Source organism: Corynebacterium uropygiale, assembly GCF_021568315.1.
GTDB classification, from domain to species: domain Bacteria; phylum Actinomycetota; class Actinomycetes; order Mycobacteriales; family Mycobacteriaceae; genus Corynebacterium; species Corynebacterium uropygiale.
This window is the reverse complement of record NZ_JAKGSI010000002.1, coordinates 285,130-341,726: the sequence shown is the minus strand read 5'-3', so window position 1 is coordinate 341,726 and position 56,597 is coordinate 285,130. Positions and strand designations below refer to the sequence as shown.

The following is a 56,597-nucleotide window of genomic DNA, read 5'->3' as shown; positions in this document are numbered from 1 at the left end:
TCAAGTCCGTCGACACAAGAAGAGCCGCATTCGAGCCCCGGAATCCGGAGAGGTACCCCACGTGGATGAGATTGGTGACCAGGAGCGTATCGATCCGACGGCCCGCGATCTCCGCGGCAAGCTTGCGTCGACGATCCGCATAGCGCGTATCAGCCAAAGCCATAACGACCCTTCCTCGTTCGTGTATTCGTCTAGTTGCCTGCTGCGGCGGCGGATTCCACCTGCGCAGCGACGTACTCTAAGGCCAGAACATACCCGTGAGCGCCGAGTCCCGCGATGACTCCCCTCGCGATCGGCGAGAGATAACTGTGATGGCGGAATTCCTCGCGGGCATGGATGTTGGAGAGGTGAACCTCGACGAAACCGTGGTTTCCCTCGTCATTGAGCTCGACGAGGGCATCGCGCAGCGCCACCGAGGTGTGGGTCAACCCACCCGGGTTGATGATGACGGGCCAGTGCTGGTCCGCCGCCTCATGCGCCCAGTCGATGAGCTGGGACTCCGCATTGCTCTGGCGGCTCTCTACCTCCAGCCCGAGCTCCTCCCCGCGCCGGCGGAGATTCTCTTCGATGTCGGCCAACGTCTGGTGCCCATAAATGTGCGGCTGCCTCTTGCCCAGGCGGTCGAGGTTGGGTCCATGAAGAACGAGAACTTTCACTGCTCCTCCTTATCGTGCAGGTGTCGTCGTGGCCTCCCCGCTGAGCCGTTCATAGGCGGCCCGGAGTGCCTCCTCTGCCGGCTGCTCCGCGCGGGTCATGCGGGCGACCTCGCCGTCGAGAAGGACGAAGCGCAGGTGACCTCGACGATTCTTCTTGTCGCGCTGCATCCCGGCCCGGAGCTCCTCGAAGTGTCCACCCTCATAGGTGGTGGGAAGGCCCACGGAATCGAGGATGCGACGCTGCCGCTCGACGAGCGCGCCATCGATGAGCCCGAGCTCCTCGGCGAGGTAGGCGGCGAACATCATGCCCACGGCCACCGCCTGGCCGTGCCGCCACTGGAAGCGTTCCCGCAGCTCTACGGCGTGGCCGAAGGTGTGACCGTAGTTGAGGATCTCGCGCAGCCCGGCCTCCTGGAGGTCCTCGGCCACAACCTTGGCTTTGACCGCCACCGAGCGGGCGATGAGCTCCGGGAGATGACCGTCAAGGCGCAGACAGGCCGCGGGGTCCTGCTCATAGCGCTCCAGGATGACAGGGTCGGCGATCATGCCCGTCTTGATGATCTCCGCGCTGCCGGCGACGATCTCCCCTCGCGGCAGTGTGCCAAGGCGATCGGTGTCGATGAAGACGGCGTCGGGCTCATGGAAAGCCCCCACGAGGTTCTTCCCCGCGGCGGTGTTGACGCCCGTCTTCCCGCCCACGGCGGCGTCGACCATCGCGAGCAGCGTGGTGGGCACCTGGATGACGGTGATCCCCCGCATCCAGCAGGCGGCCACGAAGCCGGCAAGGTCCGTCGCCGCTCCCCCGCCCACGCCGATGACGACGTCTCGTCGCCCGCACTCCGCCTCGCCGAGACGATCCCACAGGGCACCGGCAACCTCCAGGGTCTTGCCCTCCTCGGCGTCGGGGACGGGGCACTCGATGACCTCGAGGCCCTGCTCACGCACCGCCGCGGCGATATCATCCACCACGCCGCGCAGGGGCTCCTGGAAGACGATGGCGGCCTTGCGCGCGCCAGAGACTGCCGCCGCACGCTCGGCGATCGCCGGGGAGAGCCCCTCGCCGATCGTCACCTCGTAGGGATGCGGCCCGTCAACGGGAACCGTGATTGTCATGGGGTACTCCTTCGGATGTGGTGGGTCTGAGGGCGTCTCGTGGGGAGGCGGGCGGCGGTGTCCTAGTCCAGGGTGTCGAGGTAGCCGAGGATATCCGCCACCACCTGCTGGGGTTTGCGCTGGTCTGTCCGAACCCGGAAGGACATCACTTCCTGGTAGAGGGGCACGCGCGCGTCGTGGAGCTCCCGGTAGTGGGCGACGGGATCCTCCGCAGCGAGGATCGGGCGGTTCGTGTCCCCCGCCGTCCTGCGCGCGCCCTCCTCCACGCTGACATCGAGCCAGATGACGTCGTGAGTGAGAAGAAGCTGCCGGGTGGACGCCGTGAGCACCGCGCCTCCGCCGAGCGAGAGGATCCCCGGCCGGTGCAGTGCCTGGGCCACCGTCTCCGCCTCGATCTCGCGGAACGCCGGCTCACCCTTTTCCGAGAAGATCTCCCCGCACGCTGTGCCGTACTCCTCCTCGATGATGTGGTCCGTGTCGATCACTGGAAGGTTGAGCGCGCGCCCAAGACGCCGAGCAATCGTCGACTTACCCGCCCCGGGCATCCCGACGAGAACCAACCGCGGTGCTGCGACTGCCTGCTCATTCATGGTCAAACTCCAACCGCTCCTTTACCTGGGCACAGTACTGCTCATAATTGCGTCGAACCTCTGCCACACTATCCCCACCGAACTTCTCCAGCACGGCGCGCGCGAGCACGAGAGCCACCATCGACTCCGCCACGACCCCCGCCGCCGGCACCGCGCACACATCGGAGCGCTGGTGAATGCCCGTTGCGGGCTGGCCACTCGCCATGTCGACGGTCTTCAGGGCGCGCGGCACTGTGGAGATCGGCTTCATCGCCGCCCGGACGACGAGTGGCTGCCCGTTCGTCATGCCGCCCTCCAGCCCGCCGGCGCGATTCGAGAGCCGCGTGACGGTGTCCCCGTCCCGGACCATTTCATCGTGGGCTTCCGATCCGCGGCGCCGGGCTTCCTCGAAGCCATCGCCGATCTCCACGCCCTTGATCGCCTGGATGCTCATGACAGCCTGCGCCAGCTGGGCGTCGAGCCTGCTCTCCCCGCTGACATGGCTGCCCAGCCCGATCGGAAGGCCATCGACCACGACCTCCACCACGCCGCCGAGCGTGTCCCCCGCCTTCTTCGCGGACTCGATCTCCGCGATCATCGAGGCCTCCGCCTCCGGGGAGAACGCGCGCACCGGGGAGGCGTCGATGGCGTCGAGGTCTTGAGGGGTGGGCGCGGGGCCGCGGTAGGGCTCGCTCGGGCCGATGGAGATGACGTGCGAAAGGATCTCGACGCCGAGGACCTCGCGGAGGAAATTCCGTGCGACGGTCCCTACCGCCACGCGCGCGGCCGTCTCGCGGGCGGAGGAGCGCTCGAGGATGGGCCGGGCCTCCTCGTGCTCGTACTTCACCATTCCGGCGAAGTCGGCGTGCCCGGGGCGGGGGCGGGTGAGCTTCGCCCCGCGGCCGGAGGACATCGCTCGGGCGGCCTCCGGGTCCTCGGGATCCAGGGGGTCCGCCGACATGATGGTGGTCCACTTCGGCCACTCGGTGTTCCCGATCATGATGGCCACCGGAGAGCCCAGCGTCTCGCCATGGCGGACGCCGCCGAGGAAGGTCACCTCGTCTGCTTCAAACTTCATCCGGGCGCCGCGCCCATAGCCCAGGCGGCGGCGCGCCAACTGGCGCGACACCTCCTCCCGGGTGACCGACACGTGAGCCGGAATCTGTTCGATGATGGCAACCAAGGCCTGGCCGTGGGATTCTCCTGCGGTGGTCCAACGAAGCATAGTTCTTATTCTCTCATTATCTCGATGTCAGACTGGCATAGTACCCCGCCCAAAGCCCCTCTACCCCCACGAGTACGAACATTATCCCCAGGCTGAGCGCCGTTCCCAGGAGCATCGCCGGACCGTGCGCATGCCGCGCAGAGCGGCGCCACAGCATCTCACCCACCGCAAGCGCATTCGCGATGAGCACCGCCCCCAGCACCGCAGCCACCCCTCCGCCCCAGGCCGCCGCCGTCCCCAGGGAGAGAGCGAGCTTCACGTCTCCCCCGCCTATCCCGCCGCGACTCGCCAGCGCCAGGAGGGCGTACGTGCCGGCCCAGCCCAGGCCACCCAGCACCGCGAAGGGGTGGCCTCCCCAGCAACTCGCGAGCACGACGAGCGCAGCGGCCGGAAGGGTCAGCGCGTCCGGGAGCCGGCCATGACGCCGATCCCACCACCACAGCGACGCTCCCCACGCCAGCACGCATCCGAGAAGGATGCCCGCCATCCCCCGATCCATCACCATCACCCCCGAGTGTGTTCCCGGGGCGGCCTTCGCCCCGGTCGATCCAGCTTGATACGGCAACGCCCCCGCGCGCCGTGCGTGGGGGCGAGTATAGCCGAGCCGGGTGGCTTAGCGACGGATGTGCCGTTCGAGGGCCTCCCGCATCGCCTCCCGGGGTGCCGCATGCCCGGTGAACTGCTCGAACTGCCCAAAGGACTGGTAGGCGAGCATGACATGACCACCCACGGTGCGGTAACCATTCGCCGCGGCTTGGGCGACGAGCGGAGTGGGCCACGGATCGTAGATGACGTCCAACACCGGGGCGTGGGCGAGCTCGGGCTCGCGACCCTGAAGGCTCCTCGAGGGAACCGTCGAGACGATGACGTCCACCTCAGCGGCGAGATCCTGGAGATCCTCCTCGAATCCAATGAGTTCGAAGGACGCGCCGTGGGAGGTGGCCAGGGGCTCGAGCTCCGCGCGCCGATCGCTGCGGTTGATGACGCTGATCCGCGAGGCCCCGCGCTGGGCAAGGGTCCACAGCGCCGGCCGCGCGGTCCCGCCACCGCCGATGACCAGGCAGTGCTCCACCATCCGGCCTTCCCCGAGGAGCTCATCGAGAGCGCCGGCAACGCCATCGCAATCGGTGTTATCTGCGCGCCAGCCGTCGTCAGTCCGCACGAGGGTGTTGGCGGAGCCGATGGCGCGAGCGCGATCGCTCACCTCGGTGGCGAAGTTGAGGGCAGCGAACTTGCCGGGCATGGTGACGGAGAAGCCGCGGTAGCTATCGTCGATGGAGCCGACGAGGCCCGGGAGCTGCTCCCCTGTGCACTCGATGCGGGTGTATTCCCAGTCCTCCAGGCCGAGGGCTGCGTAGCCGGCCTCGTGGAGGATCGGGGAGAGCGAATGCTCAATCGGCGAACCGAGCACCGCGGCCCGATGCGCGATCTCCGGGGGCTCCGAATTCTCCGAGCTCCCTGTGGGCTTCCCGCTCATCTGCTGCGTGCTCACTCCCGGTGCTCCTCGCGACGACTATCCAGGAGGCCGGACTCAATGGCCCGGCGGGTATCAGCCTGGTGCTCCTCGAAGGTGTTGTTGAACTCCGTCGTCCCGTCCTTGTCGACGGTGACGAAGAAGAGCCACTCCCCCTCCGCCGGGTGTTCCATGGCGGTGATCGCGTCCTCCGAGGGGGCGGCGATTGGCGTCTCGGGCAGGCCCTCCTTGGCGTAGGTGTTCCACGGGGTCTTGCGCTCGCGATCCTCGTCGCGGGTGGCGACCTCCTGCTCCTTCAGGTCATAGTTGACCGTCGAGTCGAACTCCAGGCGCATGGGCTTGTGGAGGCGGTTGAGGATGACGCGGGCCACCTTGTCGAAGTCCCCGGCGGGAGCCTCGCGCTCGACGAGGGAGGCGGCGATGATGAGCTCATAGGGGCTCAGGCCGATCTCATGGGCCCGGGCCTCAATGCCGGTCTCCTCATACTTCGAGGCCGAGCGCGTGATGAGGTCGGTGAGGATCTCCCGAGCATCCATGTCCGGATTGATGAGGTAGCGGCCGGGGATGATGAGCCCCTCCAGCCGGCGCGGATCCGAACCGCGGGAGTTCACCGCGTCCACCGCCCACTCGGGCACGCCCAGCTCGCGCGGGTCTGTCGTCGAGGCCACCTTCTCCAGCTGCTCGACGGTGACGCCGCCCTCCTTCTTCTCGGCGCACGAAATGCGCGAGATCTCAGAGTAGATGCCGGGGCGGTTCTGCCCGCCCACAACGGTGACGTCGCTCAGCGTGGAGCCGCCCTGGATGTCCAGGAACTCCACCAGGTTGGCCGGATCCGTGAGCGCGTGGACGGCCGCCTTCGCGCTCATCCGCTCCTGCAGGCGGTAGAAGCCGGGCTGCACATTATTCGCTTCGGGGCTCGACGCGGCGGCCTGCTGGAAGGCCTCCTCACTCCGGACGATGCCGCGTTCCTCAAGCTCAGAGCCCATTTCCGAGAGGGAGGATCCCTCCTTGATCTCGACGAGCTGCACCACGCCATTGCCCTCCCCGCGGTAGTCGGAGGTTCCGCCGGTCACCTTTACGCCAATGTAAATCACTGCGAAAATGATGAGCACCAGCGCCGCGATGAGCACCGCGAGGCCCCGCTGGCGGCGCTTCACATACTTGGGCTCCATCCGCCATCGCTGGGGTGCCCGGCCATGTTGCTTAGACATTCTCTACTCCCTCCCGGCGATTCCGGGCATCCAACCACGATTGAAGGATCTCGACGGCAGCCGCCTGATCAATGACCTTGCGCCCGCGCTTGGAGCTGATCCCGCTCGCGTGAAGCGCGCGGGTGGCGACCGCCGTGCTGAGCCGCTCGTCTGCCAAGCGCACGGGCACGGCTCGCCCCTCGGACTCCAGTGCCCGCTCCAGTCTGTCGGCGATGAAGCGCGCATGCTGGACGCTCACCGACCCATTGCCCTTGAGATCGCGGGGAAGACCCACGACGATCTCCACGGCGGCATACTCCTTCACGATGCTGAGAAGGCGTGCGATGTCCTCCCCATCGGGTTCGTCGAAGCCGGTCACGCGTCGGACCGTCTCCACAGGCATGGCCAGGCGGGCGTCGCGATCGGAGGAAGCGACCCCGATCCGCACGGTCCCCACATCAATGCCGATGCGACGGCCCGGGCCCGGATCGTCGACACCGGGAGTGTCTGGGGTCTCTTTCATCGTGACAGTTCGGCCTTCCTACAATCCTGCGGGCAGCCCGCGACGGACAGATCTCTCTTTCAAGGTAACGGTTATGCAACGAAAAAGGGGAATCACGACTGGCGTGTTTCCCCTTTTCCTTGGACTATGCTCCGGCGATACCCCGGTGTGGGCGAGCTAGGAGCGAGAACGCAGGTCCTCGATGATGGCGCGGAAGCCCTCGGCGAGGCCCTCCGGCGCGCTGCCCGAGCCCTGGGCCATGTCGGGCTTCCCGCCGCCTCGGCCGGAGACGTACTCCCCCAGGACCTTCACGAGGTCCCCAGAGCGCACGCCCTTGTCCACCGCGGCCGGCGTCGCCGCGACGACGAAGGGAGCCTTGCCCTTCTCATCCTTGGCGCCCAACACGATGACCGCAGCCTTCTCGCCGCAGCGGCCGCGCAGATCCAGCGCCGCCGTGCGCAGGTCACCCGCCGCAGTGCCGGCCGGAAGCTGCTCGGCGATCACGGAGAACTCACCCACCTGCTGGGCCTTCTCCACGAGCCCGCCCAGCTGAGCGCTGAGCTGCTGGCGGTGCAGATCCGCGATCTGCTTCTCCGCCGCCTTGAGCTTGGCTGCCAGCTGAGAAATGCGCTCCGGCAGATCCTCCGAGGGGGTCTTCAGGCTGCTCGCCAGCCCCTCCGCAAGCGCCCGCTCCTTCGAAAGGTAGCGGAAGGAGTCAAGGCCCGAGTAGGCCTCGATGCGGCGCACGCCCGATCCCACGGAGGACTCGCCCAGAACGGCCACCGGCCCGATCTGCGAGGAGTGCGCCACGTGGGTGCCACCGCAGAGTTCGAGGGAGAAGGGGCCCGCGATCTCGACGACCCGGACGAGGTCACCATAGTTCTCCCCGAAGAGCGCCATGGCGCCCATGGCCTTGGCCTCCTCGAGCGGCATCTCCGTGGTGTTCACCTGGTGGTCGGCGTCGACGACCGAGTTGGTGATCTCCTCGATCTGCTGCAGCTGCTCGGGCGTGAGCTGCTCGGTGTAGTTGAAGTCAAAGCGCAGGTAGCCCGGCTTGTTCATGGATCCGGCCTGGACGGCGGTGGGCCCAAGGACCTGGCGCAGAGCGCCGTGGATGAGGTGCGTCGCGGAGTGCGCCTGGCGCGCGGCGTGGCGCCAGGCCTCGTCGACGTGTGACTCCACGGTGGCGCCCACCTCCAGGCCCGCGCCCTCCGGAATGCGGGTCTTGTGGATCCACAGCTTCTTGCCGATCTTCTGCACATCCTCGACGGGCAGCGAGACGCCGTCGAGGACAAAGGAGCCGCGGTCACCGAGCTGGCCGCCGGCCTCGGCGTACATCGGGCTGACGTCGACGATGACGTCCACCTGCTCACCCGGGCGGGCTTCGCTGATGCGCTGGCCGTCACGGACGAGGCCCAGGACGCGGGAGGTGGCCTGGAGCTCCTCGTAGCCGACGAACTCGGTGGGGTGCTCGTCGATGAACTCGCGGAAGACCGAGAGGTCCTGGTGCCCGTGCTTCTTCGCCTTGTTGTCCGCCTTCGCGCGGGCGCGCTGCTCGGCCATGAGGGCGTCGAAGCCCTCGATGTCCACCTCGAGCCCGGCCTCGCGGGCCATCTCCACGGTGAGGTCGATGGGGAACCCATAGGTGTCGTGGAGGGCGAACGCGCGATCACCGCTGATCCGGGTGCCGTGCGCGGAACGCACCTCGGAGGCCGCGTTCTCGAAGAGCTCCGTGCCGGACTCGAGGGTGCGGAGGAAGGCCCGCTCCTCCGTGACCGCGACGCGCAGAATGCGCTCGCGGTTCTTCTCAATCTCCGGGAAGGACGGGGTCATGGTGTCCATGATGGTGCTCATGAACTTCTCCATCGTGGGGCCCTGCGCCCCGAGCAGGCGTGCGGAGCGGATGATCCGGCGCAGCAGGCGGCGGAGGATGTACCCCCGGCCCTCGTTGCCGGGGGTAACGCCGTCGAGGATGAGCATCATGCCGGTCCGGGAGTGGTCGGCGATGACGCGGAAGCGGATGTCGTCCTCGTGCTCAGCGCCGTAGCGCGCGCCGGTCAGGGTCTCCGCCACGTCGATGACGGGGCGCAGGAGGTCGGTCTCATAGACATTGTCGACGCCCTGGAGGATGCAGGCCACGCGCTCGATCCCGAGGCCGGTATCGATGTTCTTCTTCGGCAGCGGCCCGAGGATCTCGAAGTCCCCCTTGCCGGTCCCCTCACCGCGCTCGTTCTCCATGAAGACGAGATTCCAGATCTCCATGTAGCGGTTGTCATCGGCGATGGGGCCGCCCTCGGCGCCGTACTCCGGGCCGCGGTCATAATAGATCTCCGAGCAGGGGCCACAGGGGCCGGGCACACCCATGGACCAGTAGTTATCCTCCATGCCCAGACGCTGGATGCGCTCCTTGGGGATGCCGACGACCTCATGCCAGATATCGGCCGCCTCGTCATCATCGAGGTAGCAGGTCACCCACAGGCGCTCCGGGTCCAGGCCCAGCCCGCCCTTCTCCACGGGGTCAGTGAGCAGCCCCCACGCGTGCGTGATGGCGCCCTCCTTGAAGTACTGCCCGAAGGAGAAGTTGCCCGCCATCTGGAAGAAGGTGTTGTGACGGGTGGTGATGCCCACCTCCTCGATATCGAGGGTGCGCACACACTTCTGGATGCTCGTGGCCGTGCCGTTCGGGAAGGGCGGGGTCTGCTGCCCAAGGAAGTAGGGTTTGAAGGGGACCATCCCGGCGTTGACGAAGAGCAACGTGGGGTCATCAAGGATGAGCGAAGCACTGGGAACCTCCGTATGCCCAGCCTTCACGAAGTGTTGGGTAAAACGCTCCCTGATTTCGTGTGTTTGCACTGCGGTTGTCCTCGATTTCTACCGTTGAGGGATGGTCATTGCTGCCATAGATTTTGTCAGACGGCCTTACACTTTACCCGTCGCCCCGGACAATGCCGCGCAACCGGTCAAGATAGGCTTCGATCCGCTTTTCCGCCCCGCGCGGGCGCGGGTGATAATAACGCGCATCCTGCACAATCTCCGGGGCGTACTGCTGGGGGACGACGCCCGTCGGATCATCATGCGGGTAGACATAGCCGACGGCGTGGCCGAGCTTCTTCGCCCCCTCATAGTGGCCATCGCGCAGGTGCGGAGGGACGGGCCCGATCTTGCCCTCGCGCACATCCTGCTGGGCGGCGGAGATGGCCTCGATGACGGCATTGGACTTCGGCGCCGTCGCGAGGTGAATGGTCGCCTGCGCGAGGGTAAGCCGGGCTTCCGGCATCCCGATGAGCGCCACCGCCTGCGCCGCGGCAACCGCCGTCTGCAAGGCCGTGGGATCCGCCATGCCGATGTCCTCGCTCGCGTGAATGATGAGACGACGGGCGATGAAGCGGGGGTCCTCCCCCGCCTCGATCATGCGGGCCAGATAGTGGAGAGCGGCGTCCACGTCCGAGCCCCGAATGGACTTGATGAAAGCGCTGGTGACGTCATAGTGCTGGTCCCCATCGCGGTCATAGCGCACCACCGCGCGATTGATGTTCTCGCGGAGGGTATCCGTCGTGATGTTCTCCCCATCCTTCACCGCCTCCGCGGCCGCCTCCACGTAGGTGAGCGCGCGGCGCGCGTCCCCGCCGGCGAGCATGACCAGCTGCTCCACAGCATCATTGTCGATCCCCACCCGGCCGCCGAGGCCGCGCTCATCGGTGATCGCGCGGGTGATGACCGTGGTGAGGGCTGGGTCATCGAGGGGCTCAAGGTGGAGGAGCAGCGAGCGCGAGAGCAGCGGCGCCACCACGGAGAAGGAGGGGTTCTCCGTGGTCGCGGCCACCAAGAGCACCGTGCGATTTTCCACGGCAGCGAGGAGCGCATCCTGCTGGGTCTTGGAAAAGCGGTGGACCTCGTCGATGAAGAGGACCGTCCGGTGGCCGTTAATGAGGTCGCGACGCGCCTGGTCAATGACGGCGCGGACCTCCTTCACGCCGGAGCTCAGCGCCGAGAGGCCGACAAAGCGGCGCTGGGTGGCCGTCGAGATGAGCGAGGCGATCGTCGTCTTCCCCGTTCCGGGTGGCCCATAGAGGATCACCGAGGCGTCCCCGGAGCCCTCGACCAGCCGCCGCAGCGGCTTCCCCTCCCCCAGGAGGTGCTCCTGGCCCACGACGTCCTCGAGGCTCCGGGGCCGCATCCGCGCGGCGAGCGGGGCCCCGGCCGGGGCCTCAAAGAAGTCCGAGGCCTCCCGCCGGATCGCGCCCTCATCGCCGCCCGACGTCGTACCGCCGAAGAGATCGTCCTGGGGGCTCATGCGTAGCGCGGGGCGTCGTCGACGGGAGCAAGGCGCTCAGCGACGTGGGCGGCAAATTGGGCCACGACGGGAAGACGGGTGTCGCTGCCTCGGGCGGCAAAGCGGGCGAGAGCTTCGAAGGTCTCGTGGAGATCGCGGCGCACGAGGTGCTCCTCCTCGCTGAAGGGCCCCTCGGTGGACGGCCGGAGGACGTCGATCTCCGCCCGCCGCTCTTCAGAGAGCATCCGGGCGGTCTCGGCCTCTTCGGCGGAGGAATCGTGCATGAGCGCCACCGCCACGTTGTTGAGCGAGCCAAAATGCATGAGCGAGATGCTCGCGAGCGCCCAGCCCAGCATGGCGATGACGATCCGCACGTGGAGGCGGTCCTCATTGCGCACATTCGGCCAGATGGAGTTCACCTCGCCGACCCAGGCGTCGATGAAGACGTCCGCCTCATCGTCGCTGATCGGGCGCGAGAAGAGGAACTGCGGGAAGCCGGCCACCACGCAGGCGACGTCGAAGGTGGCGTCGCGGAACCCCGCCCACTCATAGTCAAGGAAGTGCGTCTTCTGCGCGACGATGATGTTGTCCGGGGAGAGATCGAAGGGGGTAAAAGCGCGGTGCTGCCCGCGCAGCAGGCGGCGGCGGGCCTGGCCGATGAGCTCCATGACATCCGGCGGGACGTCGAGCCCGGCGTCGTTGAGCAGGCTCACCCCGGTGCCGAGGGAGAACTCCAAGGAGTGATCGCGGGCGTGCACGAGGGCCGACGCATCCTGGTGGGAGCGCAGGACGCGCGCCTGAAGGGTATCGAAGTTGTCCTCGCGGTCGGCCGTCCCGGCGTGCATCCGCCCGATGGCCTGGCCGAGGTTGCGCAGGATGTGGGCGCGGGACTCCTCCCCGCTCTGCGAGAGCAGCTCAGCGAACGTGTCCCCATCGCCGGAGTCGGAAATCACGACGAGCCGCTGGTCAATGTCATAGGCGAGGAGAACGGGCCCCGGGCGCACCTCCTCGGGAAGGGACGTCGTGAACTGGTAAGCCACCACCTCCCGGATGAGCCCCACATCATCGAGCGGGTCCTCCGAGCGAGGCGTGTACTTGATGACGAGGCTGCGGTCCTCGAGGAAAGGCGATTGGGCAACCTTAGCCCTGAGGACGACGGCATGACCGGTGCCAGAGAGAGGCTGAACATCGGTGAGCTTTTGCTGCCCGCCGTAGCGGCCGGTGAGCAGGCGCTCAGCGCGCTCAATGATCTCCTCTGTGCTCTTCAATGGTCTCTCCTTAATCAGCACGACACGTGACGCCGCACATGGCGAAGGGGGAGTTCCGCTCTGGGGACTCCCCCTCTCACCATAATGGGTGGCACGCCTTCCCTCCGCTAAGACGACGGGGAGGGCTAGTTGGTTCCCTTCTTCCCCGGCCGGGCGTCAATCCCGGACTCACGTCGCTGCTGCGGCGTGATGGGGGCCGGTGCATCGGTGAGCGGGTCCACACCGCCGCCGGACTTCGGGAATGCGATGACGTCGCGAATCGAATCGAAGCCGCCAAGGAGCGAGACGATGCGGTCCCAGCCAAAGGCGATGCCGCCGTGCGGCGGGGCGCCGAAGGCGAAGGCGTCGAGGAGGAAGCCGAACTTCTCCCGGGCCTCCTCTTCCGAGATGCCCATGACCTTGAACACGCGCTCCTGAACATCGCGCTGGTGGATACGGATGGAACCGCCACCGATCTCGTTGCCGTTGCAGACGATGTCATAGGCGTAGGCGGTGGCCTCGCCGGGGTTCTCGTCGAAGGAGTCCAGCCACTCCGGCTTCGGGGAGGTGAACGCGTGGTGCACCGCGGTCCACGAGGAGTGGCCGAGGGCGACGTCGCCGGAGGCCTGCGCATCAGCGGAGGGCTCGAAGAGCGGGGCGTCGACAACCCAGGTGAACGCCCAGTCGCCCTCCTTGATGAGGCCCAGCTTCTCCGCGATCGCGGTGCGGGCCGCGCCGAGCAGGGCGCGGGAGGACTTGGTCTCCCCCGCCGCGAAGAAGATGCAATCGCCCGGCTTCGCGCCGACGTGCGCCGCGATGCCCTCGCGCTCGGCGTCGGTGATGTTCTTGGCGACGGGGCCGGTGAGCTCCCCATCCTCCTGGACGAGGATGTAAGCCAGGCCCTTGGCGCCGCGCTGCTTGGCCCAGTCCTGCCAGGCGTCGAGCTGACGGCGCGGCTGCGAGGCCCCACCCTCCATGACGACGGCGCCCACGTACTCATTCTGGAAGACGCGGAACGTCGTGTCCTTGAAGAACTCGGTGCACTCGGTGATCTCAATGTCGAAGCGGAGGTCGGGCTTGTCCGAGCCGTACTTCTTCATCGCCTCCGCGTAGGTCATGCGCGGGATCGGGGTGGTGATCTCGTAGCCGATGAGCTTCCACAACTCGGTGACGATTTCCTCGGCCAGGGCGATGACATCCTCCTGGTCGACGAAGCTCATCTCAATATCCAGCTGGGTGAACTCCGGCTGGCGGTCCGCGCGGAAGTCCTCATCGCGGTAGCAGCGGGCGATCTGGTAGTAGCGCTCCATGCCAGCGACCATGAGCAGCTGCTTGAAGAGCTGCGGGGACTGCGGCAGGGCGTAGAAGGTACCCGGCTTGAGGCGGGCGGGGACGAGGAAGTCGCGCGCACCCTCCGGAGTGGAGCGGGTGAGCGTCGGCGTCTCGATCTCCGTGAAGTCGTGGGCGTCGAGAACACGACGCGCCGCCTGGTTCGCGCGGGAGCGCAGGCGAAGGGCATTGCCCTGGCTGGAACGGCGCAGGTCAAGGTAGCGGTAGCGGAGGCGAACCTCCTCGCCCACCTCGCCGTGGGAGGTGGAGGCGTCGTCAATCTGGAAGGGCAGCGCGGCCGAGGGGTTGAGCACCTCAAGCTCGCTGACGTTCACCTCAATGTCGCCGCTCGGGAGGTTCGGGTTCTGCGAGCCCTCCGGGCGCTCCTCGACGACGCCCGTCACGCGCAGGCAGTACTCGCTGCGGAGCTCGTGCGCACGCTCGGCGACCTCGGACTCACGGAAGACGACCTGGGCAATCCCGGAACGGTCGCGCAGATCGATGAAGATCACTCCGCCGTGGTCTCGACGACGCGCTACCCAACCGGTGAGGGTAACGGTGTGGCCTGCGTTGTCTTTGCGGAGTTCACCCGCGAGGTGGGTACGCAACACTGTTGATACGGTCCTTCCGAGTTCGAGAATGTCACGGGGTTCGCTGTGCGACACAATGTCGCGCCCAGTTTACTCGCCCTCCCCCGCCCTGTCTGTGCGGCCCCCACCGATCAAGATATTAAGATTTGGCTTATGACTTTCAAACCGGGCGTTCATAAAGATCGCAACATCGCCCGCCGTGGCGGCGGCGGAGGGGGCCGGATTGCCGTCGGCGGCGGCATCGGCACTGTCGTCCTTATTGGTCTCTATCTTCTCCTCGGCGGGGATCCCGCCGGCTTGGGGACTCTCCTCGGCGGCTCCGAGGCTCCCGCACCCCAGGACACCCAGGCGCAGCAGGGCGGGGCGGGGCTCGAGCACTGCCAGACCGCCGAGGACGCGAACTCCCGCGCCGACTGCCGCGTCGAGTTCACCGCGATGAGCGTCTTCCACACCTGGGAAAAGCAGCTCCCCGAGCAGGCGAACATCACGTTCGAGGAGCCCGGCCTCGTCGTCTTCGATCAGACGACGAACTCCGGCTGTGGGGTGGCCCAGGGCAACACCGGCCCCTTCTACTGCCCGGCCGATCGCTCTGCCTACTTTGACGTCTCCTTCTTCCAGCAGCTGGAGCAGCTGGGCGGGGAGAACGCGCCGCTCGCACAGATGTACATCGTGGCCCACGAGTACGGCCACCACATCCAAAACCTCGAGGGCACCCTCGGGCTCAGCGACTACAACAATCCCGGCGAGGACTCCAACGCCGTGAAGATCGAGCTCCAGGCTGATTGCTACGCCGGCATCTGGGCCCACTGGGCGGATAAGGGCGAGGACGCCATGCTCGAGACCATCACCCCGGAGCAGGTGGAAAGCGCGATCGCGACCGCCCAGGCCGTCGGCGATGATAACATCCAGCGCCGCTCCGGCGGGGAGGTCCAGCCCGACCAGTGGACCCACGGCTCCTCCCAGCAGCGGGCTGAGTCCTTCCTGGCCGGCTACCGCACGGGCAAGATGAACGCCTGCGACACCTTGGGGCGCCACGTGTACGCCGAGTAAAGAATAAGAAGCCGATGAGAAGACAGAAAACTCGGGACGGCCCCGTCGAGAAGTTGACAGGGCCGTCCCGAGTTCTTTCTATTTGATCTGCTTTCTGCCGCCGGGCCTACACCGAGAGCTCCGGGTGAAGATCCTTGTGCCGGATGATCCGGTGGCGCCAGGCCGCGAAGATACTCACCGCTCCCGAGAGGACGAAGAGCAGGACGAGCGCCCCCATTCCGGTGAAGAAGCGGTGGTCGAGGTCCCAGCTGCTCGGCCCCACGATCATCTGCCGCAGCACGTTGATGGAATAGGTCATCGGGTCAATAACGTGGATGATCTGCTGGAATCGCGGCTGCGTCTCCGGCGGATAGAGGCCGCCCGAGGAAACCAGCTGCGTTGCCATCAGGATGAGGCAAAGCACGCGGCCGATCGCCGGCCCGAAGAACGCATTGATGCAGTGCGTGAAGGCGACGAAGGCGCTCGAGATCGCGAGCATCGAGAGCCAGAGACCAAAGTCATGCTTGGCATCGAGGCCGATCGCAAAGCGCAGCACGAGGAACATCGCCGTTGCCTGGCACCAGCCGATGAGCATGGCCGGCAGGTAACTTGCCAGGGCCACGCGCAGGTTCCCCGCCTGGGAGTCGAGCGCACGGCGCTGCAGCGGCCGCAGCAGCATGAAGCACACCGTGCCTCCCATGAAGAGACCCAGGGAGATGAAGAACGGGGCCAGGCCCACGCCGAAGGTGGTGAGGCCGGGGTCGGCCGGCTGCACCTGCTTCACCGGCGTCGCGATCGTCGACGCATAATCCGGGCGCACATCATCCGGGAAGCGCGGAAGCTGCTGAGAACCGTCGGTGATCTTCAGCGCGAGCTCCCCGGAGCCTTCGTCCAGCCGCACGAGCCCATCGCGCAGCGCGGAGGCGCCGACGACCAGCTGCTTCGAACCGTCCTGGAGCTGTCGCATACCGGCTGCGAGGGTCTGGGAGCCGTCGACGGCCTGCTCAACGCCGGCGCGGTATTCCGCGTTGGGGTCGGTGAGCTGGCGGGCGATCTCCCGGGCGCCATCGCGCAGCTGATTGAGCTTCTGCGCGATATCCGAGTCCGGCCCCATGCCCGTCGTCCGCAGCTGGTGGATGACGCCGTCGGTCTGCTGGGCAAGCTGCGCCGCGCCCGGGACACCAGAGGCCCGCAATCCCGTCGACAGGTTGACGAGCTGCGCAATGAGCTGGTTCTGCTGGGCTGCTGCCCCATCAGTCAAGCCCACAATCTGGTCAACGCCGCCGGAGACCTGGCTGGCGCCGTCGCCCAGGGTGTCGGTGCCCGCGCGCAGCTGCTGGAGACCGTCGCTCAGCCGTTGGGCGCCGTCGGCGGCCTCATTGATGCCGGCATCAAGGGCGTGGGCGCCGTCGGCGAGCCGTTGGCCTCCGTCATTCGCCTGGCCGGCACCGTCATTGACCTGACCAGCGCCATCGGCAGCCGCGTCCATGCCCTCACCGATGGTGTTGAAGCCGACGAGCAGGTTATCGGTGACCTGCTCGCCCAGCTGGGCGTCCACGGTGTCGACGACAATCGTGGCGATCTGATTACCCAACACCTGGCCGAGGAAGCCGTTGGCGCTGTTGAACACGGCGTTCATCGTCGCGGGATGGGGGTTCTTCGTCCCGGCGGACACCGCGGCCTCGGAGAAGTCCGAGGGGATCTCGAGAGCGAAGTAGTAGGTGCCGTCGGCCACGCCGTCGCGCGCCTCCTCCGGGGTGGTTTCGATGAACTTCACCCGGTCATTCTCGAGGATCTTCTCCGTGACCTGGTCGCCTGCCTTGAGCGGCTGGCCGTCCTTCTCCGCCCCGGCATCCTGGTTCACGAGGGCGACGGGCAGGCGCGAGAGCCCACTAATCGGATCCCAATAGGACCACACAAAGAGGCCACCGAAGATGAGGGGCAGCAAAATAATGACGGCGAGCCCCAGAGGCGGGAGCTTTCCGTAGAAGAATCGCTTCAGCTCAGAGCCGATGTGAAAGAGCGACATTAGTCCTCCTCGGAGGGTTGTTCGTCCTCGACGTCACGCTCTTCGGGGCTGATCCACAGCGCGCGGTCGACCGTCCCCGTGGTGTCAGGGTTGGAGCTATTGACGATGACCGGGATGCGCTGGCTGAGGTTCTTCAGCCGGAAGAAGACCTCATCGCGCACCGTCATCGACTTGACCTGGTCGATGTCATCGACGATAAGCAGGCTCGCGTCCGGGCGCGAGAGCAGCGCGAGGACGATCCGCAGGAGGAAGCGGTCCCGGGCGCGGAGGTCGTCGACGGTGTCATCGAGCGTGATGTCAAGGTCGAGGAGTTGTGCAAGGGCTGGGTAGTCCGAGTCCTCTGGCCGCGGCGTGTGCTTCCACCAGGAGGTGGCCCACGCCAACTGTTCACGAACAACAGTCCGCACGGGGACCAGGCGCTCGAGCCCGTCGAGCTCAGAAACCCCAGCGAGGGCGCAGTAGCGCGCGCGCTCGCGGGCTCCGGTGAGCGTGGTGGGCTGCCACAGTGTGATGGTTCCTTGCGGGCATGCCATTCTCCCTGCCAGAACGAGGGAAAGAGTGGTGGACTGGGACTCTCGATAGGACTGGAGGAGAGTCAGACTGGGCTCATCCGGGATGGTGATGTTCGGTAACAACCCCATCCCCAGATCGAGATCCTCAGTGCTTAATAGGGTGCTGATGATCGTACTCCCGACTATGTGGAGGTTTAACTATCACTTTCTGTAGAGTATCTTGAACCCCAGCGAGCGGTTGTGTCAACACACCGCTTCGGTCCAGGAACTTTACAGTGTGAAGGAAAGTGTATGCGTGCTGATGCCCTGCGCCGGCGGGAAGCCCTCATCGAGGCCGCGTGCGAGCTTGTTCGGACGCGGCACGAGGACAGCATCCCCCTCGAGGCCATTGCGCAGCGCGCGGGCGTGGGCATCGCCACGCTCTACCGCAACTTCCCGGATCGCATCTCTCTGCGCCACGCCTGCGCCGCCCACCTCTTCAATGAGGCCGTCGCCCTCCTCGAGGAGGCGCGCGATGCCATGGCCAGCGCCCCGGCTACCGTCGTGGAGGAAGCCTGGACCGACCTCATGTGGAGCCTCGTGCGTCTCGGGCTCGGCGCCATCGTCCCCGTCTTCGTCCCCACGGACGTCCACGAGCTGCCCGAGGACCTGCAGGCCATCACGGCGCGCGTGCTCGAGCTCCTCAACGAGGTTGCCTCCGACGCCCAGCGCGCCGGCCTCCTCGATCCCGAAATCGACGGCCTCACCGTGCTCGTTGGGCTCTTCACGGCCTCCCGTCCGCAGGTGGAGGGGCTCAACGCCCTCGTGCCCGATTTGGAGGCAACCATGGTGAAGATTTATCTTCGGGGCCTTCAACCCCGCACCCCGCAAAACCCGTCGGTCGAGGCCTCAACCCCTTCTGCGCACTGCGCCTAGGAACTGTGCTGAGACATCACCCGGGGAGGCATTCCGCGGCCGGCATTCCGCGTTACACTTGGGGCCGTTCATCAACTCTCGGGAGGTACTTGAGTGACCATCAGCGTCATTGACCTGTTCAGCGTGGGGATTGGGCCCTCTTCCTCGCACACGGTGGGCCCCATGCGTGCGGCACGGCAATTCGTGCGGCGCTTCCCCTCGCTCCCGGCGCGCGTCCGCGTGATTCTTCGCGGCTCGCTCGCCGCGACGGGCCAAGGCCACGGCACGGACCGGGCGAGCATTCTCGGGCTCGTGGGCTATGAGCCGGAGACCATGCCGGCCGGTGTCACTCCCGCTTATGGGGACCTCATCCCCGCGCGCGGGAGTATTTCTGGGCCGCTGGGCACTGTGGAGTATGAGATCGTCGTCGATACCCACGCGCTGCCTGAGCATCCCAATGGCATGATTATGGAGGCTTTCGGGCGGGATGGTTCGCCGCTTGGGGATCCCATGGACTATTACTCCGTGGGCGGGGGCTTCATCCTCAGTGGCGAGGAGCTGCGGGAGCTCGCGGCTTCCGAGGAGGGGCTGGGCTCCGGCGCGTCCACGACCGGCCGTTCGGCCGACGCCCCCTACCCCTTCTCCACGGCGGAGATCCTCAAGAAGCACTGCACCAACACCGGGCTCTCTTTCTCCGGCATCATGGCCGCCAATGAGGCGGCGCTCCACGACGGAATCGAGGTGGTCAACAACTACCTCGACACGGTGTGGCAGACCATGCGCGAGTGCGTTCGCGCGGGCATCGCGACGTCGGGGATCCTCCCGGGCGGCTTGGGTGTGAGCCGCCGGGCCCCGGGCCTCCACCGCAAGCTCCTGGAGATCAAGGCCTCGCCCCGCGGCGATGCGCTGGGGGCGATGGAGTGGGTCAACCTCTACGCCCTTGCCGTCAACGAGGAGAACGCGGCGGGCGGCAAGGTCGTCACCGCTCCGACCAACGGTGCGGCCGGGATCATCCCCGCCGTCATGCACTATGCCCTCGATTTCCTCGACGACTTCTCGACGGAGAAAGCGCGCCAGTTCCTCCTGGCGGCGGGCGCCGTCGGGATCATTATCAAGGAGAGTGCCTCCATCTCCGGGGCGGAGGTCGGCTGCCAGGGGGAGGTCGGTTCGGCCGCAGCGATGGCGGCCGCCGGTCTCTGCGAGATTCTGGGCGGCACCCCGGCGCAGGTGGAGAATGCCGCGGAGATCGCCCTGGAGCACAACCTGGGGCTCACCTGCGACCCGGTGGGTGGGCTCGTGCAGATCCCCTGCATCGAGCGCAACGCCATTGGCGCGGTGAAGGCGATTAATGCCGCGCGCCTCGCGATGATGGGTGAGGGCACGCACCGGGTGTCCCTCGACGACGTCGTCGAGACGATGGCCGCCACGGGACGCGACATGCTCTCCAAGTACAAGGAAACGGCGGCCGGTGGGCTCGCCGTCACGCTGGGCCTCCCGGTGAACCTCACCGAGTGCTAGGCGGGGTGTAAGGCCCGGGCGGGGCCTCGGGCGGGTGTGCCCCGCCCTCCCCTACAGGGCGTTCTGCAGGGCCTTCTGCAGGTGCTCCACGACGTCGGTGAGCGGGACGCTCACCTGCTCGTGCTGGGCGAGGTCCTTCACGGCGATCGTGCCCTCTGCCAGCTCATTCTCACCGAGGACCAGCGCATAGCGGGCGGCAGCACGGTCCGCGCCCTTCATCGCGCCCTTGAGGCCGCGGTCCCCATAGGACATGTCCGCGGCAACCCCAGCGCCGCGCAGCTGGTGGATGACCACCGCCATCCGCTTCTTCGCCTCCGCGCCAAGCGCCACACCGTACACGTCGACGCGACGCTCAGTGCCCGGCAGCTCCACACCCTCCGCGTCGAGGGCGAGCAGCGTGCGGTCCACGCCCAGTCCGAAGCCGATGCCGGAGAGGTCCTGCCCGCCCAGCTGCTGCATGAGCCCGTCATAGCGGCCACCGCCGCCGATGCCCGACTGGGCGCCCAGGCCGTCGTGGACAAACTCGAAGCAGGTCTTGGTGTAGTAGTCGAGGCCGCGGACCATGCGCGGGTTGATGGTGTAGGCCACGCCCATGTCGTCGAGGAGTCCGGTGACGGTCTCGAAGTGCTCGCGACACTCATCATTGAGGTAATCGAGCATAAGCGGGGCATCGGCGGTCATCTCCTGGACCTCCGGGCGCTTGTCGTCGAGGACGCGGAGGGGGTTGATGCTCGCGCGGTGGCGGGTCTCCTCGTCAAGCGGCAGCGCGAAGAGGAACTCCTGCAGTTTCTCCCGGTAGGCGGGGCGGCAGTTGCGGTCGCCGAGGCTGGTGAGCTCCAGCCGGTATCCGCTGAGCCCGACGCTCCGGTAGCAGCGATCAGCGAGCGCGATGATTTCCGCGTCGAGGGCGGGATCGTCGACGCCGATAGCCTCGACGCCCACCTGCTGGAGCTGGCGGTAGCGGCCGGCCTGCGGTCGCTCATAGCGGAAGAAGGGGCCGGCATAGTTGAGCTTCACGGGAAGCTGGCCGCGGTCCAGGTTGTGCTCGATGACGGCGCGGACCACCCCGGCCGTCCCCTCGGGGCGCAGCGTGACAGAGCGATCGCCCCGGTCAGCGAAGGTATACATCTCCTTGGAGACGACGTCCGTGGACTCCCCCACCCCGCGGGCGAAGAGGTTCGTGTCCTCGAAGATCGGGAGCTCGATGTGCTGGAATCCGGCCAGGTGGGCCTGGCGGATAAAGGCATCGCGCACCGCGAGGAAGCGCGGGGACACCGGGGGCACGTAATCGGGAACCCCCTTGGGGGCGGACAGGGACGCAAACTTCTTCTTTTCGCTCACGTCCGAATACTTTACCGTCCGCTACCCCAGCTGGAGGAGGAAGGGATTGCTCCGCCGCTCCTGGGCCATGGTGCTGGGCGCCCCGTGCCCGGGGAGAATCGTCACGTCATCGGCGAGGGGTAGGACCTTCTCCCGCAGACTGCGCATCATGGCGTCGGGGTCGCTGCCCGGGAGGTCGGTGCGGCCGATCGAGCCGCGGAAGAGGACGTCGCCGCTGAAGCACACCGTTCCGCTGCGCAGCATGACGCATCCCGGGGAGTGACCCGGCGCGTGGATCACCTCCAGGGGTAGGCCCGCGAGCTCCACCGTCTCCCCCAGCGCGCGGAGATCTTCGATGGGGGTCATGTGCGCGGTGTCGAAGAGCTGCGCCGCTTCGGCCGAGACCCCGCCGTGGGGGTCGCTGAGCATGGGGTGATCGGCCTCGTGGAGGCTCACGGGCAGTCCATGGGCGGCGGCGAGCTGCCCGGCATCCCGCGTGTGATCGATATGCCCATGGGTGAGGACGATGTCGCTTAACCTCAGGTTTTTCTCCTTGAGCAGCGCCTCAATCTGCGGGGCCGCGTGCAGCCCCGGGTCGACGACGCCCACGCAGCCCTCCTCCTCATTAACGACGACATAGCAATTCGTCGCATAGGGCCCCGCGCTGAAGCTCAGCAGTTCCATCCTCTCCTCCTCACTTCTCCTGTCGGGCGCAGATCTCCGCCGCCCGGCGCACCCGATCAGCGCTTTCCACGAGAGTCCGGCGAAGCCCACCCGGCAAATCCGGGCGCTCCTCCAGCCACCGCTGGATGGCCTCCGCCCCCTCGAGGTCCGCAGCCGGAATGAGCCCCGCGATGAGCCGCGTGGACATCTCCATGGGGTATTTCGCCCACCACTCCTCTACAGAGTCAAGGTAGGTCTCGACGCCAAGAAGCTCCGCGCGTTCCTTCCCGGCGGCCTCCCCCGGCCGGTTCCACGCAGCCAGCCCGGCGCGCACCTCATCGTTGCTCAGCTCCCCGGGGGTGAGGAGCTTCTCCAGCAAGGCAGCGCGCCGTCCGGGCGCGGAGTACGTGGCTTCAAAGAAGCGCACGGCGCCGGTGAGCGTGTTGTCCCGGGCGTGCTCCTCCGCCAGCTCTTCCTCCCCCATGAGGCCGAGGCTTCGCAGGGCGCAGAGGATGTTCCAGCGCAGCGTCGGGCCCAGCTCGAGGCCAGGCAGGACCTCCGAGTGAAGGTAGGAGCGCAGGGTGGGGCCGGAGTCCTTGTCGTCGGCGGCTCCCCAGGCGCGGATCGCGGCGCCAAGGAGGATCCGCTGCTCATCGGAGCCGGCCTCGGCGTCGGTGAGCAGGCTCTGGAGGTTGGTCGCGAGGCGGCGCCTGGCCTTCGGGCGCTGGGCCGCCGGGGTGTAGTGCTCAACGCACTGCTCCGCCTGGTCGAGGATGGTTCCCAGCGTCGTCGCATTGCGCTCGGCCCAGGCGTGGATGCTCACGAGGTTGACGAAGTGCTCGGGCGGCAACTCCCCACGCCGAACGAGGTTCCACAGCTGCTGCCAGATGACGGTGCGGCTGAGGGCGTCGTCGAGGGTGGAAAGGTACTGGTCAATGAGGCTGAGGCTGCGCGCGTCGAGGCTGGCGAGGCAGTAGGAGTGGGCGTGGTCGTTGACGAGGACCAGGAGTTCCGCCAGCTCCTCAGGCGGCAGGCCGGTGTCGACGCTGTTCTCCTCCCCGTGGAGCTCGACGTCGAGGGTGGCTCGACGGCTCAGCACGCCGCCTTTCACCTCGAAGAGCCCGATGTCCACGCGGTGGGGGCGGGCGGGACGTTCCAGCGTCCGCAGCCGCAGGCACGAGCCCTCCCTTTCGACCGAGATCATGTCCACGCCGCTCGTCTGCAGCCAGAGGCACACCCATTCGCTGAGGTCGCGGCCGCTCGCGGCGCTGAGCTCAGCGATGTAGTCCTGGAAGGTGGCCGTCTCGTAGGCGTGTGCCCGGAAGTAGCGTCGGGTGGCGTCGGTGAAGACGTCCTCGCCGACGAAGTGGACGAGCTGCCGGAGCACGGCGGCCCCCTTGGCATAGGTGATGCCGTCGAAGTTCTGGCGGGCGGCGTCCACGTCCGGGATGTCCGCGGCGATGGGGTGCGTGGTGGGCAGCTCGTCCTGCTCGATGGCCCATGCGGTGCGCCGGCCGGCGAAATTCACCCACGCGTCCGTGTGCGCGGTGGTAGCCACGCTCGCGGCGGCCCCCATGTACTCGGCGAAGGATTCCTTCAGCCACAGGTCATCCCACCATTCTGGTGTGACCTCGTCGCCGAACCACATGTGGCTCATCTCGTGGAGGAGGGTGTTGGCCCGGGCGGCGCGCTCAGCGTCCGTGGGCTGATCGCGGAAGATGTACTTCTCCGCGAAGGTCACGAGCCCGGGATTCTCCATGGCGCCCAGGTTGTACTCCGGCACGAGGATGCTGTCATAGCGCAGCCACGGGAAGGGGGAATCGAAGAGGTCGCAGAACCAGCTGAGCCCGCGTGTGGTCATCGCGAGGAAATCCTCCGCATCGAGGAATTCCCGCATCGCCTTCCGGCACCACACGCCAACGTCGTGGGTGACGCCCGTCCGGGGATCCGTCCACGTCGTCGATTCGCCGACGTACGGCCCGGCGGCAAAAGCCGTGAGGTAGCTCGAGACCGGCGGCGTGAGAGAGAAGGTGACGCGGCGGCGCCCGCCGTCGAGCTCCTCCTCCTTCTCCGGGTTACCCAGGGAGAAGGCTTTCCATCCGCTCGGAACGACGAGGCTCACCCGCACCCGGGACTTGATGTCCGGCTGCTCGAAGCAGGGGAAGATGCGCCGCGCATCCGAGGGCTCGCAGTGCGAGTAGAGATAGGTGTCCTCCCCATCGACGAAGCGGTGGAGGCCCTGGCCGGTGCGCGAGTAGCGGGACGCGCCGAGGATCTTCACCCTCGCCTGCTCCCCCGGCTCGAGGCCGTCGATCCGGATGATCCCCTCCGAAGCGCAGGCCTCCGGGTCACGCTCCACGCCGTTGATCTGGATGCTGAGGACCTCGCCCAGGTAGTCCAGGTGCGTCTGCGTGGCCTCGCTCCGGAAGGTCCACGTGGCCTCCACGCTCAGCGTCTCAGCCCCCGAGCCCGCCCTCGACACGTCGAGGGCCAGGTCAACGTGGGGATCGCGCACGACTCGGGAACGCTCACGGCAGGTCTGCCGCGTGATGGTGCTCTCACTCATAGTTGCCACCATAGCCCCGGGAGGGCAGGGCCGACGCGTCTGCCCTCCCCTGGGCTTCCCCCTCTCAATCCCCGCGGGAACGGGGCTCCCCCCGTGTCCCCCGCTGTCTCCCACCTGCTGCTGGAGATCTCCTACTGGAGAGCGGCCAGCGCGGCGTCGTAGTCCGGTTCCGTGGTGATTTCGTCGACGAGCTGGGTGTAGGCCACCGTCCCCTCGGGGCTGATCACCACGACGCAGCGTGCCAGCAGCCCCTTGAGCGGGGAATCCTCCAGCACCACGCCGTAGTCCTTGCCGAAGGACGAACGGAAGGCAGAGGCTACCGTGACGTTCTCGATGCCCTCGGCGGCACAGAAGCGCCCCAGGGCGAAGGGAAGGTCGTGGGAGACGCAGAGCACCACGGTGTTCTCCGCGGCGGCGGCGCGCTCATTGAACTCACGCACCGACGCCGCGCACACGCCGGTGTCCACGGAGGGGAAGATGTTGAGTACGATGTTCTTGCCCGCGAAATCGCTGAGGGAGAGTTCCGCTAAATCGGCGCCCACCAGCTGAAAGTCCGGCGCCTGGGCGCCCTTCTCCGGGAGTTCGCCGCTCGTTGTCGTGTCGTTTCCTTGGAAATGTGTCGAAGCCATGCGCCCCACCATAGCCAAAGCAGCGCCCGCGTGCGGGCCTGCACCGCGAGCCAGGACCAGCCGCTCATCCCCGGCGGGTACACTGTCCACGATCACGCAATTCCCCCGGGCCAAGCGAGCCCATCGGTGAGCCTGCCCCTGCCCGGACCCAACGTGGGAAGGAAGAACAACTCAGTGAGCAGCAACAAGGAGCGCGGCGAGGACGCGCTCAAGAAGCTGGAGAAGGAACTCAACGCGCGCGATCGCGCGGAGAAGTCCGGCCCCTTCAAGGTCGCCGCCCTGGCGCTCGTGGCCATCGTCATCATCGCCGGAGGCATCTGGTACTTCGCCTCCCGGGAGGATGACTCCCAAACTGAGGCCTCGAGCGATGGCTCGGTCCTCACTGGAGAGCGCGCCGATACCCTCCCGGACACCGTCACGTGCACCTACAACGAGGCCGGCACCTCCGCAAAAAAGGTGAGCCTGCCTCAGGGCTCGGATATCTCGACGAAGGGCACCGCCACTCTCACCCTCGCCACCACGCAAGGCTCCATCGGGATGAACCTCGATCGCAGCGTGAGCCCCTGCGCCGTCAACGCGCTTAGCCACCTGGCTCAGGAGAAGTTCTACGACAACACCATCTGCCACCGCCTCACCACCGAGGGCATCCACGTCCTCCAGTGCGGTGACCCCAAGGGTGATGGCACAGGCGGGCCCGGCTTCCGCTACGACGAGGAGTACCCCACCGGTGACGCCAAGGCCAGCACTCAGCAGAGCGTGATCTACCCGCGCGGCTCCATCGCGATCGCGAAGTCCGGGAAGAACACCAACGGCTCCCAGTTCTTCCTCAACTACCAGGACAGCCCCCTGCCCCCGGAGTACACCTACGTGGGCACCGTCGACGACGAGGGCCTGAAGACCCTCGACGCCATCGCGGAGAAGGGCACCAAGGACGGCTCCAGCGACGGGGAACCCGCCGAGGAGGTCCACATCGACTCCGCCACCGTGAAGTAGCGCTGGCAGAGTCGAGCACGAGAACGCCCCGCCCTGGTCTCCCTCCGTGGAGGCCGGGGCGGGGCTTTTCCGTCCGTCTCAGGCGCGCCACGGCGCGGCGACACCGCGCTGCGCCGCGGCGACCCCCTAGGACGTCACGCGGTAGACGTCGAAGACTCCTTCGGTATTGCGCAGCGTCGTCATGAGTGAGCCAAGCTGCTTCGTGTCCGAGACCGCGAAGGTGAAGCGGATGGTCGCGATGCGGTCGTCGGCGGCGTGGGAATTCATCGCGGTGACCGGCACCTTGAGATCGTTGATCACCCGGGTGAGCTCGAAGAGAAGACCGTTGCGATCCAGCGCCTCGATCTGCAGGGTGGCGTTGAACGCGCCGCCCGTCTCCGCAGAGGCCCAGGACACGCGGATGATCCGAGCAGGCTCCTGCTGGAGCTTCGCCGCGTTGGCGCAGTCCGTCCGGTGGACAGACACTCCCCCGCCGCGGGTGACGAAGCCGAAGATGTCATCGCCGGGAACGGGCTGGCAGCACTTCGCGAGCTTGGCCATGACGTCGGGACTTCCCTCGACGAGGATGCCGGAGTCACTCTGCTGCGCCTGGGCCCGCGAATTGACGAGCTCGGAGAGCGGAGTGCGATCGACGAGCTCATCCTCGGCATCGTCCTGATCCCCGAAGATGGCCATGAGCCGGTGGGCGACGTGCTGCGCGGACACCCCACCTGAGCCGATGGCCGTGTAGAGGGCGTCGACGTCGGCATAGTGCAGCTCCGTCGCGACGGCCTTCATCGACTGGGCGGTGAAGAGGCGGTGCATGGGCAGCCCGCCGCGCTGCACCTCCGCGGCGAGGGCATCGCGCCCCGCCTCCAGGTGCTCCTCGCGGCGCTCGCGGGCAAACCACTGGCGGATCTTCGCCTTTGCGCGCGGGGAGACGACGAAGTTCTGCCAGTCGCGACTCGGGCCGGCGTTGGTGTCCTTGGAGGTAAAGATCTCCACGCGGTCCCCGGATTTGAGCAACGTTTCTAAAGCCACGAGTTTGCCATTAATCTTCGCCCCAATGCAGCGGTGGCCCACCTCCGTGTGGACGGAATAGGCAAAGTCCACGGGGGTTGAACGAGCGGGAAGATTAATAACATCGCCTTTGGGGGTGAAGACAAAAATCTGCTTAGCGGTGAGGTCGAAGCGGAGGGAGTCGAGGAACTCATTGGGATCCGCGGCTTCCTTCTGCCAGTCGAGGAGCTGGCGCATCCACGCCATCTGATCGACCTCGGCGCTATCTCCCGAATGCGAGCCCTTGGTCTCCTTGTAGCGCCAATGCGCGGCGATCCCGAATTCCGCGTTGTAGTGCATCTCGTGGGTACGAACCTGCACCTCAAGCGGGCGCCCGCCCGGCACCATCACCGAGGTATGCAGGGACTGATACACACCGAAACGCGGGGAGGAAATATAGTCCTTGAAGCGCCCGGGCAGGGCGTTATAGAGGGCGTGAACCACGCCGATCGCCGCGTAGCAATTATTGACGCTATCGGTGAGGATGCGGATGCCCACGAGATCAAAGATCTCGTCGAAATCTCTCCCCTTCACGATCATCTTCTGATAAATCGACCAATAATGCTTCGGCCGCCCCTGCACCTCCGCCGGAATATTGTTTTCCTTGAGGGAGGCCGTCACCTGCTCAATAATGTCCGCCAGATAGCGATCCCGCGAGGGCGCGCGATCAGCAACGAGGCGGACGATCTCGTCATATTTTTTGGGGTAGAGAATCGCGAAGGACAGGTCCTCCAGTTCCCACTTGACGCTCGCCATGCCCAGGCGGTGCGCGAGCGGCGCGATGACCTCGAGGGTCTGCCGCGCCTTCTTCGCCTGCTTCTCCGGCGGGAGGAAACGCATGGTGCGCATGTTGTGCAGGCGATCCGCGACCTTGATGACGAGCACGCGCGGATCCTGGCTCATCGCCACGATCATCTTGCGAATCGTCTCCGCCTCCGCCGCCGCGCCGAGCGCCACCTTATCGAGCTTCGTCACCCCATCAACAAGCCGGGCGACCTCTTCCCCGAAGTCCGCCGTCAGCTGCTCAAGGGTGTAATCGGTGTCCTCCACGGTGTCGTGGAGCAGCGCCGCGACAAGCGTCGTCGTATCCATACCGATCTCCGCCGCGATGGTCGCGACGGCTAGCGGATGGGTGATATACGGGTCCCCCGACTTGCGGAATACCCCCTCGTGCAGGCGCTCGGCCGTCGTGTACGCCCGTTCCAACAGGGCCGCATCCGCCCGGGGGTGAAACTCCCGGTGGATGCTGAGCAGCGGGTCAAGGACCGGGTTGATCTTTACCCGCGTCCCCGTGAGCGAGCGCGCGAGCCGCGCAGACATACTGCGCACCCCCACCGAAGAACGTTGACGATGACGGTCTTGACTCATGAGACGAGCACGTCCTTCCTCTCAGGAGGGTGCGCGGCACCCTCACGACGCAGACTGCGGGCGGTCCTCATCTTCGTTGATGACGACGAGCGGGGCGTCGGCGAGCTTCTCTCGCCCACCCAGGCCGTCGACCTCAAGGACGACGACATTTCCTACTACTTTAGCCCCGCAGTTCTCAATCAGTTTCTTCGCTGCCACCAAGGTTCCCCCCATGGCGAGGACATCGTCGACAAGCACAACCTTGCGCCCCTCGAGGGGGATTCCCTCCGCGGGGATTTCCAGCGCCGCGGTGCCATATTCCAGCGAATACTCCTGGCTATAGACCGGCGGGGGCAGCTTCCCCTTCTTCCGGATGGCGAGAATCCCCAGGCCAAGGCGGTGGGCGACGGCAGAGCCAAGGAGGAAACCCCGGGCGTCGAGGCCACCGATCATGTCGGCGCCGAAGCCCCGCGCGGCCTCCGCAAGCTCCTCAATGATGAGGTGGAAGGCGTGAGCATCAGCGAGGACGGGGGTGAGGTCTTCGAAGAGAACTCCCTTGGCAGGAAAATCCTGAACGTACCTCATCTTTTCTGCGAGGGCATGACGCGCGTCGCGGTAGGTGTTCTCAGTCACGAGGTTTCTTCCTCTTCCTTAGGAATGATCCACTGAACGCCACCGATCCATGTTCCAACCAATCCCAGCTGGCCCGGTGTACACCACCACGTTACCTACCCGATGATCGGCCACGATGTTTCGGGGTTCCGCAGCCAGCGGAATCGTCGGGATGCTCCGCCATAATTCCTGTTCAGTGCGGAGCACGGAGCTCTTATGGCCTGGTTCCACGGGCTCGAGGTCATAGGAGCTCGCCCCGTCGACGGGCAGCAGGTAGGCGTCGACAAACCCCTCCTCGCCGCCATGGGCGCCGACGAGGTCAGCCATCGTCGTCTTTGTGGAGGACACATCCTCGATCGTGATGCCCTGCGCGGCGCAGGAGCGCGCCATCTCCTCGACCATCGCCCGGTAACGCGTGTGCGGGGCGAGGTACGCCACGCGCACGGTCCGCCCCTGGAGTGCCTCAGTATCCTCCGGGTGCCCCTGGGCCTCGGCATCCACCTGAGCGCCCACGCGGCCATAGGTGGGATCGGAGGGGGCGGTGACCCTCGTGCTTACCCACGGCACGGTCATGCCCGCGACATCGCTGGAGGCTTTCGCCACCGCAGCGCTATCGACGCAGCTCGCAAGCGCCCGACGCGCCTCCTGATCCTCCATCACCCCCGCGGAGGCGAGGACGAGGGAATCGGTCCGCTCGCTCACCTCCTGGTTGATTCGCAGCGGGGGCGCGGAATCCTCGCGGGACACGGCGCTCGGGTCTTTATCGACGAGGTCGGCGAGCACCGGCGTCGCCTCATTCGGAGACGCGACATCCCCTCGGCCGGGACGCAGATAAACATCCGGGATGTGGGGGCGGTCCCCGGGATAGTACTCATTGACCGCGAGGTGCAGGTCCCCCTGCGCGCTCACCCCCGCGAGACGATAGGGCCCGCTGGACACCTGGAGCTCCGGGTCGGGACGGGTGGGGTCAAACCCGTGGCGCCAGACGTCGATGAGCGGGGCGAGCCGCTCCGCGTCCCCGTCGACGAGCGCCTCCCGCGCCTCCGCCGGGTCCATCCCCGCCCGCGCGACGATGGTATGGAAGGGCAGCACCGTCCCGGGGCCGAAGAGCTGCTGCCAGCGCTGGCCATAACTTGGCTCGAAGCTCACCTCGGTGGTGCGGCCATCCGGCGCGCACTGTATCTCCGCGATGTGGGAGGCCACGGGGACCACCGACCCGAAGGCCTCGGGCATCATGGCTGCCGTCGCGGCGAGAAGATAATCATCACAGCTCATGGGGTGCCCATCGGAGTAGGTAGCCCCCTCGCTGAGGGTGTAGCGGATCCGGGTGTCCTCCCCAGGCAGGCGCTCGGCACCGACCAGATCCGTATTGGGCAGCATCTGCCCACCCGGGCCTGCGATCATGGCTCCGGGATAGATCCGCGCGGCCAGCACCGCGGCATCCGAGGAGGCCCCCTCGAGGCTTGCCGCATTGAGGGTGAGCGCCGGACGCTGCGTGAGGTAAATAGGCGCGCCGTCATAGTCCGCCCCGGTATGACCCGGTCCGCTCTGACAGCCCGCAACACCCATTCCACAGACAAGAACCGCCGCGAGCGCAGCACGGCGAACACGGCGGTGGAGAGTCATCATCACGATGCTCCTATGAACGGTTGGGTCGCCAGCTCGCGCCGGGGTTGATCCTCTGCGGGCTCTCGACACGACGGCTACCGCGAGACGATGCCTCGTCCCCCTCCGCCTCCGCGTCCTCCTCGGGGCTCAGCCCCTGGCGGACGCGCTCGACGGCCGCGGTGTGCTGGCGGATCTTCTTCCGGCGTCCCTCCATCCCCACGAGCAGCGGGGTGGCGAGGAAGATCGAGGAGAACACGCCCTCGATGACGCCGATGAGCTGAATGAGCGCGAGGTCCTTCAGCGTGCCCACCCCCAGCAGCCAGACAGCAACAATCATGAGCGCCAGAATCGGCAGAGCCGAAATCACCGACGTAGAAATCGAACGCATGAGGGTCTGGTTCACCGCCAGGTTAGCCTGCTCGGCGAAGGTCCGGCGATGCGAGTCAAAGAGCCCCACGGTGTTCTCATTGACCTTGTCGAACACGATGACCGTGTCATAGATCGAGAAGGACAAAACCGTGAGAAGGCCGATGACGGTGGCCGGGGAGACCTCAAAACCGCACAGCGCGTAGAAGCCGGAGATGACGATCGCGTCGACGAGCAGCGCGAGCATACCGGCGATGGCCATCGTCCGCTGCAGCCGCAGGGCGATGTAGATGAACACGAGGACGAGGAACACACCCACCGCGAGGAGCATGCGATCGGTGATCGTGGAGCCCCAGGACTCGGAGACCGTCGAGTCACCGATGGCATCCGGCGTGGGCGTGCCGCTGGCGTCCTTCGGCTGGTAGGCGTCGAAAATGGCCTCGCGGGCGGCGGAGATCTGATCGTCGCTCAAGCGCTCGGAGTTGATCTCGAGCGTGCGGGAATCGCCTGCGCCCACGATCTGCGTGAGCTCCGGGGTGACGCCCGTTGCGTCGATAAACGTGTCCTCCACCTGCTCCACCTGGAGCTCGCCGGCGGGCATCGACATGCGGGTGCCGCCTTCGAAGTCGATGCTCCACTCGAAGCCGCGGAAGGCCATCGCGAGGAAGGAGATGAGGATACAGACGATGGCGATGCCGTACCACAGCTTGCGGCGTCCGACGACGTCAACACCGCCCGTCCCGGTGTAGAGACTGGTCTTCATTATTTCTCCTCCGTCTCATGAGCAGCTGAGGGTTCCTCCGAGGCAGCCTCCACCTCCGCGGTAGAGGCTCGACGGGATTCCTCCGCGGCGTGGGCGAACGCGTGCCCCATGCCATTCACCGACGGCTTGGCCCAGAAGGGGCGCCGCGAGGTGAGGAGGATGAGCGGCGCGGTGACGAGGAAGGTCACCGCAATATCGAAGATCGTGGTGAGGCCCAGGGTGAACGCGAAGCCCTTCACCTCTCCGATGGCCAGGAAGTAAATCGCGACGGCCGCGATGAAGGTCACCATGTTGCCGGTGATGATCGTGCGACGGGCGCTATCCCACCCGCGGGGGACCGCGGAGCGGAAGGTCCGGCCGTTGCGCACCTCATCCTTGATGCGCTCGTAGAGGACGATGAAGGAGTCCGCCGTCGTGCCGATACCGATGATCAGGCCCGCCACGCCCGAGAGGTCCAGCGAATAGCCGATCCACCGGCCCAGCAGCACGAGCACGCCATAAATCACCGCGCCGGAGGCGGCAAGGCTGAGCAGGGCGAACACGCCGAAGAGACGGTAGTAGGCGAAGACGAAGATCGCCACGAGGATGAGTCCCACCACGCCGGCCACAAGGCCCGCCTTGAGCGAGGCGGTACCCAGGGAGGCGGGCACCGTCACCACCGTGCCGCCGGCCTCACCATCCGGGCCCGCGAAGGAGAGCGGAAGGGCGCCGTAGCGGAGGTTGTTCGCCAGGTCCTGGGCCTCCTGCTGGCTGAAGTCCCCTGTGATGGAGGTGACGGCCCCGACGGGGGTGGCGCTCTGAATCTGCGGGGCGGAAATGACCTTCGAGTCCAGCGTGATAGCGACCTGCTGGTGGAGGTACTCCTGGGTGAGCTTGGCCCAGGTCTGGCCGCCGGTTTCCCCGTTGTCGGACTTGAAGGAGAAGGTGATCTCCATCTGGCCCGTGTCGGGGTTCATGCCACCGTTGATCGGGCGATCCGTGTTGATGGATGCGCCGGTGAGGCGCTGGCCCTCCTTGCCCGGCTGTCCCTCCAGCAGAGGGGCGGGGTCAAGGAGATAGGCTTGCCCGCTCGCCTGGTCACAGGTGACGAGCGGCTTCGCCGGGTCATCGGTTCCCGCCAGCTGGTCCGTGGACTCATCGCAGACGAGGAGCGCCCGCGCGGCCTCCTGCACGGTGGGATCCGTCGACTGACGATCCTTGCCGAGCATCTGCGTCGTCTCCCGACGCTGCTTGGCGATCTCCAGGGAGTTCTTCGGCTCCGGGCGCGGGGTGGCGCTAATTTTCGGGGCCGTGAGCTTCTGCTGCCCCGGCATCTGGGCGAGCGCCTGGTTGGCCTGATCGACGTAGGTCTTCGTCTTCTCCGTGGCCTGCTCCGGGCTCAGCACCCGGTACTCCACCCAGCGATTGGCCATCTCCTGGAGTGTGCTGGACAGCTTGGCCACGTCCGGAGCCTCGGGGTGCGCCACCGGGCGGAAGAGCAGCTGGGAGGTTTGGCCCACCATGCGCGCCTGCGAGGTGTCCTCCCCCGCCACGGTGATGACCAGCGTGTTGCCGTCGATGACCACCTCGGCATCCGAGACGCCCATGCCGTTGACGCGCTGCTCCATGATGGTGCGCGCCTGCTGGAGCTGGTCTTGGGTGGGCTCCTCGCCCTGCGGGACGAGGGTGATGCGGGTACCTCCCTGCAGGTCAATGCCCAACTTGGTGGCTGCCTGGCGATCTCCGGTAAAGAAGATCAGCGCGTAGACGACGATCACCAACAGCACAAAGAGCGCTAGGAAGAATCGGGCACGGTGACGGCGGCTCTGTGACGTCGCCGCCACCGTCCGACCCCGTGAAGCAGATGATGCGGACAAAATACTCTCCTCGCGTGGTGGCTCGGGGCCACGAATACAGGCTTGGATGGATCCGATGGTTCATCGTACGTCATGGCCCCTCCCCCGCGGTGCACCGGCTCACGTGATAAAGGCCGCCCTTACTTACTCAGCAAGGACGGCCACATGCCTGTGCCATCACAGCAGCTCAGGACGGTGTTCCCCGGTTAGGAGTTGGACGGCTTTCCTTCCTCGCGCCCCCACTCCGTGGGCTCCTCCCGCGAGCTTTCGAGCGCATCCTCCGGGTTCTCGACGCCCGAAGCCCGCTCATCATTCATCTCAGTGGCGGGGGCCTCGGGCACCTCGGGCGCCGCCTCGGCCGGAGCGCCGCTCACCTCGCCGGGGGCCGCGTGCTCGGCCTCGTTGGCATAACGGACGATGCCCATCCGCTCCACCGTGATCTCCACCTTGGGGGCGATCTCCAGGCGCACCTCATTCTCGGTGAGGCCGACGACCCGGCCGTGGACACCGGAGGCGGTGATGACCTCATCACCGTGGGCCAGCCCAGCGCGGAAGGCGTTGAGCTTCTCCATCTGGCGGCGATTCCGGCGCGAGGCCAAGAAGACCGGCAGGAAGAAGACAACGAGGAGCAGGATGAGCAGAAGAAGACTGTTTCCTTGAGACATAGTGCCTCCCAGTCTGCCACACCGGGCGGGCGCCGGCCTACTCCTCGGAGTGCGTATCGTGCACGCCCAGGGCGCCCTCTGGCGGTTCCAGCCCGAGGTGGAGCCAGGCCCGCGCCGTCGCCACACGGCCTCGCCCGGTACGCGCGATCATGCCGGCGCGCACGAGGTAGGGCTCGCACACCTCCTCCACCGTAGAGGGCTCCTCCCCGACGGCCACCGCCAGCGTGTTCACGCCCACGGGACCGCCACCGTGCCCCTTGACTAGCACGGAGAGGACCGCACGGTCGAGGCGGTCAAGCCCCAGCGAGTCCACGTCGAAGACCTCGAGGGCCCCCTGCGCGGCGGCCAGGTCGATGCGCCCATCGCCGTGGACGTCCGCATAGTCGCGGACCCTCCTCAGCAGGCGGTTCGCGATGCGCGGCGTGCCCCGCGAGCGGGAGGCGATCTCCGTCGAGGCCTCATGGTCGATGTGCACGCCGAGGATCCGCGCGGCGCGATCCACCACACGGGTGAGGTCCTCGACCCCGTAGAACTCCATCTGCGCGGTGAAGCCGAAGCGGTCGCGGAGCGGGCCGGTGAGCATGCCGGCGCGCGTCGTCGCCCCCACGAGGGTGAAGGGGGGAATATCGAGCGGGATGGAGGTAGCCCCCGGGCCTTTGCCCACGATGACGTCGATGCGGAAATCTTCCATCGCCATGTAGAGCATCTCCTCCGCCGGGCGGGCGATGCGGTGGATCTCATCGATGAAGAGGACGTCACCCTCCATGATGTTGGAGAGCATGGCGGCGAGGTCCCCCGCCCGCTCCAGCGCAGGCCCGGAGGTCATGCGAAGGCTCGTACCCAGCTCCTGCGCGATGATCATCGCCATCGTTGTCTTCCCCAGCCCGGGCGGCCCGGAGAGCAACACGTGGTCCGGGGTCACGCCGCGGCGGCGCGCCCCGTTGAGGACCAGCCCCAACTGATCGCACACCTTGGGCTGGCCGATGAACTCCGCGAGGGACTTGGGACGAAGGTTGAGCTCCGCATCCTGCTCGCCCGCCTGGGCAGCGGGGTCGACGGTGTCCCGACGCGAGGACGCCCGCGAGCCCTGCGGCTCCTCCGGCAGCCGGAACTCCGTCTTTTCGATATTCGCCATCAGCGCGCACCTCCAATCCTGCTCAGGGACTCACGGAGCGCGTCGGATGTGTCCGCCTCCGGGTGCTCGGCGAGGACCGCCTCCACGGCCGAGGTGGCGGTCTTTTCCGGGAAGCCGAGCGATACAAGGGCCTCCGTGACCTGCTGCGCCACCGCGCCCGAGGGGGCCGCGGCGGCCACCCCCGCGGCCTCGCCGGCCACGCTCTCCCCCACATCCGCAGGCTCAGCGAAGGCGGCAACCTTGTCCTGGAGGTCCACAATCATGCGGTCCGCCATCCTCTTGCCCACCCCGGGCACCCTCTGCAGGGAACGAGCGTCCTTCTCCCGGATGGCGCGGGCGACCTCGGCGGGGCTGAACACCGAGTCCACGGCGAGCGCAATCTTTGGGCCCAGCCCGGACACGCCGCGCAAAAGGTGGAACATCTCCCGGCTCTCCGCGGAGGAGAAGCCGAAAAGCTGGATGTCGGAATCGCGCACCACCATGCTGGTGAGTACCATGGCTTCCTCCCCGCGCACGAGCGTGCTCAGAGTCCTCGGGCTGGCCAGAAAGCCATAGCCCACGCCAGCGCACTCCACCACCGCCCCGGTGAGGCTGATATCAATAACGGTTCCGCGTAAAGAGGCGATCATGCTGCTCGCTTTCCTGATTGGTGGACGGGAGTGCTCGGACGGAGGGGCGACGGGGACTAGTGGGAGCGCTGCTGGGTTTTGAGAAGCTCTTCCGCTTGCCGGTGGCGCGCGATCATGGGCGCACGCCAGCAGTGACACACGGCCAGGGCCAGGGCGTCCGCGGCATCGGCGGGGCGCGGCGGCTCCGAGAGCCCGAGGATGCGGGTAATCATGGTGGTCATCTGCTTCTTATCGGCCCTCCCGTTCCCGGAGATGGACTTCTTCACTTCGCTGGGCGTGTACTGGTGAACGTCGATCCCCCGCTCCGCCGCAGCGAGTATGAGGACCCCCACCGCGTGGGCCGTGTTCATGACCGTCGAGACGTTCCCGCGCTCAAACACCCGCTCGATGGCCACGACGTCCGGCTGATACTCGTCCATCCACTCGGACACACCCTGGGAGAGGTCGAGGAGCCGGTGAGTCAGCGGGGCGTCGACCGGAGTGCGCGCCACCCCCACGGAGATCGGGAGAACCGCGCGCCCCCTCCCCGCCTGGACAACAGAAAGCCCGCAGCGAGTCAGTCCCGGATCAATCCCCATCACTCTGAGGCCTTCCACCGATACTCTCACCACGGGCGCCTTCCTTTCACTGTGCGTCGAAGCGCGTCATCGAGACTCAACTTAGCACATATGTTTGAGGAAGGGGTGGGTCTGCGCAGCTTATTCCGCGTTGAGCTCTGCAAGCACCTCGTCGCTCAGGCTCATGTTGGTGAACACATTCTGGACATCGTCGGAGTCTTCGAGTGCGTCGATGAGCCTCATAATCTTGCGGGCATCGCCGGCCTCCAGGGCGACCTCGACGCTCGCGCGGAAGTCCTGCTCGGAGTCGTCCACCTCGATGCCGGCCTCCTTCAGGCCCTCCTTCACCGCGGTGGTGTCACTCGGCGCGGAGACGACCTCGAACTTCTCGCCCAGGTCGTTAACCTCCTCGGCGCCGGCGTCGAGCACGGCCATGAGGACATCGTCCTCGGTGAGCTCGCCCTTGTTGACGAGGACCACGCCCTTGCGGCTAAACATGTAGGACACCGCGCCGGAGTCCGCCATGCTCCCGCCGTTCTTCGTCATGGCGGTGCGCACCTCGCTGGCGGCACGGTTGCGGTTATCGGTGAGGCACTCAATGAGCATGGCCACACCGTTGGGGCCGTAGCCCTCGTACATGACGGATTCCCAGTCGGCGCCGCCGGCTTCTTCGCCGGAACCGCGCTTGCGGGCGCGCTCGATGTTGTCGTTGGGGACGGAGGCCTTCTTGGCCTTCTTGATCATGTCGTCGAGGGTGGGGTTTGCGGCAGGATCCCCACCACCGGTACGGGCAGCGACCTCGATGTTCTTAATGAGCTTGGCAAATTCCTTGCCACGCTTGGCGTCGTTAGCGGCCTTCTTGTGCTTGGTGGTCGCCCACTTTGAGTGCCCTGACATTCTTGTCCTTCCTCATTGCGTACCGCCGGGAAAGCCCCGGCTCGGCGGTTTAACCCTTGCGATTATACGCAGCGCCCTCGGCGGGGAGAACGCCTGCCCGCTCGAGGAAGTATCGGTGGAATCGGGTGTCGACGGTCACCTCCGGGTGGAAGGCCGTCGCGAGCATCGAGCCCTGTTCGACGGCCACCACGGCGCCGCGATGCTGCGCAGGGATATGCTCCCCGTCCGGTACTCGGGCGAGCACCCTCACGCCGGGGCCGCACTCCTCCACCTTGGGCGCCCGGATGAACACGGCGGGCAGGCTCATTCCGCCCATGCCCTCGCAGTCCAGGTCGCACTCGAAGGAGTCCGCCTGGCGGCCAAAGGCGTTGCGTCGCACCGTGATGTCCATGGCCTCGAAGCCGCGGGCATCGGGGCGAGTATCGAGGACCTTCTTGGCCAGCAGGATCATGCCGGCGCAGGTCCCATAGGTGGGCAGCCCCTCACCGATGAGCCCGGCCAGCGGCTCGCGCAGCCCGCCGAGGCGAAGGAGCGTGCACATCGTCGTCGACTCGCCCCCGGGCAGGATGAGCGCGTCAAGGCCGTCGAGGTGCTCTGTCCGCCGCACGAGGACCGGCTCAATGCCGAGGGCACGGAGGCTGCGCTGGTGCTCCGCGACCCCACCCTGCAGGGCGAGGATTCCAACCGTTGTCACTGTTCTCCTTCCTGGAGCTTGGCGATCGGGATCGACTTGCTGCCCTCGCGCAGCGTCCGCGTGAGCCCCTCCTGGGTGACGATCGCCACGAGGTTCCCCTGCTCATCGAAGATCCTCCCGTGGACGAGGGAGCGCCCACCCGCGGAGGACGGCGTGACCTGGTCATAGAGCAGCCACTCGTCGGCGCGGAAGGGGCGGAGGAACCACATCGCGTGGTCGAGGGAGGCCATCTGCACGGGGAAGCCGGGGTGCGGAACCATCGCGCAGTGGAGCAGCGTCATATCGGACATGTAGGCGAGGGTGCAGACGTGGAAGGTGTCATCATCCGGCAGGCGCTTCTTCGAGCGGAACCAGACCACCTGCTGCCCCGCCGAGTACGGATTGTGCGGATAGGCATCCTGGGGAACCACGCGGATGTCCCAGTCGCACCACTCGTCGAGGAGCGCCCGCGAACTCGCGGAAAGCTGGGACCTGTCCTCCCCGATCTCCTCCGGGCGCGGCACCTCCCGCATGGCGTCGGAGTGTTCGGGGCCGACGTCATCCTGGCGGTGAAAACTCGCGTGCATGGAGAAGATCGTCGTGCCGTCTTGGACGGCCCGCACCTGGCGGGTGGCGAAGCTCCTCCCATCGCGCACGCGATCCACGAGGAAGATCGTCGGTTCGGCGGCCTTCCCCGGCGCGATGAAATAGCCGTGCAAGGAGTGCACCGGCCGCTCTGGGCCGACCGTCTGCACCGCCGCGACGAGCGCCTGCGCGGCGACCTGCCCGCCGAAGGTTCGGGTGAGATCGGACTCGACGGCCGGGCCGCGGAAGATGTCGCGGTCGATGCGCTCGAGCCCGAGGATCACTTCAATGTCGGTCACGGCTACCTCCTTGGGGTGCGCTTACCAGCCGCGCTCGGCGAGCCGGTGCGGGGCGGGAATCTCGTCGACGTTGATCCCCACCATCGCCTCGCCGAGGCCGCGAGAAACCTCGGCGATCGTTGCCGGGTCATCGTAGTTCTGGGTGGCGGCGACGATCGCGCGGGCGCGCTTGACCGGATCACCAGACTTGAAGATGCCGGATCCCACGAACACGCCCTCCGCTCCCATCTGCATCATCATCGCGGCATCGGCCGGGGTGGCGATTCCGCCGGCGGTGAAGAGCACGACGGGCAGCCGCCCGGTGTCCGCGACCTCCCGAACGAGCTCATAGGGGGCCTGGAGTTCCTTCGCGGCAACATAGAGCTCATCCTTCGGCAGGGAGCCGAGCCGCTTGATCTCCGCGCGGATGGTGCGCATGTGGGTCACCGCGTTGGAGACGTCCCCCGTCCCGGCTTCGCCCTTGGAACGGATCATGGCCGCGCCCTCGTTGATGCGGCGCAGCGCCTCGCCGAGGTTCGTCGCCCCGCACACGAAAGGCACCGTGAAATCGAACTTGTCGATGTGGTTCGCGTAATCCGCCGGGGTGAGCACTTCGGATTCATCAATGAAGTCGACGCCCAGAGACTGCAGCACCTGGGCCTCCACGAAGTGCCCGATGCGTGCCTTCGCCATGACGGGGATGGACACGGCGTCGATAATGCCCTCAATCATGTCCGGATCGGACATCCGGCTCACGCCACCCTGCGCGCGGATGTCGGCGGGGACGCGCTCCAGCGCCATGACGGCGGTGGCACCCGCGTCCTCGGCGATCTTCGCCTGCTCAGGCGTGACGACATCCATGATGACGCCGCCCTTGAGCATCTCTGCGAGCCCGCGCTTCACCCGCGCGGTGCCCGTCGACTCCTGCTGTCCCTTGTTCTCAGTCACGCTGACGCGCCCTTTCTCTTCTGCGGTGACGATGACCACAACATCATAGAACCCTGTTCAATGCTGCGGCGGCCCCCACCCCCGCCGTGGGGAGAGTCAGCGGCTGGGCGGCCTTATTGGGGGCGCTCGTCGAGGACTGTGTCCTCGACGAACTCGAAGTACTCCGGCAGCGCGGCCGTCCCTCCGAGCCGCAGGGCGCGTACCAGCGGGCGGGTGCGCAGCTGCCGGGTGGAGCGCACGGCGTCGTTATAAAAGCGGTGCGCGAGCTGGAGCCTGGCGTTGGCGTCGACGATTTGGGGGCTGTACTCCTCGTGGGCCTTCGCGATGGCGCGGGAGAGCTCCGCCTCCTGGCGGGCACGGTCCTCGAAGCGCTCGGGGGTGAGCGGGATGGCCTCGGTGTGGGCGGCGAGCTCGCGGACGTCGGGATAGAGGGCGGCGCAGACGGCGGCGCGGCGGTCGAGGGCAGCCTGGAGCTGCGCCCGCGCCGAATCCGTCCGAATGTGCAGGCGATTAAGCCGCTGGGCCACCATATACGCCCAGCTCAGCCCCGCCGTGATGAGCACGGCCACGAGAACCCACAGAAAAACAGTCAGCGTCATGTTCTACTCCCTGTCGAGGCCCACCCGGCTGCCGTCCGCGACAGTATCGTAGATGCGGATGACGCGGTCGGTGACGTGCGCCCAATCATAGAGGGCAGCCCGCCGTCGCCCGGCGTCCACGAGGCGACGGCGCCTCGCCGGGTCATCGATGAGTTCGCGCAGCGCCTCCACGAGCCCCTCGACGGAGCCGGTCGGGAAGAGCCGGCCTGCGGGTTCCTCGGCGTCGGCATCGCACACCGCCCGGAAGGCGGGCAGATCGCTCGCAACGACGGCACAGCCCGCGGCCATCGCCTCGACGAGGACGATGCCGAAGCTCTCCCCTCCCAGGTTCGGGGCAACGTAGATGTCTGCGGAGCCGAGCACGTCCGCCTTCTCCTCCTCGGACACGCGCCCGAGGAAATCGACCCCCTCCACGCTGCGCGGGGAACCCGCCCCCATGACGCTCACGCGCACCGATCGCCCGAGTTGGGGCACCGCCGAGTGGAGGACGTCGAGCCCTTTGCGCTGCTCATCGAGGCGCCCGAGGAAGGCGATGTGGACCGGGCCGGGCTCGTCGTGGCGGTGGCGGCGCCAGGCCTGCTCGTAGACGGCCGTCTCCACCCCGTTGGGGATGAGGACCGGATCCCCGCCCAGCTGCTCCACCTGCCAGCGCCGGGCCATCTCCGAGACGGCAATTCCGCCGCGGATCTTCTCCAGGTAGGGCTTGAGGATGGGCAGGAAGATGCGGAGGATCATCGAGCGCTCGGAGGAAGCGTGATAGGTGGCGACGAGCGGTCCCGTCGCCACTTTGAGAGCCGCCATGGAGAAGCTCGGTGAGTTGGGCTCGTGGATGTGAAGGATGTCGAACTGTCCATCCGCGATGAAGGTGCGCATCCGACGAAACACCCGGGGCCCGAAGGCCAGGCGCGCCACCGAGCCGTTGTACGGGATCGGGATGCTCCGCCCGCCGCGCTGGACAAAGCTCGGGACCTCCGTTTCCGGGGAGCACGGACCGATCACGCGCACCACGTGCCCACGCTGGCGCAGGTGGCGCGCAAGATCGAGGATGTGCGCCTGGACGCCGCCAGGTTCATCGAAGCTATACGGGCAGACCAGTCCGATTCTCACTTCGCCCCCTGCGTGCGGTTCTTGAGCCGGCGTCGGCGCTCGACGTCCTCCGGCCACAGCGGCTGGAGGAGGTGCCAATCCGCCGGGTGGCGCCGGATGTTCTCCTCCATCTGCGTGGCCACGCGCTGCACCGTGTCCGCCAAGTTCGTGACGGGGATCTCCGGCCCGCACCGCAGCCCCCAGCGCCCTTCCTCGGGGTACCACGAGTGGACGACGTGCAGCGCCGCGTCCGTCTCCTCCGCGAGCTTCACCGGGCCGGCCGGCATGGTGGTTTCCTCCCCGAAGAAAGAGGTGGGCACTCCCCGCTGGCGAATATCGCGCTCCCCCAGCAGGCAGACGATTCCCCCGCTCTCCAGCACGGCCTTGAGCCGGGGATAGGCGGAGCCCTCACCTGTCAGCGGCAGCACCTGGAAGCCGAGGGAGGTGCGGAAATCGACGAAGGCCTGATACAAGACCTCCGGTTTGAGGCGCTCGGCTACCGTCGTGAACGCTCCACAGTGGTGCACGAGGAACACCCCCGCCATATCCCAATTCCCCGAGTGCGGGAGCACGAGCACAACGCCCTTCCCCTTCGCGACGCTCGCCTCGAGGTGCTCCTTCCCCTCGATCGTCTCCTCGAGGCGCTCGATGAGGTCGGGGCGCGTGTGCATCGACGGCAGGCGGAAAGCCTCCACCCAGTAGCGGGCATAGGAGCGCATAGACCGACGCACAAGCTCCCGGGTCACGTTCTCCTGGCCCACCACCCGGGCGAGGTTTCGGCGCAGCTGATCCATGCCCTTCCCCTGGTCACAGGCCCAGTCGGCGGCACGGTACGCGACGCGCAGCACGAGCCGCTCGGGCAGCAACCTGGCGACCCTCCAGCCCATGAGGTAGCCCGCCGCGGCGAGAGACTCCTGAACCGTCATCCCCTCGATGCCTCCGGTGATCCCGCGGGCGGTGCCATGGGCGCCTGGGCCTGCGGGTCACGCGAGGCCATGATGAGGCGCTGGATGACCGTCGCGATGGAGCCGACGGCGAGCAGCACGATCGCCACCTCCACGGCATAGGGCACCCCGAGCCCCTCGAGGCCAATCCCCACCAAGCCGAGGATGAGGCGCTCCGGGCGCTCCACGAGACCGCCAATGATCTCGATGCCGCCGGCCTCCGCGCGCGCCTTGACGTAGGAAATCACCTGGCTGGTGATGAGGACGCACAGGCTCGCCGCCACGATCGCGGGGTGGGCGTGGTCGGAGTAGACCAGCCACCACGTGATGGCGGCAAAGAGGATGCCATCGGTGACGCGGTCACAGCTGGCGTCGAGAGTGGCGCCGAAGCTCGTGCCGCCTCCCCGCCGGCGGGTCATCGTGCCGTCCACCATGTCAAGAGCGGCGAAGATGCCGGAGAGCACCGCCGCGAGGAAGAGGTGCCCCGTCGGGATGAGGGCCAGGGCGATGACCGCCGTGACCACCGCGCCGCCGATGGTCACCGTGTTCGGCGTGACCCCCGCTTTGAGTAAGGCGGTAGCGATGGGCTCAAGGATCACCGCCATCGGGCGGCGGCCGTGCACGCTAAGCATCCTTGTCCTCCTCTGCGAGGCGTGACCACTCCTCTGCCAGGATAAGCCGAGTCTGCTTCAAGAGCTCGGGCAGAACCTTGGTCCCGTCTAGCACTGTCATGAAGTTAGAATCCCCGGGCCAGCGCGGCACGACGTGCAGGTGGAGGTGATCCCCCACGGAGCCGCCGGCTGCCCGGCCGAGGTTGAATCCCACGTTGATGCCCTCCGGGCGGGAGACCCGCTTGAGTACGCGGATGGCGTGCTGCGCGAAGGACATCAACTCTGCGCACTCTGAAGGAGTGAGGTCCTCCAGCTGCGCGACCTTACGATACGGAACGACCATGAGGTGGCCGGAGTTATAGGGGAAAAGATTGAGGAGGGCATAGACCTCGCGGCCTCGCGCGATGATGAGGCCGTCCTCGTCGCTGAGCTGCGGCGCACGGACGAAGGGGTCCGCCGGCTTCTCAGCGTCTTTCACCTGCGGGCACTTGCGGATGTAGTCCATCCGGTAGGGCGCCCACAGCCTCTCCAGCCGGTCGGGGGTCCCCACACCGGAGTCGGTGTAGGTGTTCTCCCCGGAGCTGCTGTGCTCATCATGGTCAGATCGCTTAGTCACGGTTGCCGAAGTTCTCCTTCGTGGGCTGGTCATTTCGCTGAGAGCGTACCCATTCCTCGATGAGGTCCGCAGCCTCCGCCACCGGCACGCCATTGACCTGGGTGCCATCGAGGAAGCGGAAGCTCACCGCCTGGGCGGCCACGTCGCGGGCGCCAGCCAGCACCATGAACGGCACCTTGTTCTGCGTGTGGGTGCGGATCTTCTTCTGCATGCGGTCATCGGAGCAGTCGACGTGAGCCCTGATCCCGCGGGCGCGCAGCGTATCGCTGAACTCCTGCAGGTGCGGGATGCAGTCATCCGCAACGGGGATGCCCATGACCTGCTCGGGCGCCAGCCAGGCCGGGAAGGCGCCGGCGTAGTGCTCGAGCAGCACGCCGAAGAAACGCTCGATGGAGCCGAAGAGCGCACGGTGGATCATGATCGGCCGCTTCTTGGAGCCATCGGGTGCGGTGTACTCCAGGTTGAAGCGCTCAGGCAGGTTGAAGTCCAGCTGCACCGTCGACATCTGCCAGGTCCGGCCGATAGCGTCGCGCGCCTGGACGGAGATCTTCGGGCCGTAGAAGGCGGCTCCGCCCGGATCCGGCACGAGCTCGAGCCCGGAGTTCACCGCGACCCGCTCGAGGATCCGCGTGGACATCTCCCAGATCTCGTCGGTGCCCACGGACTTGCCGTCGTCCCGGGTGGAAAGCTCCAGGTAGAAGTCGTCGAGACCATAATCCGAGAGCAGCGAGAGCACGAACTGCAGCACATTGGTGAGCTCCTCTTCGAGCTGCTCCTCGGTGCAGTAAATGTGCGCATCATCCTGCGTGAAGCCGCGCGCGCGGGTGAGGCCGTGCACAACGCCGGACTTCTCGTAGCGGTACACCGTACCGAACTCGAAGAAGCGCAGCGGCAGCTCACGGTAGGAGCGCCCGCGCGAGGAGTAGATGAGGTTGTGCATGGGGCAGTTCATCGGCTTGACGTAGTAGTCCTGGGGCTGCTTGGTGCAGTGCCCCTCCTCGTCGTATTCGCCGTCGAGCTGCATCGGCGGGAACATGCCGTCAGCATAGAAGTCGAGGTGACCGGACTGCTTGAAGAGGTCGCCCTTCGTGATGTGCGGGGTGTAGACGAAGTTGTAGCCCGCCTCCTCGTGCCGACGACGCGAGTGCTGCTCCATCTCGTTGCGCACGATCCCGCCCTTGACGTGGAAGACGGGCAGGCCGGAGCCGATCGCGTCCGGGAAGCTGAAGAGATCCAGCTCGGTACCGAGGCGCCGGTGATCGCGCTTCTCCGCCTCCACGAGCATGTCGAGGTACTCATCCTGCGCTTCCTTGGACTCCCAGGCGGTGCCATAAATGCGCTGGAGGCCGGCATTCTTCTGGTCGCCACGCCAATAGGCCGCCGAGGAACGGGTCAGGGTGAACGCCGCGATGTAGCGGGTGGTCGGGACGTGGGGCCCGCGGCAGAGATCGAACCACTCCGTCTCCCCCGTCCGAGGGTTGACGTTGCGGTACCCGGTGAGCTGCGTGCCGCCGACGTCGACGGACTCGTCATCGTCCTCAGAGACATCGCCCTTGGACTTATCGACGACGAGCTCCAGCTTGTAGGGCTCATCCCGCAGGGCCTCGCTGGCCTCCTCCGGGGAAGCGAAGACGAATTTCTCGAATCGCTGGCCGGACTTGATGATCTTCTTCATGCGCTTTTCCAAGCGCTTGAGGTCCTCGGGGGTGAAGGGCTCCTCGACGTCGAAGTCGTAGTAGAAGCCGTTCTCGATGGCCGGGCCGATGCCCAGCTTGGTGCCCGGGAATTCCGCCTGGACGGCCTGCGCCAGCACGTGGGCGCAAGAGTGACGGATGACCGATCGACCCTCCTCGGTGGAGGCGGCAATCGGAGTGCATTCCGTGTCGGTCTCGGGCACGAAGGCGAGATCCCGCAGCGTGCCCTCGGGGTCCCGCACGCAGACGACGGCGTCCGGCCCCTTGTTCGGAAGGTTGAGCTCCTTCATTGCCGCCCCAGCGGCAGTGCCCGCCGGAACCAGGAAAGGCTCATAGGCGGGCGAGGTTTCGATGGCGTTCACCATGCGTGGTGCGCTCCTTTGCGCTCGAGGGTGGCGGCATACCTGGCCGCTCACCCGCGTACAGATTCTCACAGCTCCATGACAGCCGCACCGGGTATGCCGATGACATACCCGGTGCGTGGGGGAATGCAGCTGTTCCCCTTATCTTACTCAGTGCTGCAGCGACTCGAGCAGACTGGCTCCCCAGTACTTGTCGCCCTCCGTGCCGTCCTTACTCACTCCCGGAGGAACGAAATAGACGGCGGATCCGATGTGGGTGATCCACTGGTTGAGGCGATCGCCCTCGGCAAGCCGCTTCTGGATCGGATCAAACTGCTTGAGCGGATCCTTCTGGAAGCAGATGAAGACGAGCCCCACATTGGAGATGATCGCCGCCTCATCATCGGGGCGGGTCATCGCCGCCACGACCTTGGGATCCGGCGGCAGGCTGTACTGGTATGGCCTGCGCTTGATCACCTGCTCTGGCTTATCCTTCGGCGCCTTGGCTCGGGCGGCGTGGCTCATCGGATCAATGATGGGCAAGCCCGTCCGGTCGGCCTTCTTCGGGTCGATGTCGTCGAACTCTTCACCGCCAGAAAGCGGCGCACCATTCTCCAGGTCTCGCCCGATGACCACCTCCCGGGACGTCCGGTCCAGAAGCTCCCACGTGTCGAGGTTCATGAAGATCCGGCGCGCGATCATGCACGTGCCGTTCTTCTGCCACTCGGGCCCCTCGGTGATCCACACGTGATCATTGAGTTCCTCGGAGCTCCGCGGGTTGACGGTGCCGTCCTTCTGTCCGAAGAGATTGCGGGGGGTTGCGCCTTCGGCGAGCGTGCCGTCGGCGTTCATGAACCCCTGCTGCACCCATGCGACCTCGACGTAATCAATACTCGATCGCAGCAGGTGCCGCACAGCAAAAGCAAGAGTGACGGGGTCATCGCAGCAGACTTGGAGAGCCAGATCCGTCTGACCCCACTGCTCCTCAAGCTTGTCCGTCTTGTAGGCGGGCAGCGGCTTGAGCCATGACGGCTTCGCGCGTTCTGCGCCGATCGCCGAGAAGAATCCCGGGCCATACCCACAGGTCACCGTGAGGTTGGCGGGGCTCGTCGAGAGCTCCTTTTCCAAACTGCCCAGAGGGTTCTTCCCTTGAGTGAGCCGACGCATATCCGCCGTCCACGAGCGCATGAGGAAGGTCATGTCCTTGAGCCCACGACCAGGCTTGATGTTGAGCCCCAGCAGGTTCATGTAGGCCTGCTCCGGCTCGGCGATACCCGCCTGGTTCTTCCCATCAAAGGGAATGGTCTGCGAGGCCAGCTGCTCACTCTCTGTGCTCTGCGGGGTGGGTCCGCGGCCGTCCTCGGCGCGGGCGGCGGGGGCTGCCTGTGCCGACAGCGCCACCGCCGCTCCGCCGACCGCCACCGGCATGCCGGCCAGGAAACCTCGGCGGCTCACGCCGTGCGGATCCTGGCCTGGCTGCTCATTAGTGGTGGTGGTGCTCATGCTCGCCGTTGTCCTGGAAGTCGCCGTAGTCCTCGTCACCGGCACCGAAGGTGCGCACCGGGACGTCATCGAAGTCGACGGTGGAGCCGTCCGCCAGCTTCACCTCGAGGTCCACCTCGTCACCAGCCTGGACGGGCTCCTGGATCTCCATGAACATGAAGTGGTTGCCACCCGGCTGGAGCTTGAGGTCCCCGTTCGCCGGAACGACGAACCCGCCTTCCTTCTCCTTCATGACGCCGTCGACAACCTCATGGAGCTGGAACATGTTGGCCTTGATGTCATCAGAGTGGACACCGACGATGTTGATGTCCTTGTCCGTGTTGTTGTGGATCGTGCCGAAGGCGGCGGTCATGTCCTTGCCCTCGGTGGTCGCACGGACAACGCCGTCCTCGAGGGTGAGGGCGTGGTCAGAGTCCGGCTTCTCGGTGGCGGAGCTCGCCGCAGAGGAGGCCGCGGAGCTGGCCTTATCCGCTGCGCTCGAGCCCTCGGTGCTCGCCTGCTCAGAGTTCGAACAGCCAGCCAGGGCCAGGGCGGCCGCGGCGATGACGCCCGCCGTCTTCAGTGCGTAGTGCTTCATGGTGAATAGTCCCTTCCTTCAGGAAATGAGAGGTTATGAGTCCTGTTCGTTGCCCAATGCTCGACGGCGCAGGATAACCACGGCAATAATGCCCACCACGAGGAGGACGCCGATGGCGCCAGCAATCCACGCAAGCGGGGAGCCTGTGTCCTGCTCTTCGCTACCACTGGTCGTACCGGGCTGGTTGGCGGACGAGGAGCCCGCAGCAGCGGACGCGCCGCCGTCACCCACTCGAAAATCCGTACTCCCCCGGGTGGCGTGCCCGTCGGAGGACGTGATCTGGAAGCCGATGGTGTACGTGCCGGGACCCGGGTGGACATCATCGGGGGTGGCGATGGAGAGATAACGGCCATCGAGCTTCGGCTCCCCGGAGTACAGGATCTCTCCGGTATCCGTATTGCTGATGGCAAACATGTTGAACGCGGGCTGCGGCTCCCCGGAGAACGTCAAGGTAATCTCGCGAGGAAACTCCTCCACCACGCCGTCGACCGGCGGATTCGCGTCGATGACAACGTCGTGGGCCTGCGCCGCCGGGATCCCCGCAACGGCGCCACCCACCACCAGTGCTGCTGCCGCAGCGACGCACCTCGATGGGCGAATAACGGAAGACGCCATCAGGCGGCCACGTCCTTTCTCTCTGCTCCTCGTACCGCGAAACGGTACTGGTGAACTTGTCGGACAGGGGTGCTCAAAAGTTCCCGCCACGAGGCATAGTGACGGGGCGGCGTCGGCATGGCCGACGGCACTCGCCGCCCAACTCCTCTCAACCCTACCCGTGAGCCTCCGCCCTTCTCGACGTCCACTGCCCTCTCCTCAGGGGGCCTCCGACGCGCCAGATGCTCTTCCGGTACGCAGCGCGGGAGGGCAGATCTCGGCATGATCCACGCGCATCGTCTATTTCTTGCCATCGAACGACGGCGTTTGCGCATGTCAGAGCCTTTTCTGCGCAGTCAAGACGAGGGGCGAGCACGGAAGAGATACTCCGCAAGGGTCGCGCCTCTTGACAGTCGCGTTCACCCGCACGCGATCCTGTTATTCATGGGAATAATGTGACTCAAGTGATAAAAGTCAAGCTTTTTATCTCCTTTCGTCTACTCCGGGGTGGTCGAAAGTTACCAAAAAAGGCCCAAAAGTTGGGCCGAAAGACCATTGTTTGAGGGGTTGCGCGTCCCTACTATTGGTTCTTGTCAGCGGAAACCTCCGCTGCGCGAGGGTTTATCCGAACCTCTTCGGAAAGTTCTCGTAGACCTAAACGTTACGGAAGGAAACCTATCATGGCTGAATCTCTGCAGGCTCTCGGTGAGTCCATCGTCGGCATCGTCACCAACGCCATCTCCGGCGAGTGGGGCGAGTTCGCCAAGAGCATCGTCAGCACCGTCTCCAACACCGTCGAGCTCGGCTCCTCCGTCATCGACGGCTCCTCCCAGGGCGACGCTGCTGAGGCTGGCGCTGAGGCTGCCGCCTAAGACAAGCCTCGTCACACCATATGGGTTCTGTCCCCCATATGGGTGGTGAGAACAGCGGCCGATGATCTTGGTTGGTGGTCATCGGCCGCTTTTCATATATACTTGCGCCACCGATATGACGTAGCGCACTCTGTGCCATTCATCGACACGTAAAGGAATCTGACACAATGGGCGATCTTTTCCTCAACTTCGGCTCCTCTGTCCTCCACCTCGCGACCAACATCGCGTCCCAGAACTGGGTGGGCGTTGCTGTCCAGGCTTTCAAGACCATCACCAGCGGCGTTGATCTCAGCTCCGCTCTGAGCAGCGAGGACGGCTCCTCCGCCGCTAACGCTGCCGATGGCGCTGAGGCTGCTACCGAGGGCGCTAACTAATAGCCCCTGATCCTCGAGAGGAGCCCCGGCCCCTCTCGAGCTCTCTCCCTTCTTTCTCCCCCGGATGCTCGGCCAACGATGCACCGGGGGAGAATTGCATCTCCGCCCCTCCTTCCTCGCCTCGCGTAGCCCTCGCTTCCCCGCGCGATTCCTTATATATACAGAAAAGCGGCCCCGGCTCTATGCCGGGGCCGCTGCTATCAACAGGGTGATATGGAGCGGATGACGAGACTCGAACTCGCGACCCTCACCTTGGCAAGGTGATGCGCTACCAACTGCGCTACATCCGCAAACGACTCAGGATCACTCCTGTGTCTGGTGCGCGATACTGGGATTGAACCAGTGACCTCTTCCGTGTCAGGGAAGCGCTCTCCCGCTGAGCTAAACGCGCATGATTTGAGGTGGAAACGGGAATCGAACCCGTGTGCACGGTTTTGCAGACCGTTGCCTCACCACTCGGCCATTCCACCGTGGCGTACCGCCTCAGGTACGGCGTACCAGAGCGGATGACGAGACTCGAACTCGCGACCCTCACCTTGGCAAGGTGATGCGCTACCAACTGCGCTACATCCGCAAACGACTCAGGATCACTCCTGTGTCTGGTGCGCGATACTGGGATTGAACCAGTGACCTCTTCCGTGTCAGGGAAGCGCTCTCCCGCTGAGCTAATCGCGCAGGAGCCCGTGAAGGCTTGGAGCGGATGACGAGACTCGAACTCGCGACCCTCACCTTGGCAAGGTGATGCGCTACCAACTGCGCTACATCCGCATGCATATCCGACACGATCACGTCGTGCCGTGGTGCGCTAGATACTTTAGCGAGACTTGAAGGAAAGTCCAAATTCCCAGCTAGGCAAAGAAAAATGCGATCTATCCGCCCCCGTTTCAACGAATGACACCGCCGTGATTCCCTCTCCCCTCACACCCCCGCCTCATCACGGAAGCCTCAGCAATTCCCACCACGACCTGCGGATTAGTACCTTTCGCTCCGGACATGCTAGATTCTTATCCCGTCACCGTGACACGCGGTCCTATGGCTCAGTGGAAGAGCGTTCCGTTCACACCGGAAAGGTCGCTGGTTCGATCCCAGCTAGGACCACCATCACCCCGAGGTACTTCCTACCTCGGGGTTTTCTTGTACCCGCCCAAGCCCCACCCTGCTTGTCCCTCCGCCTGGCCTAGGGTGGCCCTATGAGCGTCAATCCCCTCGCCCCGCATCGCCTCCACGAGCCACACAAGGTCTCCACCCTCCTCGGCCCTCTTCTCCCCTGCGGAACCCCGCAAACGCGCATGGTCGGCATCATGGCGCTCAATGGATCCGCGGCCGTCGAGGGATCGAGCGGCTCCATGGGCTCCGCCGCGGATGCCCGCCTCCTCACCGAGCTCCGGGAATGGTCTGATGCCGTCCTCGTCAGCGCCGCCACGGTTCGCACGGAGGGCTATCGCCCCATGTCCCTGCCGGATGATCTTCGTCTCCGGCGCGAGCACGACGGCCGCCCCTCGCTCCCGCGCCTCGCCATACTCACCCCCTCGCTCTCCCTTGAGCCATCCTCCGAGGTTCTTGGCGCCCCTCTCGAGGCCCCGCCGCTCGTCATCAGCACGGTTCCAGCAACGGACCGAAAGGAACACGCCGCCCGGCGCCGCGCCCTGGAGCAGGCGGGGGCCGAGGTCCTCCTTCTCCGCTCCCTCTCCCCCCGGGTTGTCCTGTGCGCCCTGCGCGAGGCCGGCTATGCCCGAATCAGCGTCGAGGGCGGGCCGTCGCTCTATAGCCGTGTCCTCGCTGAGGACGTCGTCGACATCCTCCACCTCTCCCTTGACCCACACATGCCCACCCATTGCGCGTTGCCGCTCGTCGATGCCGCGGGCGAGCGGGAGGCTTCGCGCCGCTACACACCTGAGGCCGTGGCCGCCGATGCCGAGGGCGTGCTGTTTCTCCGCTATCGGCGCGCTCGCGGGGTCTGAGGGGGCGGTCCACTACTCTAGGAACAGTGACGAATCCTGTAATGGCTGTGCTTGACCGGTGGCGCGGGGCTCCCCTTCCCGCGGAGGCCTCGACGTGGCAGCGCCCCCTCCCTCCCGACCACGCTCGTGTGGCCAGACGGGCGCTCTGGCCTCTGGCGGCCATCATCATGGCCTATACGGTGTGCGTGCGCTCCCTCAACCGAGGCGTCACGGATGATTTCACTACCGTCTTCCTGGCCGTCCGGCGCATGTGGGATGGGGTGCCCGTATACAGCGAGAATTACGCACACGTGGACCCCCACTACCTCTACAACCCCGGGGCCACGCTCATCCTCTCCCCTTTGGGGGCGCTCACGCACCTCGACGCGGCGCGGGCGGTGTTTATCATCGTCAATGCGCTGGCTATCGCGGGGGCCATCGTGTGGATTCTCCGCATGGTGGGTATCCGCCCCGGCTCGCCCGTGGTGCCAGCCGCGCTGGGGCTGGCCTTCCTCACGGAGTCGGTCGTGAACACCTTGGGCTTTTCCAACATCAACGGGATCCTCCTGCTGCTCATGACGGTGTTCCTCGCCTGTCTCCATGGGGATCGACGCCTCCTCGGCGGGATCGCGTTGGGGCTCGCCATCGTCATCAAGCCGCTCTTTGCACCGCTGCTCTTCCTTCCCCTCATGCGCGGGCACCTCAGCACGCTGGCGGCGGGGATCGGGATTCCGGTCCTCAGCAATCTCCTCGCATGGCCGGTGGTCCCCGGCGCCGCCGACTACGTCCGGGTCGTCATGCCCTACCTCGGCGAGACCCGCGACTACGCCAACGCCTCCCTCCCGGGGATGGCGCTCTACCTTGGCATGCCCTCGGGCTGGGAGATCTTCTGGACGCTTCTCTTCGCGCTCCTCGTTGCGCTGAGCGTCATCCTCCTTCTGCGCTGGAGGGACACCGACCCCATCATGTGGTCCTTCACCACCTCCGGGGTGCTGCTCACGGGCGTGTTCTTCCTCTCCTCGCTGGGGCAGATGTACTACTCCATGCTGCTTTTCCCCCTCCTCGCGACGGTTTTTCTCCCGCGCAGCGTCGCCCACACCTGGCCCTTCTGGGTGGGCGTCTGCCTTGTGCTCGCCCCGTGGAGCTGGAGCACCGATTTTTCCCCGACGTTCAGCCGATGGGTGCCAGTCTTCGTCGCTACCGTAGGCTGGGGCATCATCATCGCCGCAATCGCCGCGCCCCTCGGCGCGTGGTGGTGGCAGGAGCGTCGCGCACAGACGGCAACAGCAGGCACGCGAAGGAGGACAGCATGACTGATTTTCAGGCCATCCCGGAGTCCGAGTGGCGCCGCCGGCTGAGCGCCGAGGAGTTCCGCGTTCTCCGCCAGGCCGGCACCGAGGCCCCCTTTGAGGGGGAGTACACCTCGACGACCACCGAGGGCGTCTATCGCTGCCGCGCCTGCGGCGCCGAGCTCTTCCGCAGCACCGAGAAATTCTCCTCCCACTGCGGCTGGCCGTCCTTCTTCTCCCCTCTCGCCGGGGACCGCATCATCGAGCGCGAGGATCGCTCCCTCGGGATGGTGCGCACGGAGGTCCTCTGCGCCCGGTGCCATTCGCATCTCGGGCACGTCTTTGCCGGCGAGGGCTACGACACCCCCACGGACCTGCGCTATTGCATCAACTCCATCTGCCTCACCCTGGAGCCTGCCCAGTCCAGCCCCGGGGAGGATAAGTAGGCAGCACAACGCCCCCTCCCGCACACGGCGTAGGGGGCGTCAGGCTGTCAGCTGTCAGGCTACCGATAAGGCCACTTAGGGCAGCACACGGATGACGTCGGCGACGTCCTCCACACGACGGCCAGTGAAGAAGGGGATCTCCTTCCGGACGTGGAGACGGGCCTCGGTGTAGCGCATGGTGTGCATGAGGTCAACGATCCGGTCGAGGCTCGGGGCCTCGAAGGCCAGCATCCACTCGTAGTCACCGAGGGCGAAGGCCTCCACGGTGTTGGCCCGCACATCCGGGAAGTCGCGCGCTGCGGAGCCGTGGTTGGCGAGGATGCGGCGTCGTTCCTTCGGATCCATGAGGTACCAATCATAGGAACGGACGAAGGGGTACACGGTGAGCCAGGCACCCGGGTCCTCGCCCATGATGAAGCTCGGGAGGTGCGACTTGTTGAATTCCGCGGGACGGTGCAGCGCGTTGCCGATCCAGTTGAGCTCCATCGACTGGCCCAGGACGGTGTCGCGGCGGAAGCGCGCGAGGACATCCTGAATATCCGAGAACTCCTCGGCATGCCACCAGATCATGAGGTCCGCTTCAGCCCGCAGACCAGTGATGTTGTAGATGCCACGGACCGTCACCACGCCCTCGTCTTCCACCTCGCGGAAGAATTGGCGGGCTTGGTCGATGATGGCGTCACGCTCAGTTCCCAGTGCTCCGGGGATGGCCCGGAACGTGGCCCATTGAGTATAGCGTTGCATCGCATTCAGTTTCTCAAAATCAAGCTTTGCCACGGCCTGGAGCGTTCCTTTCCTACTCGAGTGATGAACTCTGTCCATCATAAGTTGGATATGGCACGACGGCCACTAGGCGCAACGGCGCCCTGCGTGCGTCGGCGTGCCTCCACCGACTCTGCACAACTGAGCATTAGCTTGGGGGACGTGATCAACCAGGAATCGATCTCTCAGAATTCTCAGGACACGGATGGGGATGCCACTCCCCCGTCTGCGTTCTCGGCTGCTGTGGAGTCCATGCACGCGGCGCGTTTACGCCCCGAGGTCACGCTCGGAACGATCCGCCCGCCGCAACGGCTTGCCCCGTACAGTCACGCCGTGGGCTTGGAGATCGACCCGGAGATCGGCGAGGGGGATGCCTTTGGCCGGCTCATTCTCCTCCACGATCCGCGCGCCGAGGAGGCCTGGGATGGCTCCATGCGCCTCGTGGCCTACATCCAGGCCGATATGGACGATGAGCTCGCCTCCGATCCGATGCTTCCGGACGTCGCCTGGCAGTGGCTGCATGAGGGTCTCGACTCCGCGGGGGCGGAGTACTCGAGCCTGGGCGGCACCGTCACGGCCACGGCCTCCGTCCGCTTCGGCGAGATCGGCGGCCCGCCGCGCAGCTACCAGGTGGAAATGCGCGCGTCCTGGACCGCCGCCAGCACCGAGGAACTACGCACCCACGTCGAGGGATTTGCCGCGGTCCTCGCGCAGGTGGCCGGACTCCCGCCGGAAGGGGTGCGCTCTCTCCGTCCATGAGCCCACGCGCCCTTGATCTCGACGCCGACACTTCCACCGTTCCCGTCTTAGAGAAACCACAGCAGGAGCACATCCCGCTCTTCTGCGATGCACAGGGCTTTGAGCGGGCAGCGACGCTCCTGCGGCGCGGGCATGGCCCCCTCGCGGTGGATACGGAGCGGGCCTCCGGCTTCCGCTACGATGACCGCGCCTTCCTCATCCAGCTCCACCGCCAGGACAGCGGGATCATCCTCATCGACCCGGAGGGCCACCGCGAGGAGTTCCGACGCATCCTCAGCCCGGTACTCTCCACCATCCCCTGGATTATTCACGCCGCGCACACGGACCTCCCCTGCCTGGCCTGGCTGGGCTGCTACCCCCCGGAGCTCATCGACACGGAGTTGGGCGGCCGGCTCGCGGGCATTGACCGGGTCAACCTCTCCCACATGTGTGCCCTCCTCCTTGGACACAGCCTGGCCAAGGGGCACGGTGCCGAGGATTGGTCCCAGCGCCCCTTGCCCGAGGAGTGGCTGCGCTACGCGGCTCTCGACGTCGCCCTTCTTCTTGACCTCGCGGACGCCGTCACCGTGCTCCTCGAGTCCCAAGGCCGCTGGGAGTGCGCTCGCCAGGAATTTGAGTACGTCCGACGCACCCACGCTGGGATCACGGCCCCCGAGCCCTCCTCCTGGCGCGACCTCAAAGGGGTGGACTCCCTCAAGTCGCCGCGGCAGCTTGCCGTCGCCAAGGCACTGTGGACCGCCCGGGAGAAAGAGGCCCGCCGTCGAGACATCGCACACGGCAGGGTGCTATCCTCCAAAGCGCTGCTGGAGATCGCGCGGAACTGCCCGCACACGCTCGAGGAGATGCGCCACGTGAAGGGGGTGCGTCGCCGGGCCGCGGTGTGGCTCGACGTCACCAACCGCGCTCTGAGCAAGCCCTCGCGCTCCTACCCCCGGCCAGCCCAGCGGGATCATGAGGGGGCGCCCTCCGTAAAGACGTGGAAGCGCTTCTTCCCCGAGAGCTACGCTCCCTTTGCGAAGCTGAAGTCAGAGATGGGCCGGCAGGCCGCCTCCCAGGGCTTCCCAGCCGACAATGTGCTAAGCCCCGCGCTGCTGCGCGATCTGGGCTGGGAGATCTACCACAACAAGCAGATCTCCACGCCCTTCGGGGCCTGCGCCTTCCTCCGCGAGCATGGCGCGCGCCCCTGGCAGGTGAACTTCGCCGCCCCGGTGCTCGCCCGAGTCCTCGGCAGCAGCTAGACCTACCGGCCCGAGCGGAGCCGAGGAAGCGCTACTGCCCGTCCTCTGCCTGGCCGAAGAGCTCCTCAATCCACTCGCTCACTTGGCGGCGCAGG

54 protein-coding genes and 7 tRNA genes (2 of these 61 only partly in view) are annotated in these 56,597 nt (G+C 66.3%); 12 read left to right on the top strand and 49 right to left on the bottom strand.

Annotation, left to right across the window (positions count from 1 at the left end; translation table 11 throughout):
• From L1O03_RS05110 to aspS, 13 genes are all read right to left on the bottom strand, one after another.
• Positions 1-163, bottom strand: partial view of an aminopeptidase P family protein gene (locus tag L1O03_RS05110; RefSeq protein ID WP_236118350.1) — the beginning only. It extends 929 nt beyond the left edge of the window; 163 of the gene's 1,092 nt are visible here — the first part of the coding sequence; it begins with the start codon at positions 161-163; its stop codon lies beyond the left edge, outside the window.
• 28 nt (positions 164-191) lie between these two features.
• Entirely contained in the window at positions 192-656 is a 465-nt protein-coding gene (gene aroQ / locus L1O03_RS05105; protein ID WP_236118349.1) for a type II 3-dehydroquinate dehydratase, read from the bottom strand.
• 9 nt (positions 657-665) lie between these two features.
• Positions 666-1,769, bottom strand: a complete 1,104-nt coding sequence (aroB, locus tag L1O03_RS05100; RefSeq protein WP_236118348.1) for a 3-dehydroquinate synthase — start codon at positions 1,767-1,769, stop codon at positions 666-668.
• Positions 1,770-1,831: 62 nt separating this feature from the next.
• On the bottom strand, positions 1,832-2,359 hold the full coding sequence (locus L1O03_RS05095) for a shikimate kinase (protein WP_236118347.1): 528 nt from the start codon (positions 2,357-2,359) through the stop codon (positions 1,832-1,834).
• The gene (aroC, locus tag L1O03_RS05090) at positions 2,352-3,563 is read right to left on the bottom strand and encodes a chorismate synthase (RefSeq protein ID WP_236118346.1); all 1,212 of its coding nucleotides are present in this window, start codon (positions 3,561-3,563) and stop codon (positions 2,352-2,354) included. Before aroC ends, L1O03_RS05095 begins: the two co-directional genes overlap by 8 nt.
• Before the next feature lie 16 nt (positions 3,564-3,579).
• The gene (locus L1O03_RS05085; RefSeq protein ID WP_236118345.1) at positions 3,580-4,068 is read right to left on the bottom strand and encodes a prepilin peptidase; all 489 of its coding nucleotides are present in this window, start codon (positions 4,066-4,068) and stop codon (positions 3,580-3,582) included.
• 108 nt (positions 4,069-4,176) lie between these two features.
• On the bottom strand, positions 4,177-5,040 hold the full coding sequence (locus tag L1O03_RS05080; protein ID WP_236118518.1) for a shikimate dehydrogenase: 864 nt from the start codon (positions 5,038-5,040) through the stop codon (positions 4,177-4,179).
• Between the two features lie 11 nt (positions 5,041-5,051).
• On the bottom strand, positions 5,052-6,248 hold the full coding sequence (gene mltG, locus L1O03_RS05075; protein WP_236118344.1) for an endolytic transglycosylase MltG: 1,197 nt from the start codon (positions 6,246-6,248) through the stop codon (positions 5,052-5,054).
• Positions 6,241-6,750 (bottom strand): Holliday junction resolvase RuvX, encoded by a 510-nt coding sequence (gene ruvX, locus L1O03_RS05070; RefSeq protein ID WP_236118343.1) that lies wholly within the window; start codon positions 6,748-6,750, stop codon positions 6,241-6,243. The genes mltG and ruvX overlap by 8 nt, the downstream gene beginning before the upstream one ends.
• A 156-nt stretch (positions 6,751-6,906) precedes the next feature.
• Entirely contained in the window at positions 6,907-9,582 is a 2,676-nt protein-coding gene (gene alaS, locus L1O03_RS05065) for an alanine--tRNA ligase (protein ID WP_236118342.1), read from the bottom strand.
• A gap of 73 nt (positions 9,583-9,655) precedes the next feature.
• Positions 9,656-11,023, bottom strand: coding sequence for a replication-associated recombination protein A (locus L1O03_RS05060; RefSeq protein WP_236118341.1), 1,368 nt, complete (start codon positions 11,021-11,023; stop codon positions 9,656-9,658).
• Positions 11,020-12,270, bottom strand: a complete 1,251-nt coding sequence (locus L1O03_RS05055) for a protein kinase family protein (protein WP_236118340.1) — start codon at positions 12,268-12,270, stop codon at positions 11,020-11,022. The genes L1O03_RS05060 and L1O03_RS05055 overlap by 4 nt, the downstream gene beginning before the upstream one ends.
• Positions 12,271-12,395: 125 nt before the next feature.
• A complete protein-coding gene (aspS, locus tag L1O03_RS05050; RefSeq protein WP_236118339.1) occupies positions 12,396-14,189 on the bottom strand; it encodes an aspartate--tRNA ligase in 1,794 nt (597 codons plus the stop codon).
• A 132-nt stretch (positions 14,190-14,321) separates the two neighbouring features.
• Between aspS and ypfJ the strand changes: the two genes are divergently transcribed.
• Positions 14,322-15,218 (top strand): KPN_02809 family neutral zinc metallopeptidase, encoded by an 897-nt coding sequence (gene ypfJ, locus L1O03_RS05045; protein ID WP_236118338.1) that lies wholly within the window; start codon positions 14,322-14,324, stop codon positions 15,216-15,218.
• 106 nt (positions 15,219-15,324) lie between these two features.
• Here ypfJ and L1O03_RS05040 read toward each other — a convergent pair whose 3' ends face one another.
• Together L1O03_RS05040 and L1O03_RS05035 are read right to left on the bottom strand one after the other, a co-directional pair.
• Positions 15,325-17,226, bottom strand: a complete 1,902-nt coding sequence (locus L1O03_RS05040) for a YhgE/Pip family protein (protein ID WP_236118337.1) — start codon at positions 17,224-17,226, stop codon at positions 15,325-15,327.
• Complete coding sequence (locus tag L1O03_RS05035) at positions 17,226-17,759, bottom strand: hypothetical protein (protein WP_236118336.1); 534 nt, start codon at positions 17,757-17,759, stop codon at positions 17,226-17,228. The genes L1O03_RS05040 and L1O03_RS05035 overlap by 1 nt, the downstream gene beginning before the upstream one ends.
• Positions 17,760-18,029: 270 nt before the next feature.
• Here L1O03_RS05035 and L1O03_RS05030 point away from each other — a divergent pair, with 270 nt between their 5' ends.
• Both L1O03_RS05030 and L1O03_RS05025 read left to right on the top strand, forming a co-directional pair.
• Entirely contained in the window at positions 18,030-18,653 is a 624-nt protein-coding gene (locus L1O03_RS05030; protein WP_236118335.1) for a TetR/AcrR family transcriptional regulator, read from the top strand.
• Between the two features lie 93 nt (positions 18,654-18,746).
• A complete protein-coding gene (locus L1O03_RS05025) occupies positions 18,747-20,150 on the top strand; it encodes an L-serine ammonia-lyase (RefSeq protein WP_236118334.1) in 1,404 nt (467 codons plus the stop codon).
• 51 nt (positions 20,151-20,201) lie between these two features.
• On the opposite strand, the gene hisS is transcribed toward L1O03_RS05025, so the two are convergent.
• The 4 genes from hisS to tpx all read right to left on the bottom strand — a co-directional run bounded on the left by hisS (position 20,202) and on the right by tpx (position 25,328).
• Positions 20,202-21,491 carry a histidine--tRNA ligase gene (gene hisS / locus L1O03_RS05020; RefSeq protein WP_236118333.1) on the bottom strand — a complete coding sequence of 430 codons (1,290 nt, stop codon included), beginning with the start codon at positions 21,489-21,491 and terminating at the stop codon, positions 20,202-20,204.
• A 21-nt stretch (positions 21,492-21,512) separates the two neighbouring features.
• Entirely contained in the window at positions 21,513-22,154 is a 642-nt protein-coding gene (locus L1O03_RS05015) for an MBL fold metallo-hydrolase (RefSeq protein ID WP_236118332.1), read from the bottom strand.
• Between the two features lie 10 nt (positions 22,155-22,164).
• Positions 22,165-24,699: an aminopeptidase N gene (pepN, locus tag L1O03_RS05010; RefSeq protein WP_236118331.1), complete on the bottom strand. Its 2,535-nt coding sequence runs from the start codon at positions 24,697-24,699 to the stop codon at positions 22,165-22,167.
• Between the two features lie 131 nt (positions 24,700-24,830).
• Complete coding sequence (gene tpx / locus L1O03_RS05005) at positions 24,831-25,328, bottom strand: thiol peroxidase (protein WP_236118330.1); 498 nt, start codon at positions 25,326-25,328, stop codon at positions 24,831-24,833.
• 174 nt (positions 25,329-25,502) lie between these two features.
• Here tpx and L1O03_RS05000 point away from each other — a divergent pair, with 174 nt between their 5' ends.
• Positions 25,503-26,321 (top strand): peptidylprolyl isomerase, encoded by an 819-nt coding sequence (locus L1O03_RS05000; protein ID WP_236118329.1) that lies wholly within the window; start codon positions 25,503-25,505, stop codon positions 26,319-26,321.
• Between the two features lie 126 nt (positions 26,322-26,447).
• On the opposite strand, the gene L1O03_RS04995 is transcribed toward L1O03_RS05000, so the two are convergent.
• From L1O03_RS04995 to L1O03_RS04890, 22 genes are all read right to left on the bottom strand, one after another.
• Positions 26,448-28,727: a RelA/SpoT family protein gene (locus L1O03_RS04995; protein ID WP_236118328.1), complete on the bottom strand. Its 2,280-nt coding sequence runs from the start codon at positions 28,725-28,727 to the stop codon at positions 26,448-26,450.
• Positions 28,728-28,769: 42 nt separating this feature from the next.
• Positions 28,770-29,339 (bottom strand): adenine phosphoribosyltransferase, encoded by a 570-nt coding sequence (locus L1O03_RS04990; protein ID WP_236118327.1) that lies wholly within the window; start codon positions 29,337-29,339, stop codon positions 28,770-28,772.
• An 18-nt stretch (positions 29,340-29,357) separates the two neighbouring features.
• Positions 29,358-30,947 carry an ABC transporter substrate-binding protein gene (locus L1O03_RS04985; protein WP_236118326.1) on the bottom strand — a complete coding sequence of 530 codons (1,590 nt, stop codon included), beginning with the start codon at positions 30,945-30,947 and terminating at the stop codon, positions 29,358-29,360.
• Between the two features lie 10 nt (positions 30,948-30,957).
• The gene (secF, locus tag L1O03_RS04980; RefSeq protein WP_236118325.1) at positions 30,958-32,055 is read right to left on the bottom strand and encodes a protein translocase subunit SecF; all 1,098 of its coding nucleotides are present in this window, start codon (positions 32,053-32,055) and stop codon (positions 30,958-30,960) included.
• Positions 32,055-33,911, bottom strand: a complete 1,857-nt coding sequence (secD, locus tag L1O03_RS04975) for a protein translocase subunit SecD (RefSeq protein ID WP_268913908.1) — start codon at positions 33,909-33,911, stop codon at positions 32,055-32,057. The genes secF and secD overlap by 1 nt, the downstream gene beginning before the upstream one ends.
• A gap of 185 nt (positions 33,912-34,096) precedes the next feature.
• Positions 34,097-34,555: a preprotein translocase subunit YajC gene (gene yajC, locus L1O03_RS04970; RefSeq protein ID WP_236118324.1), complete on the bottom strand. Its 459-nt coding sequence runs from the start codon at positions 34,553-34,555 to the stop codon at positions 34,097-34,099.
• Between the two features lie 37 nt (positions 34,556-34,592).
• On the bottom strand, positions 34,593-35,690 hold the full coding sequence (gene ruvB, locus L1O03_RS04965) for a Holliday junction branch migration DNA helicase RuvB (protein WP_236118323.1): 1,098 nt from the start codon (positions 35,688-35,690) through the stop codon (positions 34,593-34,595).
• On the bottom strand, positions 35,690-36,319 hold the full coding sequence (gene ruvA / locus L1O03_RS04960) for a Holliday junction branch migration protein RuvA (protein WP_236118322.1): 630 nt from the start codon (positions 36,317-36,319) through the stop codon (positions 35,690-35,692). The genes ruvB and ruvA overlap by 1 nt, the downstream gene beginning before the upstream one ends.
• 56 nt (positions 36,320-36,375) lie before the next feature.
• On the bottom strand, positions 36,376-36,897 hold the full coding sequence (ruvC, locus tag L1O03_RS04955; RefSeq protein ID WP_236118516.1) for a crossover junction endodeoxyribonuclease RuvC: 522 nt from the start codon (positions 36,895-36,897) through the stop codon (positions 36,376-36,378).
• A 120-nt stretch (positions 36,898-37,017) separates the two neighbouring features.
• Positions 37,018-37,773 (bottom strand): YebC/PmpR family DNA-binding transcriptional regulator, encoded by a 756-nt coding sequence (locus L1O03_RS04950; RefSeq protein ID WP_236118321.1) that lies wholly within the window; start codon positions 37,771-37,773, stop codon positions 37,018-37,020.
• Between the two features lie 49 nt (positions 37,774-37,822).
• Positions 37,823-38,467 carry a pyridoxal 5'-phosphate synthase glutaminase subunit PdxT gene (pdxT, locus tag L1O03_RS04945; RefSeq protein ID WP_236118320.1) on the bottom strand — a complete coding sequence of 215 codons (645 nt, stop codon included), beginning with the start codon at positions 38,465-38,467 and terminating at the stop codon, positions 37,823-37,825.
• Entirely contained in the window at positions 38,464-39,330 is an 867-nt protein-coding gene (locus L1O03_RS04940; protein WP_236118319.1) for an acyl-CoA thioesterase, read from the bottom strand. Before L1O03_RS04940 ends, pdxT begins: the two co-directional genes overlap by 4 nt.
• Positions 39,331-39,351: 21 nt before the next feature.
• Positions 39,352-40,257, bottom strand: coding sequence for a pyridoxal 5'-phosphate synthase lyase subunit PdxS (pdxS, locus tag L1O03_RS04935; RefSeq protein ID WP_338026126.1), 906 nt, complete (start codon positions 40,255-40,257; stop codon positions 39,352-39,354).
• Between the two features lie 113 nt (positions 40,258-40,370).
• Positions 40,371-40,850, bottom strand: coding sequence for a LemA family protein (locus L1O03_RS04930; RefSeq protein ID WP_420830302.1), 480 nt, complete (start codon positions 40,848-40,850; stop codon positions 40,371-40,373).
• A gap of 9 nt (positions 40,851-40,859) precedes the next feature.
• Positions 40,860-41,963 carry a glycosyltransferase family 4 protein gene (locus L1O03_RS04925; RefSeq protein ID WP_236118317.1) on the bottom strand — a complete coding sequence of 368 codons (1,104 nt, stop codon included), beginning with the start codon at positions 41,961-41,963 and terminating at the stop codon, positions 40,860-40,862.
• Complete coding sequence (locus tag L1O03_RS04920) at positions 41,960-42,868, bottom strand: phosphatidylinositol mannoside acyltransferase (RefSeq protein ID WP_236118316.1); 909 nt, start codon at positions 42,866-42,868, stop codon at positions 41,960-41,962. The genes L1O03_RS04925 and L1O03_RS04920 overlap by 4 nt, the downstream gene beginning before the upstream one ends.
• Positions 42,865-43,518, bottom strand: a complete 654-nt coding sequence (gene pgsA / locus L1O03_RS04915) for a phosphatidylinositol phosphate synthase (RefSeq protein WP_236118315.1) — start codon at positions 43,516-43,518, stop codon at positions 42,865-42,867. Before pgsA ends, L1O03_RS04920 begins: the two co-directional genes overlap by 4 nt.
• A complete protein-coding gene (locus L1O03_RS04910; protein WP_420830293.1) occupies positions 43,511-44,146 on the bottom strand; it encodes an ATP adenylyltransferase in 636 nt (211 codons plus the stop codon). The genes pgsA and L1O03_RS04910 overlap by 8 nt, the downstream gene beginning before the upstream one ends.
• Positions 44,106-46,172 carry a threonine--tRNA ligase gene (gene thrS, locus L1O03_RS04905; protein ID WP_236118313.1) on the bottom strand — a complete coding sequence of 689 codons (2,067 nt, stop codon included), beginning with the start codon at positions 46,170-46,172 and terminating at the stop codon, positions 44,106-44,108. Before thrS ends, L1O03_RS04910 begins: the two co-directional genes overlap by 41 nt.
• A 147-nt stretch (positions 46,173-46,319) precedes the next feature.
• The gene (locus L1O03_RS04900; RefSeq protein WP_236118312.1) at positions 46,320-47,651 is read right to left on the bottom strand and encodes a Dyp-type peroxidase; all 1,332 of its coding nucleotides are present in this window, start codon (positions 47,649-47,651) and stop codon (positions 46,320-46,322) included.
• A complete protein-coding gene (locus tag L1O03_RS04895; protein WP_236118311.1) occupies positions 47,632-48,228 on the bottom strand; it encodes a copper chaperone PCu(A)C in 597 nt (198 codons plus the stop codon). Before L1O03_RS04895 ends, L1O03_RS04900 begins: the two co-directional genes overlap by 20 nt.
• A gap of 33 nt (positions 48,229-48,261) precedes the next feature.
• Complete coding sequence (locus L1O03_RS04890; RefSeq protein WP_236118310.1) at positions 48,262-48,843, bottom strand: copper resistance CopC family protein; 582 nt, start codon at positions 48,841-48,843, stop codon at positions 48,262-48,264.
• Between the two features lie 659 nt (positions 48,844-49,502).
• Here L1O03_RS04890 and L1O03_RS04885 point away from each other — a divergent pair.
• Both L1O03_RS04885 and L1O03_RS04880 read left to right on the top strand, forming a co-directional pair.
• A complete protein-coding gene (locus L1O03_RS04885) occupies positions 49,503-49,694 on the top strand; it encodes a beta-class phenol-soluble modulin (protein WP_236118309.1) in 192 nt (63 codons plus the stop codon).
• Positions 49,695-49,861: 167 nt separating this feature from the next.
• The gene (locus L1O03_RS04880; protein ID WP_236118308.1) at positions 49,862-50,068 is read left to right on the top strand and encodes a hypothetical protein; all 207 of its coding nucleotides are present in this window, start codon (positions 49,862-49,864) and stop codon (positions 50,066-50,068) included.
• Positions 50,069-50,282: 214 nt separating this feature from the next.
• Here the strand turns inward: L1O03_RS04880 and L1O03_RS04875 are convergent.
• The 6 genes from L1O03_RS04875 to L1O03_RS04850 form a co-directional block, all read right to left on the bottom strand.
• Positions 50,283-50,358: transfer RNA gene (locus L1O03_RS04875), tRNA-Gly, on the bottom strand.
• 26 nt (positions 50,359-50,384) lie between these two features.
• Positions 50,385-50,459 (bottom strand) — tRNA-Val (locus tag L1O03_RS04870).
• 8 nt (positions 50,460-50,467) lie between these two features.
• Positions 50,468-50,538: transfer RNA gene (locus L1O03_RS04865), tRNA-Cys, on the bottom strand.
• A gap of 31 nt (positions 50,539-50,569) precedes the next feature.
• Positions 50,570-50,642, bottom strand: a tRNA-Gly gene (locus tag L1O03_RS04860).
• Positions 50,643-50,668: 26 nt separating this feature from the next.
• Positions 50,669-50,743 (bottom strand) — tRNA-Val (locus L1O03_RS04855).
• 17 nt (positions 50,744-50,760) lie between these two features.
• A tRNA-Gly gene (locus L1O03_RS04850) sits at positions 50,761-50,836 on the bottom strand.
• A 258-nt stretch (positions 50,837-51,094) separates the two neighbouring features.
• Between L1O03_RS04850 and L1O03_RS04845 the strand changes: the two genes are divergently transcribed.
• The 4 genes from L1O03_RS04845 (at position 51,095) to msrB (ending at position 53,743) form a co-directional block, all read left to right on the top strand.
• Positions 51,095-51,169, top strand: a tRNA-Val gene (locus L1O03_RS04845).
• Between the two features lie 89 nt (positions 51,170-51,258).
• Entirely contained in the window at positions 51,259-52,029 is a 771-nt protein-coding gene (locus L1O03_RS04840; protein ID WP_236118307.1) for a pyrimidine reductase family protein, read from the top strand.
• A gap of 26 nt (positions 52,030-52,055) precedes the next feature.
• Positions 52,056-53,321: a glycosyltransferase family 87 protein gene (locus L1O03_RS04835; protein WP_236118306.1), complete on the top strand. Its 1,266-nt coding sequence runs from the start codon at positions 52,056-52,058 to the stop codon at positions 53,319-53,321.
• Positions 53,318-53,743 (top strand): peptide-methionine (R)-S-oxide reductase MsrB, encoded by a 426-nt coding sequence (gene msrB, locus L1O03_RS04830; RefSeq protein WP_236118305.1) that lies wholly within the window; start codon positions 53,318-53,320, stop codon positions 53,741-53,743. The genes L1O03_RS04835 and msrB overlap by 4 nt, the downstream gene beginning before the upstream one ends.
• A 75-nt stretch (positions 53,744-53,818) precedes the next feature.
• Here the strand turns inward: msrB and hemQ are convergent, their stop codons facing one another.
• On the bottom strand, positions 53,819-54,487 hold the full coding sequence (gene hemQ / locus L1O03_RS04825) for a hydrogen peroxide-dependent heme synthase (protein ID WP_420830292.1): 669 nt from the start codon (positions 54,485-54,487) through the stop codon (positions 53,819-53,821).
• A 180-nt stretch (positions 54,488-54,667) separates the two neighbouring features.
• On the opposite strand from hemQ, the gene L1O03_RS04820 reads away from it, so the two are divergent.
• On the top strand, positions 54,668-55,264 hold the full coding sequence (locus L1O03_RS04820; RefSeq protein ID WP_236118304.1) for a DUF3000 domain-containing protein: 597 nt from the start codon (positions 54,668-54,670) through the stop codon (positions 55,262-55,264).
• Positions 55,261-56,502, top strand: coding sequence for an HRDC domain-containing protein (locus L1O03_RS04815; RefSeq protein ID WP_236118303.1), 1,242 nt, complete (start codon positions 55,261-55,263; stop codon positions 56,500-56,502). The genes L1O03_RS04820 and L1O03_RS04815 overlap by 4 nt, the downstream gene beginning before the upstream one ends.
• Positions 56,503-56,533: 31 nt before the next feature.
• Here L1O03_RS04815 and dxs read toward each other — a convergent pair whose 3' ends face one another.
• A protein-coding gene (gene dxs, locus L1O03_RS04810; RefSeq protein WP_236118302.1) for a 1-deoxy-D-xylulose-5-phosphate synthase crosses the window boundary here: on the bottom strand, positions 56,534-56,597 show its end. The gene runs 1,856 nt beyond the window's last position; 64 of the gene's 1,920 nt are visible here — the last part of the coding sequence; its start codon lies beyond the right edge, outside the window — the gene reads right to left on this strand; it ends in the stop codon at positions 56,534-56,536.

Coding starts and splice junctions, on each gene's coding strand:
- aroB (WP_236118348.1), bottom strand. CDS start 1,769: ATGACAATCACGGTTCCCGTTGACGGGCCGCATCCCTACGAGGTGACG.
- L1O03_RS05095 (WP_236118347.1), bottom strand. CDS start 2,359: ATGAATGAGCAGGCAGTCGCAGCACCGCGGTTGGTTCTCGTCGGGATG.
- aroC (WP_236118346.1), bottom strand. CDS start 3,563: ATGCTTCGTTGGACCACCGCAGGAGAATCCCACGGCCAGGCCTTGGTT.
- L1O03_RS05085 (WP_236118345.1), bottom strand. CDS start 4,068: ATGGTGATGGATCGGGGGATGGCGGGCATCCTTCTCGGATGCGTGCTG.
- L1O03_RS05080 (WP_236118518.1), bottom strand. CDS start 5,040: ATGAGCGGGAAGCCCACAGGGAGCTCGGAGAATTCGGAGCCCCCGGAG.
- mltG (WP_236118344.1), bottom strand. CDS start 6,248: ATGTCTAAGCAACATGGCCGGGCACCCCAGCGATGGCGGATGGAGCCC.
- ruvX (WP_236118343.1), bottom strand. CDS start 6,750: ATGAAAGAGACCCCAGACACTCCCGGTGTCGACGATCCGGGCCCGGGC.
- L1O03_RS05060 (WP_236118341.1), bottom strand. CDS start 11,023: ATGAGCCCCCAGGACGATCTCTTCGGCGGTACGACGTCGGGCGGCGAT.
- ypfJ (WP_236118338.1), top strand. CDS start 14,322: ATGACTTTCAAACCGGGCGTTCATAAAGATCGCAACATCGCCCGCCGT.
- L1O03_RS05040 (WP_236118337.1), bottom strand. CDS start 17,226: ATGTCGCTCTTTCACATCGGCTCTGAGCTGAAGCGATTCTTCTACGGA.
- L1O03_RS05035 (WP_236118336.1), bottom strand. CDS start 17,759: ATGGCATGCCCGCAAGGAACCATCACACTGTGGCAGCCCACCACGCTC.
- L1O03_RS05030 (WP_236118335.1), top strand. CDS start 18,030: ATGCGTGCTGATGCCCTGCGCCGGCGGGAAGCCCTCATCGAGGCCGCG.
- L1O03_RS05015 (WP_236118332.1), bottom strand. CDS start 22,154: ATGGAACTGCTGAGCTTCAGCGCGGGGCCCTATGCGACGAATTGCTAT.
- pepN (WP_236118331.1), bottom strand. CDS start 24,699: ATGAGTGAGAGCACCATCACGCGGCAGACCTGCCGTGAGCGTTCCCGA.
- tpx (WP_236118330.1), bottom strand. CDS start 25,328: ATGGCTTCGACACATTTCCAAGGAAACGACACGACAACGAGCGGCGAA.
- L1O03_RS04995 (WP_236118328.1), bottom strand. CDS start 28,727: ATGAGTCAAGACCGTCATCGTCAACGTTCTTCGGTGGGGGTGCGCAGT.
- L1O03_RS04985 (WP_236118326.1), bottom strand. CDS start 30,947: ATGATGACTCTCCACCGCCGTGTTCGCCGTGCTGCGCTCGCGGCGGTT.
- secF (WP_236118325.1), bottom strand. CDS start 32,055: ATGAAGACCAGTCTCTACACCGGGACGGGCGGTGTTGACGTCGTCGGA.
- yajC (WP_236118324.1), bottom strand. CDS start 34,555: ATGTCTCAAGGAAACAGTCTTCTTCTGCTCATCCTGCTCCTCGTTGTC.
- ruvB (WP_236118323.1), bottom strand. CDS start 35,690: ATGGCGAATATCGAAAAGACGGAGTTCCGGCTGCCGGAGGAGCCGCAG.
- ruvA (WP_236118322.1), bottom strand. CDS start 36,319: ATGATCGCCTCTTTACGCGGAACCGTTATTGATATCAGCCTCACCGGG.
- ruvC (WP_236118516.1), bottom strand. CDS start 36,897: ATGGGGATTGATCCGGGACTGACTCGCTGCGGGCTTTCTGTTGTCCAG.
- L1O03_RS04950 (WP_236118321.1), bottom strand. CDS start 37,773: ATGTCAGGGCACTCAAAGTGGGCGACCACCAAGCACAAGAAGGCCGCT.
- L1O03_RS04920 (WP_236118316.1), bottom strand. CDS start 42,868: ATGACGGTTCAGGAGTCTCTCGCCGCGGCGGGCTACCTCATGGGCTGG.
- pgsA (WP_236118315.1), bottom strand. CDS start 43,518: ATGCTTAGCGTGCACGGCCGCCGCCCGATGGCGGTGATCCTTGAGCCC.
- L1O03_RS04910 (WP_420830293.1), bottom strand. CDS start 44,146: ATGACCAGCCCACGAAGGAGAACTTCGGCAACCGTGACTAAGCGATCT.
- thrS (WP_236118313.1), bottom strand. CDS start 46,172: ATGGTGAACGCCATCGAAACCTCGCCCGCCTATGAGCCTTTCCTGGTT.
- L1O03_RS04900 (WP_236118312.1), bottom strand. CDS start 47,651: ATGAGCACCACCACCACTAATGAGCAGCCAGGCCAGGATCCGCACGGC.
- L1O03_RS04895 (WP_236118311.1), bottom strand. CDS start 48,228: ATGAAGCACTACGCACTGAAGACGGCGGGCGTCATCGCCGCGGCCGCC.
- L1O03_RS04890 (WP_236118310.1), bottom strand. CDS start 48,843: ATGGCGTCTTCCGTTATTCGCCCATCGAGGTGCGTCGCTGCGGCAGCA.
- L1O03_RS04885 (WP_236118309.1), top strand. CDS start 49,503: ATGGCTGAATCTCTGCAGGCTCTCGGTGAGTCCATCGTCGGCATCGTC.
- L1O03_RS04880 (WP_236118308.1), top strand. CDS start 49,862: ATGGGCGATCTTTTCCTCAACTTCGGCTCCTCTGTCCTCCACCTCGCG.
- L1O03_RS04840 (WP_236118307.1), top strand. CDS start 51,259: ATGAGCGTCAATCCCCTCGCCCCGCATCGCCTCCACGAGCCACACAAG.
- msrB (WP_236118305.1), top strand. CDS start 53,318: ATGACTGATTTTCAGGCCATCCCGGAGTCCGAGTGGCGCCGCCGGCTG.
- hemQ (WP_420830292.1), bottom strand. CDS start 54,487: ATGCAACGCTATACTCAATGGGCCACGTTCCGGGCCATCCCCGGAGCA.
- L1O03_RS04815 (WP_236118303.1), top strand. CDS start 55,261: ATGAGCCCACGCGCCCTTGATCTCGACGCCGACACTTCCACCGTTCCC.